We start from the raw sequence: 57671 nt of genomic DNA on the forward strand, positions 1-57671 counted from the left end.
TACGGTATGGCTGAAAGCCTTATCTTAGAGCCCCGGCGGCAAAGAATATTTCCTCGATGTGTGAAGAAACGACCCGCTCGGTACCCTATAAAAAGAAATGCCGCTCACCTTAAGTGAACGGCATTACATCTTTCGATGGGCTTTTTATTTTTCTTTCGCCGCTTTTAAATCAGCACGCCAAACTAAGCCCGTCAAAGCCTGCATGTACGAACGTCAATATCTGCTTACACTTTAAGCACATACTTGTAGAATATTTTTAACCGATTTTTTAAAAGACAAAAAGCAATGAAAACAACTCCTATGATTAAGTCGCTGGTTTTACACTTTGGTGAAATGGGCTCAAAGTGGGGACTCAACCGCACTTTAGGTCAAATGTATGCGCTTATCGTGTTAACCGAGCAGCCGTTAAATGCCGATCAAATCAGTGAAACCTTACAAATTTCTCGCTCTAATGTATCGATGGGGCTAAAAGAGCTCAAGTCGTGGAATTTGATTAAATTGCATCATATTCCTGGCGATCGAAAAGAATATTTTTCTGCCCCCTCAGACGTTTGGGAAATTGCCCGTACCTTAGTGGTGGAGCGCCGTAAACGTGAACTTGACCCAACGTTATCTATGATGCGCGATGCCCTGCTGCAGTCACCTAGCAACAGCGATGATCAATATGCCCAGCAACGGGTGCAAGAAATGCACGACTTAATGGAAATGGTGACCTTATGGTCAAATGAACTGCAGACCATGTCATCAGAAAAACTATCCGCGTTACTCAAGCTTGGTGAAGGCATCAGTAAAATATTAGATGTTAAAGACAAGCTGCTAGCGAAATAACGCTTCGTTTCTACTCATGCGCTTAAGCATTCTCTAATTATTACTTGGTCTTACCTAGATAATACTTAGGCGCCGCTTAGACACAGACCACATTCTTTTATCCAGAGGTAGCCATGGTCGAATTAACTCAAGTCGCGCAAAGCGCAACCGATACCGGCTTTATGCTGTCACGCATACAATTTGCCGCCAATATCAGTTTCCATATTCTGTTTCCGGCCATCAATATTGCCATGTGTTGGATTTTAGTGTTTTTCAAATGGCGCTATAACCAAACACAAGATCATGCTTGGCTTAGGGTGTATCGATTTTGGGTAAGAATTTTTGCCCTAACCTTTGCCATTGGTGTTGTTAGCGGCATTACCATGTCATTCCAATTTGGCACCAACTGGCCAGGTTATATGGAAACCGTCGGCAATATCGCTGGCCCGTTACTGGGCTACGAAGTAATGACCGCGTTCTTTTTAGAAGCCTCGTTTTTATCCATTATGCTGTTTGGTATGGACAGAGTGTCTAACCGCACCCACACCATAGCAACAGTATTGGTAGCAATTGGCACTAGCTTATCAGCGTTTTGGATTCTGGCACTTGATTCATGGATGCAAACCCCCGCTGGCTTTGAAATGCGCGATGGCGTTGCTCATGTTACTAGCTGGTTTGAGGTGGTCTTTAACCCATCGATGCCATATCGATTTATGCACATGCTCTTAGCTTCAGGCTTGACCGCGGCGTTTTTAATTGCCGGTATTTCTGCTTATCGCTTACTTAAAGGTGACCAAAAATCTTCGGTTAAACATGCCCTCAATTTTTCAGTGGTACTGGCTGCGATATTAATGCCGATTCAAGCCTTTGTCGGCGATTTACATGGGATAAACACCTTTGAACATCAGCCGGCAAAAGTCGCGGCCATGGAAGGAGTCTGGCAAACTGAGTCGGGCGTGCCGTTATTATTATTATTTGCCATTCCCGATCAAGAAAACAAAACCAACCATTTTGAAATTAAACTACCAAATATGGCCAGCCTGATCCTGACACATCAACTTGATGGCGTTATTCGCGGCCTCAATGAGTTTCCTGATGCTCACCCACCAGTCGCGCCGGTTTTTTTCAGCTTCCGCATAATGATCGGCATTGGCTTGTTAATGCTAGCTATTGCTTGGCTGGCCAGTTATCAATTTGTTGTAAAAAAACGCTACCCTCAATGGTTACTTAAAACCACCGTTGCCATGACCTTTTCTGGTTGGTTAGCCACCTTGGCAGGTTGGTATGTGACGGAAATTGGCCGTCAGCCTTATTTAGTCACGGGCGTATTAAAAACCAAAGATGCGGTGACCAAAATTGCCCCCGATAATATTGCCTTGTCACTCACTATTTATTTAGCAATATACGCGTTTTTACTGTTTGCCTATATTCGCACATTATTTGTGATGGCGGACCGTGCCATCAAGCTAGAAGATCACAACCCAAGTCTGGCCGATATGCAACAAGATAAAGAGTCAAACACCAGCACTGTATCTACTGTAGGAGTAACAAAATAATGCAAGCGTCAATTGACTGGTTACCTATTGTTTTTATTGGACTAATGGGCTTATCGTTTCTGGTGTATGCGGTGTTAGACGGCTACGATTTGGGCGTGGGCGTATTACTGCCACAGGATAATCAACATCAGCGCGATGCGATGATTTACTCGATCGGGCCATTTTGGGACGCCAATGAAACTTGGCTGGTACTAGCCGTTGGCTTAATGTTAATTGCTTTTCCAAAAGCTCATTCTATTGTGCTTCAAGCTTTGTACCTGCCAACAGCACTGATGCTGGCAGGCCTAATTTTACGCGGTGTGTCCTTTGATTTTCGCACCAAAGCGCCCAGTAAAGATAAACAAAAGTGGGACAAAGCATTTAAAGCAGGCTCGCTGATCGCCACGTTATGCCAAGGCTATATGCTTGGTCGATACGTTACGGGTTTTGACAGCAGCGTCATCAGCTATGGTTTTTCTCTTCTTTCAGCAATTTGTGTAACCGCAGGTTATTGCTATGTTGGCGCAGCGTGGTTAGTGATGAAAACAGAAGGCGAACTACAAAAACGCGCAGCAAACTGGGCGAAAATTGCCAACCGCTTAATGGCGCTAGGCGTGGTTGCCGTGTGTATCGCCAACTTATCGATTGATCCAGCAATTGCCGATAAATGGCTAAGTTTCCCTCAGGTCTTTATGTTACTGCCATTAATCATGTTGTTTGGTTTTGTCTTTGTTACCGTTGATGTTTATTTGCGTAAAGTGCCGTTTGAAGACGATCTTGGCTGCTGGTACCCATTTGCCGCAGCAATTATTGTCTTTACCTTATGTTTTTGTGGGCTAGCCTACAGCTTTTACCCGTTTATTGTCCCTAATCAAATGACTATTTTTGAGGCTGCAAGCGCCAGAGAATCATTACTGGTGATATTTTGGGGCGCGGTAATAGTGCTACCGGTGATTATTGGCTACACCATTTTTGCCTATAAAGTCTTTTGGGGTAAAACCAGTAAACTTAACTACTAGCTTTGAAGTAATACCAATGGAATCAAATATTTGATCATTCAGCGAGAATTAAACGGCTTATAGGCAAGGCTTTGATTGCAGGTAATGGTTATTCCCTTATCAAAATCAGTAACGCAGGATATAAGCCGTTTAAACTCGCCTTTCGGAAGCTACATGGCGTAACTTATCCCTACGTAACCTGCTCGCTCTTGCACTTGATAGTTAAATGCCGTTTCATAGTCTTCATCAAACAAATTAGTCACTCTTGCTTCAACAGTCAGCGCTTTAGTTAACGGATAGCTTGCTGCAATATTCACTAACTGATAGCTCGCCAATGTAACGCGACCAAGGACAAAATCACTGTCAAACCGTTTGCCGTGATATTGATACTCAGCAAATAAAGTTAACGCGCCAATTTGAGTATCAAATTGATAACTAAATTGCTGTTTTGCCCGTCTAATCAATTGTTTGTCTGTCGCTTTATCTTTAGCGTCAATATAGCTAGCGTTAAGCTGATGCTGGCCGCCAAATCCTTGATAAGCAGCTGAAAACTCAATACCGTTAATATCAACCTTGTCGACATTTTGTGGTTGATAGAAATAGTTTTCATCCGCCTGCCAAACAATCAAGTTATCAATTTCAGTGCTATAGGCATTTAACGCAATATCAGCTGTGGCAATTTTGGATTCAAACACTAACTCAATTGAGTCAGATGTCTCAGAGACGAGTTCTGGGTTACCAGATGAATAAGCATCGGCAGGATAATATAAATCGTTAAAGGTTGGTGCTTTAAAGCCACTGCCAAGATTTAATGCGATACGTGAATCATTAGTTAACTGATAACCAACACCGGCGTTATAGCTGGTCTCTGAATCAATATTTTCAACATCGTCATAACGTACAGCAGCTTCTGCGGTAAAGCCATTACGGCTGTACAAACCATGAATATAGCCGCCAAACACATCTCGTGATGAAACATCATAAACGGTAGTTGCCGATAACTTTTCATGATAATAATCGGCGCCGATATTAAATTGCAGCCACGGAAATACTTGACTGTGATTTAGTAATGACACTTGATCGCGGCGAGTTTCAAAACGTGTGGTTGTGCTATCTGGCAAGTGGTTATCACTATTATCACGATAGTTTTCACTGTAATCACGATTTTGACCAACCAATAAACTGGTGTGGTTGTTAACATGACCAATATATTGTTGATAAGCGCCACGCACTAACCAGGCATGATTACGGGTTTTGGTTTCGTTTGCGCCGCCATAAGCGTTATCGTATTCGCTCTCACCATGGTCGGCTCTTGCCATCCAATCAAGATTGAACTGTGAATTAACTTGCTGTTGTCCTCTAATTGCTACCGCATTCGTTTCAAAACCATCATCGTCATCTTCTGCAGTTTTTAACACATCAAAACCATCACTGGCCTCATGATTAATACTGATACTGGTTTGACCGTCGCCATGGGCAACGCCTGCGCCCGCTTTAAGCTGTCGATAATTATCACTACCAATAGTTGCACCAGCAAAATATTCACTGCTGGCTAGCTGACGAGTAAAAATTTGAATCACACCACCAATGGCATCTGAGCCCCAAATCGCCGCGCGCGGCCCTTTAACAATTTCAATACGTTCAATCAGTTCTGGGGCAATCGCTTGAATATTGGTTGAACCTAAACTGGCCGAACTTACACGTACCCCATCAATTAACACTAAGGTTTGGTTGGCATTAGCACCACGTAAAAATAGCGATGAATTCTGACCGCGGCCGCCCTGACTAATCAGGTCAATACCGGCAACGCTAGCTAAAATATCGTTAATTGATTTAGCTTGCATACGAGCAATATCTGCTTGATTAATCACCACGACACTAGCCAGTGCGGTGTCAATATCAATTGGCGTGCGCGTTGCCGTTACTGTGATGATATCAGTGTCATTTGCTAACGGCTGAGCGTTAGATGTCACCGCCATCGCCAGCAATATCGCGCCAGTAAGCACGCTGATTTTATTTGGCGTCGCTGTATGAGCATGAGTATGAGTTTGTGCTTGAATTTGCGCTTGAAATAACCCGTTATTTTGTTGTGTATCTTTGTTCATTTTACCTCTGCTTATGATGCCCTCCGCATCACGCTGAATGCCTTTCGGCGGTTAAATTAACAAGCCACTCAGGTAATCGGGCTAACGCACTTGCGAACACCGTTGCGGGGGCAGCGTAGGACTAATATCAAAAGATAGGCACCTACTTCCCCTGAGTGGATTGCTTGAAGAAGCCAAAACTCTGTTAAATTTTTTATTAACTCAGTGTTTTGACTACGCTTTTAATCGCTTGAGCTAATGGCGGACACTATCTATCTGTCGGCACATATCGCTCAAGCCATCGAGCATATTGCTGCTAAAGCGATGCATAACATCGCCATTAACATGAATTATTTGTTGTTTGGCCACAGCTGGAATTTGTGACCACTGTTGCCAGATACCAATGTCCTGCGGATAAGGCGAGCCGGCATCGGGCACCACAATAATTTCCGGCTTAGCAAGCATCACGTTTTCGATACTCACTTGCGGCGTTTTTACCGAACTAGTGGCAAAAACATTTTGGGCATTACAGCTGGAGATTAACTGATTGATCCAGCTGTCTTGGTTAATGGTCATTAATGGCGATGACCACAATTGATAAAATACAGGAACGCTAGTTTTATCCTGATATTGCAGACGAATAGCCGAAAGCCGCTCAGTAAAATGCTTGGCTCGTTGTTGAGCCTTTGCTTGCTGACCGGTTAATGCCCCTAGTTTGATTAAATCACTGGCGACTTGTTCTATGGAGTTTGCCGTAGTTGTTACCACGTTAAGCCCCAATTGCTGAATTTTCTCTAAGTCTTGCGCTTTATTACCGCCCTGCCAAAACAGTACTAAATCAGGTTTTAACCCAACCAAAGCTTCAATATTCACCCCATAATGACCACCGATGCGAGGAATGCTTTTCGCCGCTTCAGGATGATCGGCATAATCAACGGTGGCGACAATACGATCGCCAGCGCCCACCTCAAATAGCATTTCAACTAAGTGCGGCGCCAAAGCAACAATGCGCTGAGCGGGTACTGCGGCATTTTCAGAATTTTCATCTTGTATAGATATGAGTTCCAACGACTCATTAGCTATTGTGTAAAAACTAAATACACAAAAAGTTAACGCACTTATCCGAGCACGGGTGACAACAGCTAAAAGCGCCTTTGATAATTGAGCAAGGTAGGCCATTAGTAATCAAATCCCGCTTGTGCTTTGATGCCAGCATCAAACGCATGTTTGATATTTTTAACCTCACTTACGGTATCGGCAAGTTCAGTTAATTTACGGTGCGCGGCGCGGCCAGTGACCACAACAAATTGATGTGAAGGTCGGTTCGCCAGTGTTGTGATAACTTCGTCTACATCAAGGTAGTCATAACTGAGCATATAAGTGAGTTCATCAAGCAAGACAATATCTATGCTGTCGTCAGTTAAAAAAGCTTTAGCGCCTTGCCAAGCAATTTCCGCCGCTTCAATATCCGCTTCACGATTCTGAGTTTCCCAAGTAAAACCTGTCGCCATTACCACAAATGGCACGGAAAATTGCTCCAATAAATTACGTTCGCCGCTGTCCCAATTCCCTTTAATAAACTGCACCACCGCTGCTTTTTTACCATGACCTACAGCGCGTAGCACAGTACCAAAGCCGGCAGTAGTTTTGCCCTTACCATTACCAGTGATCACTTGCAGTACACCACGTTCAATTTGCGCTGCGGCAATACGCTCGTCGACTTTTTCTTTTAAGCGTTGCTGCCGGGCTTTGTGGTTAGCTTCTTTATCTATAGTCATTAAAAATTCTCAATTTAAACATCGCCTTATTTTTATTGCGTCAATCTAATTCTAATAAGGTTAAAATATCGTCAATAGCTAAGTGTTGCTGACAAACAGCAGCTAAACGCTCTAGCTGATGCTCACGATGCTGGGCTAAATCAAGCTTGGCAACATTAACCTGTGGTTTGACCCAAGCCATTAACGCGGCAGTAGTTTCAACGCTATCAAACAAGCCATGAACATAACTGCCGATTATTTGGTTGTCAGCTGAGACAAAGCCATCAGCGATAGGCTGTTCATTTTCCTCACTGGTGATATAAGCAAACGGTCGGTCAAAAGCGGTGCCAGTACTTATGCCACAATGGATTTCATAACCGGTAATCGCAACTTCTGATCTGCTTTTATCTAATAAGTTAGAGCCACAAGCAGCCAAGCTAGAAGCTGATAATTTACCAGTAACTTGTTTAAGCTGTTTCTGCGGTTTAAGTTCGGTGACAAAGTCAGCCAGTGCCAAACCTTGAATTGATTGTACGCTAGACTCAATCGCATCGTGGTCGACAATTTCTTGCCCTAACATTTGCAAGCCGCCGCATATCCCCAGTACTTTTCCACCATAACGCAGGTGTTGATTGATTTGTTGCTGCCAGCCTTGCTCGCGCAAAAACGCTAAATCGCCGATCACGTTTTTCGAACCTGGAATAATAATTAAATCAACCGAGGGGATGGCTTGAGTATATTTGACATAGCTTAAGTTAATAGCCGGATTAAGCCTAAGCACATCAAAGTCAGTATGATTAGAAATATGTGGTAGCAATAACACCGCAATATTGATCACATTAGTGTACGCAGCTTGGTCAATAACATTAGTTAGCGCTAAGGCATCTTCAGCATCGAGTGACAAATCATGTAAATAAGGTAAAACCCCTAACACTGGTTTGCCGGTTTCCTGTTCAAGCCAATCAAGACCAGATTGCAATAAGGCGATATCCCCCCGAAACCGATTAATCACAAACCCTTTAATTCGCGCCTGCTCGGAAGCTGACAGCAGTGCTAGCGTGCCGACAATATGGGCAAACACCCCGCCTTTATCAATGTCGGCAATTAAAATAACTGGGCAATCTACGGCCTCGGCAAACCCCATATTGGCAATATCGTTTTCCCGTAAATTAATTTCTGCGGGACTGCCTGCCCCTTCAACACATAACAAGTCAAATTGGTTTGATAAACGCAGGTAGGAATCTAACACCGCTTGCATCGCAACCTTTTTATAATCGTGATAGCCTTGCGCTTCCATGTTTGAAATTGCCCGCCCATGCAGAATAACTTGTGCGCCAGTATCGGAATTAGGCTTAAGTAACACAGGGTTAAAATCAATTTGGCTCAGTACTTTTGCAGCAATGGCTTGCAGTGCTTGTGCGCGGCCAATCTCTCCACCATCGTCAGTTACCGCACTGTTTAGCGCCATATTTTGTGGTTTAAATGGCGCCACTTTGATCCCTAAATTGGCAAATACCCGACATAAACCTGCCACTAATGTGCTTTTACCAGCGTCAGAAGTGGTGCCTTGCACCATCAAGGTTTTCATCTAAGACTCCTGATATTTGCGCTGACGAACTAACATCAAGCTTAAAAAGAACACACTGCCTATTAGACCAGTGATCACACCTACCGGTAATTCTTGGTTGTGAAGTAAGCTGCGGGCAATAATATCAACCCACACCATAAAGCTGCCGCCAAGCACAGCGACTAATGGCGTATGTAGGCCATGTGCTTGGGAAACAAATAACCGAACTAGGTGCGGGATCATCAAGCCAACAAAGCCAATACCGCCACACACTGCCACTAAACTGGCAGTCAGCACTGAACTTAGCAATAACATTAACCAGCGAAAACGACGAACATTAAGCCCTAAGGTTATGGCACTTTCATCCCCCAACAACAGCGCGGTTAAGTGACGTTTTAATCCAATCATTAACATAAGTGCCAACAGCAATAATAAAGCTGGCAACCACAGCTGCGTCCACTGGGCACGGGCAAAGCTGCCCATGGTCCAAAACAACACTGCGCTTATGGCTTGCGGATCGCTCCAGTACAATAAGACACTGGTTAAGGCACTAAACAGAAATGACAGCGCCACCCCAGCAAGCAACATAGATTCAACCTGCCGACCAAGTGACGAGCCAGAGACCATCAACAACAAAGCCATAGCAACTAAACCACCTAACAAAGCAGCAACTGATAGTGACAGCTCAGCTAATGGCAAAGCGCTTAGCTCGGTACTAATACCTGCACTACTGCCTACACTAATGCCAGCGCCCGATAAGGTAATAAACACCACCACACCCACTGCCGCGCCCGAAGAAATACCAAATAAATAGGGATCGGCCAGTGGGTTACGAGTAACGGTTTGTAGAATAAGGCCTGCCACCGCTAAACCACCGCCAGCGATAAAGGCTAATAGGGTTCGGGGCATCCGTAATTGCCAAATAATTTGTTCAATTAGCGGATCTTGGCCGCTGCCCAGTAATGCCGAAACTAATTGTGGAGCGTCAATGGTTATCGAACCAATAGCCAATGCCGTAAATAACGAGATTAAGGCAAAAAACATTAGGCCAGCAAAGGCAATAATAGGCGAAATTCGATGCATATTAGCGTCCTTGATAGCCATAAAAATAGGTTATATGAGGAGCCTGATGCTGTGGATGCGGTTTCACTTGAGCACAAACACCAAACACCGTTGACAGTAAATCATCATTAAGCACCTGCTTCGGCGCACCGTCTGCCACTAATCGCCCATGGTCAAGCACCAATAAACGGTCAGATAAAGCACTCGCTAAATTTAAATCGTGGAACGAGGCAAGCACGGTAATACCCAGTGACTTGGCAAGTTCAATAATGTGAATTTGATGTTTTACATCTAAATGGCTGGTCGGTTCATCCATTACCAATAACTGGGGTTGTTGAACAATAGCGCGAGCAATTAAGGCGCGCTGTTTCTCGCCACCGGACAAGCGATCAAACGCTTGATTTTGCTTATCTAAAAGCTCAACACTTGCAAGTGCCTGATTTATTCTTTCTTGGTCATCTAACGAGCTACGTTGAAAAAAGCCTTGGTGCGGTAACAAACCCAGCGCCACCACATCAAACACTGATAAGTTAAATTGCGCGGGTGATTCTTGTAAAACGACTGCAAGTGACTTTGCATAGTCATTGGCCGATAACTGCCAAATATCGTTACCATTAAATCGCACTTGGCCTTTTGCTGGCGTTAAATAGCGGTAAATACAACGCAATAAGCTCGACTTGCCCGCTCCGTTTGGCCCAAGCAAACCAACAAATTCACCTGGCTTAACCGAGAAGTTAATATTTTCTAATATCGCGCGCTGGCCAACTAACCACCACAGGTTATTAACCGACAAAATATCGCCAGCCAATGCTTGTGGTGGTGATTGGCTTATCGGTGTTTGATTTACGTTGGCATTGGTTTTTGTCTTAGCTTTTGTTTTAGCTTTAGCCTCTGCAAACGCTTGCTCGGCGCCGCTGTTTTCGTTCAAGTTAACAACCTAAAATTAAGCGTTTTTTATTGCTGTCTTTACATGCAACACACATACGCGAAGACACTTATATGCAGACAATTACATGCAGAAACTTACATGCAGACAATCGCACAGACAATCAATAAAAATTAGGCAGATACCGACACAGCAAAACTGGTTAATGCAGACAACAGTAATACTATTGAATCGATGCAATTAACCGAAATGACAATGCCCGAGTAACCCGCTCGACTTGTTAAAAATAAACGATCAATACTTGGTATCCTGACTAACAGCTTCTCGACGTAATCCTTCCCAGATAACTTATCCAGTGGACTTCTTTAACGAAATTACGTTGCTCTGCTTACAGTTGCGGGTACAGTTGAGGATTTTCACCCCATTCCCGAGCACTGATCTTATTCGGCAATTATCAAGGCTGTAGCAAAAAATGCAAGCACAACTGGCTATAAGTTATGTCTAACTATCAATACGCTCTAGTCAACCTGATAGTTTTAACTGGCTTTGGCCAAACTTGGCTGAACCAGCAGCGTTAAAAGTGGCTTAGGATCTTCAACCGCAAGTTGCAGCGAGCTAACCTCTTCTGCCATCTGCCCAATTAAGCCAAAATAAGTTTGCGGCTGATTAAACACCAACTCAACATTAGCCAAGGTTTTATCGCCTAACACTAAACAATTATCATCCTTGCTCCTGTCCTCCTTGCTCAACAAAGCATTATCGGTATTAATTGCGCTAATCGCCGCGAGATCAATAACCATCATTTGTAAAAATCCGGGATTGATAATGAGTTTATCTTGATAAACATAGACCGAATAATAGCGGGCAACACGATAATTTGCCGTGACCATGATCACTGAATAGAAGCAGAAACTGGCAACAATTACCGCGGCTAGCTCACTCCATGGTGCTATCAGCCAATAACTGCCAATTCCGGCAATGGCACAAGCGCTAAGTAAGGTCAGCCACCACCAAGCTTTAGCCGATCTAAGCTGAAGTGTGGCGATAGCCTTGACATGATCACGACTAAAATACGGAATCGCGTAGTACCAACTGGCTGGCTCAGACGCCATCATTAACGCCAACGCTTGTTTGTTATCTTGCCCACTAAAGTTGGCTGCTGCATGAATACGCGGATCGCCACTTAACTTTCTTGCTTGCCATAAACCTTTGATAACAATGGCGAACAAGTAACATTGAATCGCAAGCAATACCCCAATAATTGGATAGCGAATATAGCTAATAAAGGCAAAGTACTCGGAAACTTGACTCGGAAAACTATAGCGAGCACAGACTAGACTTAACGAAAATACTAAAATAATTTTCCACGACTTTTGCTGACCAGCTTTAATTACCCACTGCCAATAAAGCATCGGTAACACAACAAAATAACCGATAACTGCTAGTAGCAAAGGTAGCTGCGCCAGCCAATAGTGAGCAGTTAGCTCGGCGGGGAATAACGGTAAAGCTAAATCTTGCGGCAACCAGTGAAAACCTAGACTGTAAATAACAATGGCAGTCGCTAGAAAATAAAGTCGTTTTTTAACCGCTGTGCGCATAACACCGTCCCTGAAATCATAAATTATTTTTTAATGCTTTCAGTAGTCTATGCAAATGGTGTTTTATTACAGCCTAGGGAAAATTTATTTACCATGGGTTGTGAAATATTGATTAGCGGTAAGCAACTACTTGTTAATCTAATGTGGTGCGGTAGCGAGAGATCGCAATCATGCCAACCACTAAAGTAAACCCGAGCAAGGCATAAAACTCTTGCTGCAAATGCATTAATTCTGACGCTTTTAACATTACCCCACGCACAATCCGCAGAAAATGCGTCAAAGGCAGAATTTCACCCAATACCTGCGCCCAGTGCGGCATGCCACGAAACGGGAACATAAAACCCGACAATAAAATCGATGGTAAAAAGAAGAAAAAAGTCATTTGCATCGCTTGCATTTGGGTTTTTGCAATCGTTGAGAAAGTAAAACCCAAAAATAAGTTAGCAAAGATAAACAGTAAAATGGCGGCTAACAGCAGCGAAAAACCGCCTAAAAATGGCACATCGAATAAATATTTGGCCGCCAGTAATATAATCACCGTTTGGACAAATCCCACCAGCACATAAGGCAGTATTTTACCCAACATCACTTCCAACGGCTTAGCGGGCATGGCTAAGATATTTTCTAAATTGCCACGTTCGCGCTCTCGGGTCATCGCCATTGACGTGATCATTACCGAGGTCATAGTTAAAATCACCCCAAGTAATCCCGGGACAATATTATATTGGGTAATGGCCTCAGGGTTATATTTGGCATGAACAATCACGTCGACCGCTGGCGCTTGTTTATTGAGATATTGCAACGCCCCCTTAAAGTCGTGACGCAACGCTCTTTCAACAATTTGATTGACCCTTGCCATCGCATTTGACGAGGCAGCAGGATCTGAAGCATCAACCGAGACCAGCAGTTGCGGCCGCTGTTCTCGAATTAGTCGTTTACTAAAATCAGCCGGAATATGAATAACGAAAGTAACATCACCTTGTAAGAATAAATCTTGCGCCTGTTGCTCAGTGTTTACTTGCGCAACCACTTCAAAATATTGTGATAATTCAAATCCTTTGAGTAACGCCCTTGTGGTGCTGGTGTGCTCTTCCAAATATATTGCCGTCGGCAGTGCTTTGGGATCATTATTGATAGCAAAACCGAATAACACTAATTGCATAATCGGCACAGCTATCATCATGGCAAAAGTCATGCGATCGCGGCGCATTTGAATCAACTCTTTGACTAATATGGCTAAAATGCGGGTTAAGCGGTTCATTGATAAGCTCGCTTATCACTACCAGCACGCTGCATTAATGAGATAAAGACATCTTCTAAATTTGGTGGAATTTGCTGCCAATGTAATTGGCTAAACGCCGGATCGCTCACCACCTTTTGCAAAATATTTACATCCATGCCGCTGATATGCAGCGCCGCGCCAAAAAACGCGACATTATCAACGCCGTCAATTTGTTCTAACTTTGTTGCGTACTGGCGAATATTGTCGCCTTTAGCAACAAACGTCGCCAAACCTGAATCAGCAATCACTTGATTAACTGAACCTTGAGTTATCAAGTTGCCATTGGCTAAATAAGCAATTTGGTCACAGCGCTCCGCTTCATCCATGTAATGGGTGGAAACAAGTATAGTAATGCCTTGATTGGCCAGATGATGAATTTCATCCCAAAATACCCGACGTGCTTGTGGGTCAACCCCAGCTGTTGGTTCATCTAGCAGTAATAATTTCGGGTTATGCATAGTAACAGCGGCTAAGGCCATACGTTGTTTCCAACCACCAGATAAGTCGCCAGCCATTTGCTTTTGACGCTGATGCAAACCAAGTTTATCTATGGCTTTATCCACTTGATATGAAGCCTTCGGCAAATTATACATGCGCGCAACAAACGCTAAATTTTCCCGAATGGTTAAATCTTCCCAAAATGAGAACTTTTGGGTCATGTAGCCCGTTTGTAGCTTTATTTGCGCAGCTTGTTTGATGATGTCAAAACCTAAACAAGTGCCTGAGCCCGCCGTTGGCGTTAGCAAACCGCATAACATGCGAATGGTTGTGGTTTTGCCTGAGCCATTAGGACCAAGAAAGCCCCAAACTTGCCCTTTGGGAATTTGTAATGCGACATCGTTCACCACACGATGTTTACCAAATTCTTTCACCAAATGACGAACATCAATCGCATAATCAAAGCAATCACCAAAGCCATTATCTAAGGTATTATCAGAGACGTTAGTTAGGGTCACATCAATCATTTAGCTGAATATCCACCGGCACACCAACCGCCAATAACGCATCGTCTTTAAGCTGTGCTTCCACCATAAATACTAAGGAGTCTCGGGCTGATTTACCGTAAAGTACTGGCGGAGTAAATTCGGGATCTTTGGCAATAAAACTAATGGTGGCATTCAATGGCTTCTCTAAGCCGTCAGCCTGCACACTAATATCTTGACCAAGCTTGACCGCGGAAAGCTTATCTTGACCGAGATAAAATCGTACTTTTTTACTATCAGGGATCATCACAGAAATCAGCGGTTGCCCTTGCTTAATATATTCCCCTTCGCGGTAAAATATCTGCTCTACACTGCCTTGATGCTTCGCCAAAATAATACGTTGTTGCAATTGCCACGCGGCTTGCTCAATTTCAATATCAGCAGCCTGCAATTTCTGCTGTTTTGCGCTAATAATATCGGGGCGTGCCGATAGTTGAATAACATTGAGCTGATGCTTAAGTGCCGAAACACTGGCCGCGAGTTCTTCGACCTTGGTTGACGCTTTATCAAGTTCAGCTTGCGAGACAAGTTGCTGCTGACGCAATTGTTCAAGCCGCGCTAGTTCAATATCCGCTAATCGTTTACTTTGCTGTTGCTGGTTCAGCTGTTCAGTTAATACTAAAACCTCTTCTTGCCGCGCACCTTTAGTTAGATCGGTTAATTGCGCTTGCACTGCTGCTTGATGGGCCTTGGCTTTCGTTAATGCCAAATGTTGATAGTCACTATCGAGCTTGGCAACTAACTCATCAACCGCTAATGCTTGCCCTTCGGTTAATCCTTGCTCTACTATCCAGCCAGCTTCTGGACTGGCAATATAAAAATAATTCGCTTCAATATAGCCAGTATAATCAGAGGCTTGTGGTTGTTTATCCTGACAACCACTCAGTCCTAATAGGGTAATAACTGTTAAAACCACGGTTAAATAAAAGCGGTGCATATCAGCCCTCATGTAAGCTTGTGTCGCTTGTTTTCGCTTGCGCCACTTGTATTCGACTCGAATAGTTAAGATGTAAGTAGCATTTATTGCGCATATCTTGGTTAGTTTTCTCTAAATAACTTATCTAGCAAATCTAAGTTAAATGCTGGCTAAAAAAGCTTAATGTACGTTGCCACGCGAGCTCAGCATTTTCCTTATCATAACGACCTGTTGAGTCATTATGAAAACCATGATTGGCATTTTTATACATATACATTTGATATGGCACTTTATTGCGCATTAAATCTGCTTCATATTTAGGCCACGATTTATTGACTCGCTCATCAAGCTCGGCCAATTGAATCAACAATGGCGCTTTAATATTGGCTCTGAGCTCGGCTTTCGCCGGTGTGCCATAAAACGGTACGCCTGCGGCAATTAAGTCAGATTCCACTGCCGCCAAATAATTTACAATGTAGCCACCAAAGCAAAAACCGACAGCGCCAAGTTTGCCGTTGCTGTTTGGCTGTGCTTTTAAAAACTTGGCGGCAGCAATAAAGTCTTGCTGGATTTTTTCACGATCAAGGCTGCGTTGCATCGCTCGGCCTTCATCATCATTGCCAGGATAGCCGCCGAGTGGGAACAAGGCATCGGGGGCAAATGCGATAAATCCAGCTTTCGCTAAACGCCGCGCGACATCTTTGATGTAAGGATTAAGACCGCGATTTTCATGTACAACTAACACAACTGGCAATAACCCTTCGAGTTTGGTTGGGGTAACCATATAGCCGCGGCCAGTGCCATGCCCTAGTTGCGAATCAAAACTTTGGTATGTCGCTTTAATTTCAGGATCATTAAATGAGACCTGCTCCGCTAAAGCATAATTAGGCAGCAATGCCGAAGTTAGCATCGTCATTGAATAACCAAGCGCCACTAAACCGCCCAGTTTTTGCATAAACATTCGTCGGTCCATACCGCCATGAGCATAGGCGTCGTACCAGTCAAATGCTTCTTGTGGAATATCATTAGTCGTTTTTTCTTGAATTACTGGCACAACATTTCTCCCTAAATTGAGGCTAACACTGACAACACATTAACAAGCGTAAGCTATTATTTTTAATCATATAAAATTATATATAGCCCAAACTTTCAACTATTTCTTCGATATAGTTCGACCCTCAACTCACAACTGGATATTTAACCAGTATTGATTTACACTAATCCCATTGATGATTTTTCCAGTTAACTAATGAATAACTGATGAAGCTTTATATCGCTGAAAAACCCAGTTTAGGGCGCGCCATTGCCGATGCCTTGCCTAAACCACATAAAAAGCAACAAGGCTATATTGAAGTTGGCAATGGCGATATTGTTACTTGGTGTATCGGCCATATTTTAGAACAAGCTGAACCCGAAGCTTATGACGAGCGCTATAAAAAGTGGCAACTCGAGCACCTGCCTATCATTCCAGAACACTGGCAATTAAAAGCTAAATATAAAACCAAAAGTCAGCTTAGCGTCATTCGTCAGCTGTGCAAACAAGCCAGTGAAATTATTCATGCTGGCGATCCTGACCGAGAAGGCCAATTGCTGGTTGATGAAGTCATTGATTTTTTAAAGATCAGCGAGGCTAAACGTAAATCCGTTAAACGCATACTGGTCAGCGATTTAAATATCGCAGCGGTGAAAAAGTCGTTAGCAAATTTGCGCAGTAACCTTGAATTTATGCCGCTATCAGTGTCGGCACTGGCCCGTAGCCGCGCAGACTGGCTTTATGGCATTAATCTAACCCGCGCCTACACCATTCAAGGCGGGAAAGTCGGCTATCAAGGTGTACTGTCGGTTGGTCGCGTACAAACTCCTGTGCTAGGTTTAGTGGTCAATCGCGAACGTGAAATTAGCAATTTTGTCAGCAAGCCGTTTTATCAAGTGGAAGCGGAAGTTGTGACCGCAGACAACCAGTCATTTCGCGCTAAATGGCAACCAAGTAAGGCCTGTCAGCCTTATATGGATGATGAAGGCCGAATTGTGGTAAAAGCATTGGCTGAAAATGTCATTTCGCGAATTAATGATCAACCTGCACAGGTTACCGATGTTAGAACCGACCCTAAATCACAAAGTGCGCCTTTGCCTTATAATTTATCTTCACTGCAAATAGACGCCGCCAAACGCTACGCCATGAACGCGAAACTGGTACTGGATGTTTGTCAGTCACTTTATGAAAAACATAAACTGATCACCTACCCTCGCTCTGATTGCCGCTATTTACCCAAAGGACATTTTGATGAAGCCCCTGCAATTATCGAGATGTTAGCGCAAAGCCAATTACCAGTGGCAGGCGCGGCGAAAAATGCCAATAGCCGTTTAAAAAGTAAAGCATGGAACGATGCAAAAGTTGGCGCTCACCATGCGATTATTCCAACCTTAAAGTCGCCAGCGAATATAAAGCTCAATAACTTTGAAGCGAATATTTACCAATTAATCGCTCGTCAATATTTAGCTCAGTTTTATTCGGCTTATCGATTTGAGCAAACCAAAATCACACTGAATATAGCTAATGGCGTTTTTACCGCTAATGCCAATATCACTATCGACCTTGGCTGGAAAGCGTTATTTTCCAAGGCAAAAAACGATAAAACAGCAACGCAAGACTCAAAAGCAAGCGATGAAAGCCCGCAGCAAGTGCTCCCCAAAGTCAGTGTTGGTGAGCAACTCCATTGCCGACAAGGTCATTTACTGGAAAAACAAACGGAACCACCCAAACATTTTACCGATGCCAGCTTGCTTGCAGCCATGACAGGAATTGCCCGCTTTGTCGAAGATAAAGCGCTTAAAGCCGTGCTTAAAGAAACTGATGGTTTAGGTACAGAAGCAACTCGCGCGGGCATTATCGACTTATTATTTAAACGCGGCTTTTTAGCACGCCAAGGTAAACAAATTCATGCCACCGAAGTGGGCATTGGTTTAATTGACGCGCTACCGCGCCAGTGCACCTTGCCAGATATGACCGCCCACTGGGAAGCAACCCTTAATAATATTGCTGACAAACAAGCCAGCTATCAGCAATTTATGCAGCCGCTTAATCAAACCTTACAACAATTAATTCAACAAGCAGGTAATCGGCTTCCTGAGTCACTGCGCGGCATCAAAGCCGCAATCAAGCCACCTTATAAACGCAAGTTTAAACGTAAAACAACGAAATCAGCGAAAACCACCAAAGCCGCTTAATTACGCTAATCACTGAATTAAATTTCGCATGCAAAAAAGCACCGATAGTTCGGTGCTTTTACATAATCTAGATAATGAAAATCACGCTGTTAGTTTTGTTTGTGGCTAGCAGAAAGCGCGCAGCATATAAATATATGTGAGCACTTTCGACAACGCCAAAGGCAAAACTAACCAGTGATTAAACGCGTTCGATGATGGTCGCGATACCTTGGCCTAAACCAATACACATGGTCGCTAAACCAATTGTCGCGTTTTCATTTTCCATGACGTTTAATAACGTACCAGTAATACGTGTACCTGAACAACCTAGTGGGTGACCTAATGCAATAGCGCCACCGTTTAAGTTGATCATATCGTCCATCTTATCTTCTAAGCCTAATGCGCGAACACAAGATAATGCTTGTGCTGCGAATGCTTCGTTAAACTCAGCAATTTCGATATCGTCTAGTGATAAGCCAGCACGCTTAAGTGCTTTCTTAGTAGCCGGTACAGGACCGTAACCCATAGTTGATGGATCGCAACCTGCAACACCAATACCACGGATTTTAGCACGAGGTGTTAAGCCTAACTCTTTTGCACGATCTGCTGACATGACTAACATACCAGAAGCACCGTCAGATAACGCAGATGAAGTACCTGCAGTTACTGTACCGTTTACAGGATCAAATACCGGACGTAAGCCAGCTAATGATTCAACGGTAGTTTCTGGGCGGATAACTTCATCAACATCAATCATAGTTAAGGCGCCAGTAGCGTCATGACCTGCGGTTGCTACGATTTCGTTTTTCCAGCGACCTTCTAATGTTGCTTTATGCGCACGTTGATGTGAACGCGCACCAAATGCGTCTTGCTGTTCACGCGTCACGCCATGTTGCATACCAAGTAACTCAGCGGTTAAGCCCATGTTACCTGCTGCACGCGAGATGTACTTGCTTAATGCTGGGTCAAAATCGACATCATACATCATAGGTACGTGACCCATATGCTCAACACCACCTACTAAGAATATATCGCCTTGGCCGGCCATAATGTTAGTAGTAGCGTCATGTAATGCTTGCATTGATGAACCACATAAACGGTTAACCGTTACTGCACCAACGTGCTTTGGAATATCCGTTAATAACTGAGCGTTACGGGCAATGTTGAAGCCCTGCTCTTTAGTTTGTTTAACGTTACCCCAGATAATATCTTCAATTAACGCAGGATCTAAATTCGGGTTACGAGCTAATAACTGCTGCATTAAGTGCGCTGATAAACCTTCAGCACGCACATTACGGAAAATACCAGCCTTAGAACGACCCATTGGAGTACGAATAGCATCGACAATTACGACTTCTTTCATTTTTCTTTCCTCGGCTTAAGCTGTTTTAACGTCAGTAGTAAAGTAAGATTTGCCAGATTTAGCCATCTCACGCATACCGTCTGTTACTTGGTAAATTTCACCCAAGTGCGCGTATTTATCGGCAAGAGCAATGAAGTTCTCAATGCCAACTGTTTCTAAGTAGCGAATTGGACCGCCACGGAATGGAGGGAAACCTAAACCGTAAATTAAGCCCATATCTGCTTCAGCAGCCGTATCAACTACGCCTTCTTCTAAACAGCGAACTACTTCGTTAACCATAGGGATCATCACGCGTGCGATAATTTCATCAGCGTCGAAGTCGCGTTTGTCTGCGCAAGTTGCAGCAAATAAATCATAAGCCGCTTGTGCAGGAAGTTTCGTTGGCTTGCCACGCTTATCAGTACCGTAATCGTAGAAGCCTTTACCGTTTTTCTGACCGTAACGCTCATTTGAATAAAGCGCGTTTACTGGGTCATTTTCAATTTTCTGCATACGCGTTGGGAAGCCAGCAGACATAACACCAGTACAGTGATCAGCCGTATCAATACCTACTACGTCAAGTAAGTAAGCAGGACCCATTGGCCAACCAAATTGTTTTTCCATGACTTTATCAACAGCGGTAAAGTCAGCACCTTCAAGGATTAACTGGCTGAAACCTGCAAAGTAAGGGAATAATACGCGGTTTACGTAGAAACCTGGGCAGTCATTAACAACGATAGGTGATTTACCCATTTTCGCCGCGTAAGCAACAACAGCGGCTACCGTTTCATCAGACGTTTCTTTACCACGGATAACTTCAACTAATGGCATTTTGTGCACAGGGTTAAAGAAGTGCATACCACAGAACTTGTCTTTGCGTTTTACGCTCTCGGCAAGTAAGTCAATTGAAATAGTTGAGGTGTTTGAAGTAACAATCGCATCTTCAGCAACAATGCCTTCAACTTCAGCAAGCACAATGCCTTTAACTTTTGGATTTTCAACAACCGCTTCAACAACGATATCAACATCTTTTACATTGTCGTAGCTTAATGTTGGTGTGATGTTGTTTAATACAGCCGCCATTTTCTTCGGCGCTAAACGACCACGTTCAACTTGCTTAGTTAAAAGACCTGCAGCAGTCGTTAAACCTAAATCTAACGCGCTATCAGCAATGTCTTTCATTACAATTGGCGTGCCTTTATATGCTGATTGGTAAGCAATACCACCGCCCATAATACCAGCGCCAAGTACCGCCGCTTTGTTTACTGCTTTAGTCGCTTGCTTACCCGCTTTTTTCGCTTTGCCTTTGATCACTTGATCAGCCATAAATAGGCCGATTTGAGCAGTAGCAGCGTCAGTTTTAGCAAGTTTAGCAAAACCAACGTTTTCTAAATGCATCGCACCAGCACGATCTAAACCGGCTGCCGCTTCAATAGTTTGTACCATGACCATAGGTGCTGGGTAATGTTTACCCGCTTGTGCGGCAATCATGCCTTTACAGGTATTGAATGTCATGATGGTTTCGGTAGGGCTAAGCTTTAACGCTTCAAGTTTTGGCTGGCGCTTGGCTTTCCAATCTAATTTGCCTTCAATCGCTTGTTTAAGCATTGAGATAGCGGCATCTTTTAAATGCTCTGGCTCAACAACAGCGTCTACAGCACCTACAGCTAATGCTTTTTCAGCTTTATGTGGCTTGCCTGTAGACATCCACTCAACAGCATTATCGGCACCGATAATTCGTGGTAAACGCACTGTACCACCAAAACCAGGCATTAAGCCTAATTTCACTTCTGGCAAACCAATTGTTGCCGTGGTATCAGCAACACGGTAGTCACAAGCTAGTGTCATTTCACAGCCGCCACCTAATGCAAAACCATTAATAGCTGCAATAGTTGGAATGTTTAAATCTTCAAAGGCATCAAAAACATCAGATGCTGCTTTTACCCAAGGAACCAATGCTTCTTCTGGTTGCTTGAATGTTTCTAAAAATTCAGTAATGTCAGCGCCAACAATAAACGCTGGCTTGCCAGACGTTACCATGACACCTTTAGCGTCGCTGCAAGCATTAATTGCTGCAATCGCCGCACGATATTCTTCAAATGTAGCCTGATCGAACTTGTTCACTGAACCTTCAGCGTCGAATTTAAATTCAACAATGCCGTCGGCCAGTAACTCGGCAGAAAGGCTTTTGCCTTGAAATAACATGCCTAATCTCCTTCCCCGATTTTGGGTGCTTGTTGTGATTTGGTATTAATAATAGCTGACTGAGTGTGCACGGAAAGTCAGTGAAAATCAAATTTTTTAAACAGGTGTTTAAATTGAGTGTTTGTTTTTAATTCTGCTTAACGATGCATTATTTGTCAGCTATGCCAATAGCACTTTAAATTGCGCTGTAATTTACGCTAGCTTGCACATCGTTTACTGGCACCAGCTAATAAGCGCTCGGTGCTAATAATACCTCTGGAATGGCTGCCACTTCCAGCAACACCACCGGCGTCGTGAAGCTCAACTTTAAACTGAAAAAGTGAGTTTTCCATGCCAGTAAATTCAGCAATGGCAGTTACCTTAGCGCCCACCAGCGTTGCAGCCAAATGATTAACATTAACGTTAACGCCAACCGAAAGCTCATCATCTTTGAGTAAAGCTTTCATTAACCTTGCCGCAGCTAATTCCATTAATGCGATCATTCTTGAGGTGGCAAATACTTCTGGAAAATCATCATCACCGGTTAATGACAGTGATTTTGCTGAATCCGATGCTAACACCGTGTAGTCTATTTCTACTTTATCGCCAATATTCATGATATTTCCCTAACTAATTATCGAAGTAAACACTGATAATACGCCAGCTTTATTCATATCTCACATAATGCCAATGAATGGCGAGAATTTAACGCTAGCATACTAAAGTGATTAATGTGCTGTTACTTTGCTATTAAATAGCTTTTACATATCCTTTACATAGCAGCGTTAAATTTTGTTATTTCAATTCCACTAAAACAATTGCTATATTTAACAAATAATTAATCTTTTAGTTAATCTGCTGCAACTTATGACGTTCAGATTTGTATTATCACTGATATTCATTGCTTTTATCTCTCCACTTGCAGCGAAACAACAACCTATTAGCATAGCCTTTGGCTTAGAGAACTATAACTTTCAATTTTTACTCGATGAATTTACTCAGCAAACAGGCATTACTGTTCAACTTAAACAATTTAAAAACAATGACTTAAAAGCTGAATTGATCCAGCGAGCAAATGTCGACTCGTTGCCTGATGCGGTAATTGTTCCGTCTGATTTTATCGGTTTAACCGAAATTAAATTCAGTGAAGTTGACCCTGAAATTATTTCCCCCAAGATTAGTGCGCGCTCATTGTCGACAGCAAAAATTGGTGAGCACTATTTTGCCATTCCAATAGTCAGCGGCAACCATTTAGTGATGTATTACAATAAAGCCCTAATTGGCGAAGCGGCAACAGATTGGCAACGTTTAATTACGCAAAAAGATGCATTACCAGACGACAGCCATTTAATTGCTTGGAGCTATTATGAAATGTACTGGTTCATACCTTTTGTCGGTGCATTTGGTGAGTTTCCTTATAAAGACAGCCATTTAAACTTTACAACCAAAGGCATGGAAAAGGCGCTGGCATGGTATCACTCGCTAGCAACACAAGGTGTCGTGGATAAGAATTGCGACTACAACTGTAGTGTTGACTTATTTAATCAAGGAAAGCTTGCTTACACCATCAATGGCACCTGGGTGCTTAATCAATTCAACCAAAGCCTAGGCGAAAATTTAGGTGTTGCACTTTTACCTAGCTACCAGCAAAAGCCTATGCGCCCTTATTTTTCATCCCATGTTCTTGCCTTTCCTAACAATAGTTTAACGGGTGCTAAATCAAAGCAATTAATCGCCTTAGCAAAATTTTTCCAACAAAAGTCCACTCAGCAACAGCTATGGCAACATTTGAAATCGTTACCTACTCACAAAGACGTTATGAGTAATATTGCTAACACCGAAGATAGCAATATTAAGGTCATACTTGCCCAGCTCAATCAAGCAGAACCACTGCCTAATGATCGAAATATGGCGATAGTCTGGGAAGCGTTATTAAAAGGGGTAAATCGGTATCATGCAGGGGTATTCGATGAGCAAACTGCCACCGAATATATGAATTACATAGCCGAGAAGTCAATCATTCATGCCCAGTGATAACAACGTAAAGCCAAGCTTTATTAAAGAGCTCCGTGTAAAAATTACCTTATTTGTATTGATACCGGTTTTATTGAGCGCCATTTACTTTTCTTATAACGCTTATCAACAAGCGATTGAATTGGCTTATGAAGATGTAGAGCGTCACGCCAGTTCGTTGGCACTTGATATTAAAACCGAAATTGCCGCCCAAACTTATAAGTATTCCGATCTCACCAATAATCGCGTATTAGGTGAAGTACCAATCAATATTTTGTTTTCTCAATATGCCTTTAACCGCCTAAAAACCCTAGTACTCGAATCACCAGCCATAGAAGCAGCATTTATTTCTGATGGCTCTGAATTTATTATTGAAGGTTTTCCACTAGCTACACTCAAAATAAACAACATTGAAATTAGCCAGCTAGCGTCAACTATTATCAATTCTGATCCCAATCAGCTGAATCCGACCTTGTTTTATTTACCGCAAACATACGCGCAAGTCAGTAATAAAGCGCAAGGACATTTATTTATTGTCCTACCACTTAAAAAGCAGCAATCCTCACTAGTTACCCCATACACAAAAACTGCAGCACTTTTTTTAATGTTAGATCCGAGTTACCTATTGGGACTGAACCGACAACAGCAGCACTCTGATGCCACATTAAACATTAATAATCAGGTGTATTTTAAAGACATAAATATTATGCCGCAGGCCAATGTGAGTGTAACCGAACCAATATATTTGCCAGACAATAACAATGTTGATATCAACGTCAGTGTTACTCACCTAAAACAGCAATATACCCAAAAAATCGCGAGCTCTTTTGGCTTAACCCTGATTTTTATCTTAATACTGCTAGGTATAGTGGTGCTGTTTACCCAGCGATTTACTCAACGAATTCTGACACCAATGCAAAAGCTTGTTACGCAAAGTAGCCAGCTTGCTAAAGGAAACTATAAAACCTCAGAGCAAGCATTGGACTTTACCGAGTTTGAAACACTAAGACGCACCTTAAACAAAATGGCGACAACTATTACTAACCAGTTGTCGTCACTTGAGCATGCATTAGCTAAAGCTGAAGAGTCAGAACGATTAAAAGCGCGATTTTTAGCTAATATGAGCCATGAAATACGCACCCCGCTTAATGGTGTAACCGGTTTATTGAAGATGATTGAGTCTGAGCCGTTATCGGCCAATCAGCAAGCTTGGCTTAAAAGCGCGAATCAATCATCTAAATTATTATTGACTGTAGTAAACGATGTGTTGGATTTTTCAAAAATAGAAGAAGGTAAAATGACCATTGAGCATATCGTGGTTGATTTTAACGAGCTGCTTAATACTATGCGCGCAACAGCCAATGTACTAATAACCGATAAACCCATCACCTTTAATTCATCTATTAATTTGTCACACTATTATTGGTATTGCGATCCAACCCGACTATCGCAAATCCTAGTAAATCTCCTTAGTAATGCGGTTAAATTTACTGAAAAAGGTGAAGTTAGGCTATCGATAACAAACTATCTTCAAGGCGATAAAGATTGGCTGCGTTTCGAGGTTACCGACTCAGGCATTGGCATTAAGCCCGAAAAATTGGCAAAGCTATTTCGCTCTTTTGAACAAGCCGATGTTTCTACTACTCGTAACTTTGGTGGCACCGGTCTAGGGCTTGCCATTTCCAAACAATTAGCGTTATTAATGGGCGGTGATATTCGTGTCACCAGTGAAGTGAATGTTGGCAGTCATTTTGTCGTAGATATTCCGCTAGAAAAAGCCAAATCAAGCACTGAAAATGCAAACCAAGACGTAAGTGCACCTGATTTGTCTGATAAAGTCATTGTCGTTGCCGAAGATAATAAAATTAACCAAACAATTTTAACCCATATTCTTCAACACACAGGCGCGACAATTTATTTAGCAGAAGACGGAGAGCAGGCAATTGAAGCAGTAAGACAGTATCAGCCAGATGTTATTTTAATGGACGTGCAAATGCCAAACATGGATGGTGTTGAAGCAACCAAACAACTCCGTGAAATAGGGTTTATGATGCCGATCATTATGCAAACGGCAAATGTAATGGATGAAGAAGTTAGTGGCTACATAGCTATAGGCGCAAATGATCATATTGCTAAACCTATTGATGCCAATCAACTGTTTGCAGCACTAAACAACATTTTTCATTAACCAGGAACTCGCTTGTGAAAACTTGCTTTAAAAAGTTGGCAATAAAAAACGCCAATTAAAAGGCGTTTTTTAAGTGAAACTAATCTAACTGAAAACTTACGCTAAACCAGCGTTACTTTTGCTTTAAAAACGTGAGGAACTCTTCTGCCGGCATTGGCTTAGCATAATAAAAGCCTTGCACTTCATCACAGCCCTGAGCCAATAAATGAGCTTCTTGCTCAGCGTTTTCGATACCTTCAGCAATTACTTTAAGGTTTAATTGTTTACCTAGGTTAATGATCATATCTGCCAATAACGACTGACCTTCTTCAGTGACATCATTGATAAATGAGCGATCTACTTTTAGGCGATCAATCGGTAATTTCTGTAAATAACTTAACGATGAATACCCTGTACCAAAGTCGTCTAAGGCAATACTGATACCTTTAGCCTTTAGTTTGCCAAGTGCATCAATCACTAACTGTGGATCATCCATTAAGATATTTTCAGTAATTTCCAGCTCAAGTTTCGAGGTTTTCACTTGATGCTGCTCTGTGGCACTAATCACAGTATCAACAAAGTTATCTTGTCTAAATTGTGGAATAGAGACATTGATAGAAATACCCACATCATCAAAGCCTTCGGCTTCTAAGTACTTGATATGCTTACATGCCTGATGCACTACCCAGTAACCAATATCAATAATTAATCCTGAGTATTCAGCTAAAGGAATAAATACTGCCGGTGACACAAACTTACCATCACTGGTACGCCAGCGCAGCAATGCTTCAGCACCAATAACTTTGCCTGAGGTTAACTCAAGCTGAGGCTGATACCATAGTTCAAGACGGTGCTCCGCGAAGTCAGTTCGTAACTGGCGGATCATGCCCAAACGCCACAGCGTTTGATCTTCCATTTCTTGTTTATAATACTGCACATGCTTATCACGATTCTTTTTCGCTAAGTTCAAGGCAATATTAATTTGATTTAATACTTTAACCCCACCCTTTCCAGCATCTTGTTTACTACAAAAGCCAGTACAGACATTTATTGGTAAGGTTTGCTCACCTGCTACAAACGGCTCGTGAAACAGCTCGGTCAGTTTTTGTGGACATAGCACATCTTCAGGGCCAATTAAGCCAAAGACATCGGCACCAACTCGGGCAACAATTACCGAAGGGTCAATGGCAGTTAAGCGCTTAGTTACCGCCACTAATAGTTGGTTACCAACTTCCTGCCCTAAACCATCATTAATATCGCTAAAGTGATTAATATCAACTAACGCCGCCACTTGATTTGCATCTTCGCTAGTAGAGAAAGTATCAAGTAAGTTTAAAAATTGTAGACGGTTAGGTAATTCGGTAAGCCAATCTTTGTAGGCGGCATTACGTAATTTTTGAAATAAATGAACATTCTCATAGCCTATTGACACATTAGATAAAAACACTTCAACAAGCTGTTTATCTAAGTCAGACATTGGCACGTTAAGTTCAATAAATATCACCGCGCGGTAACCACCACGGGTTAAATATAAAGTCAGATACTCATGAGTAATAATGTGAGATTTTTGTTGAAAACAACTGTTAACGTTTTCAACTAAAATTGGTGAGTTTGCATGTTCAAGTTTTAAATCAACGAATTGACTTTCCCAGCCATCTTGCGCCAAGACATACAAGCCTAAATCGTCAGCGCCATCAATTATACCGTGACCTCTGGCACAAAATACCGATCTCGAATATCCGTGTAATAATGCCTTAACTTGATCTAATACCCCTTGACCAAAGCGCTGTACCGAATGTAATTCAAGTAAATTGGCCGAGCCATCAATAATTTTTTCTAGACCTTGTCGGCTTTGGGTAACAGTTGTGATTTGCTGATATGAGCGAATAGCGGCGTAAACAGTAGTCACTAATTTTCGGCGAGTAAGTTCTGTTTTCGTTTTATAGTCGTTAATGTCGTAATCTTTAATTACGCTTTCTTCTGGTGCATAACCGGGCTGACCAGTACGAAGTACAATGCGAATATCGTCTTTATTCAGGTTTTCACGAATATATTTAACAACTTTTAGACCGGCGTCGTCGGTTTCCATAACCACGTCAAGCAACACAAGTACAATTTCATCATCTTGCTCGATAATGGTATTTGCTTCTTCGCCAGAATAAGCATGAAGATATTCTAATCGTCGACCCAAAACCACCAAATCAGATAACGCTAACTGTGTTACAGAATGGATTTCAGGGTCGTCATCAACAATCAAGACTTTCCAAGTGTCACCACTGGATTCGTCTAAAATTTCATCTTCATCACTGTCATCAATAAACAAGAAGTCGTCATTGGTATTTTCTGAAGCCTGCATACTGCCCTCATCTAACCACTTTATTTTCAAGTAGTTAGGTCGTTGTCCATTCAATTATTGCCGACAATAACTTGAAACATTTTTATTACACTCATGTACATAATAAAAGTCAGTTTCAGATTATTCAACAAAACAATTAATAAACTTCTATCTATCAACAAATTAGTTGCTTATTTGCTGATAAGAATTGAAGTATTCATATAAAAACCATCAAAATAACCAGTTGAATTATAATTAAAACTTGCTAAAAATAATAAATATATTTAACTGTTTTGACTGCGCTGTCACGTCTGCTGATGAAAATAACTAAAACTACCACTACGCCACCGATAGTCGTTGATGATAAAGCGCCCGTTACGGTTGACTCTCCAACTGAATCACAACAGTCATCGAATCAAAATAGTAAGCATGCCTCATCACAGAGCCAGTTACTTAACCTTGCCAAACACTTTGGATTAGATGGCGGATTGCGTCCAGCCGATAAACAAGCACCTATTGATGAACGCAGTGAACGTCGTGATCGCTTTAACCATATTCGTCGCCAACAAAATATAGAAAAGATTATTGAAAAGTCACTGCATTATTGTGCCAGTGATCAAGTAGCCGATAGAGCCGACCCGGATTGGTTTGATAGTTTTATTGACTTAGCTGAACGCATTAGCAACAGCACAATGCAAGAGCTATGGGCGAAAATACTAGCTGGCGAAGTCAGCCAACCAGGTTCTTTTTCATTAAAAGCATTACAAGCATTTAAAAACTTGAGCCTGCATGATGCTAAATTATTTGGCAAAGCCTGTGCGTTGGCAGTAAAAGATAACGGCAAAAAGAATATTCGTATTCTGTCTGGCTGCTATCAAAAACCTGGTTTATTCAATATGTTAAATAAACACAGGGAAGCGCACATTGGCTTAAGTCATTTTGGATTTAGCTATGGTGAAGTGTTAACGCTGGCTGATCACCATTTATTATTTAGCCAAGAAACTGAACTTTACCCAATGGCACAAGGTGACGAAATTGCCTTAAAGTATAATGGTACGCCATTAGTGCTGACCGCGAAAAAGCACCAATCTATTCTAAAGTTTTATAAATTTACTCCAGTAGGCGCTGAGTTGGCGCAACTTATTGCTGATAAGCCAGATGAAAAGTTTCTCAATCATATGAAGGCACAACTGTCCCATCATTTTTCCTGCTAACGTTCAGTTACGTTCATTAAGTTGTGCTTATTAAGTTATGCACAGTCACTTACTTTTCTTAAGTGATGGTTAGATACCATCACCATCGGTATGTAAACCACATTCACGTTGCTGACCATTAAAGCGAGTATCTTGTTCAGACATCCCTAAGGTTAATGGTTGAGTGCTATGTGTATCGCCTACTGACACATAACCTTGGTCCCACAATGGGTGATACGGCAAATTATGCTCGGTTAAATATTGATGCACATCGCGATTGCTCCAATCAATAATCGGATGCACTTTAAAGCGACCACGTAAAATACTTACCACCGATAAACCCGCGCGATGATCAGATTGCTGACGACGAATGCCCGAAAACCAAGTACCAGCATTAAGCTCAGTTAAGCCACGCTCTAGCGGCTCAACTTTATTCATTTGGTTATAACGTTTTAGCGCCGCTTCATCTTGCGCCCATTGCTCACCATATTTTGCCAACTGCCACGCCGCACTTTGCTTAGCGCTATAGACTTTTAAATTCAGCTTTAACCTGTCAGTTAATTGGTCAATAAACTGATAAGTTTCTGGAAATAAATAGCCGGTATCGGTAAGCAGCACCGGAATATTCGGGTTGATTTGCGTCATCATATGCAGCATCACGGCTGACTGAATACCAAAGCTCGATGATAAAACAAATTGTCTCGGTAAATTTTCCATTGCCCATTCAACCCGCGCAATCGCGGATTGCTGTTCAAGGGCTTCATTCCATTGTTTTAACCAAGGCTCAGGCAACGATGCCGGAAACTTATTAACAATCGATGAGGTAAGGTCTGCAGGTTGTGAATTAGTCATGGAAGTCTCTCACGCTGATAATCACTTCTTCGACAATGCCTTGGCGAATAACAAAATCACCAAAAGCTTCTGGTTTGCCGTTTTCATCGGTTAAACGCTCGGTTGCCCAACGCGCCACTAAGCTGTCTAATTCCGCTAAAATGGTTTGTTCATCAATGTTGTCTTTGTATAGCTTAGGAATTCGAGTACCACCAATATTGCCACCTAAGTACATATTGTATTTACCTGGTCCTTTACCTACTAAGCCTACTTCCGCCAGCATTGCACGACCACAACCGTTCGGGCAGCCGGTTACCCGTAAAATAATATGGTCATTGCCAACATAGTGCTTCGCTAAAATTTGCTCAACATCATCAACTAAACTAGGTAAGTATCGTTCCGCTTCTGCCATTGCCAGTGGGCAAGTTGGAAACGCCACACAGGCCATCGAGTTTTGGCGCTGTGCACTGGTTTCATCTTTTAACAAACCGTGGTCACGCGCTAATTGTTCAATTTGCGCTTTATTAGCGGCATCAACACCGGCAATAATTAAATTTTGATTCGCGGTCATGCGAAAATCACCGGTATGGACTTTAGCAATTTCGCGAACGCCAGTTTTAAGCGGTTTATTTGGGTAATCTAACAAGCGACCATTTTCAATAAACAGGGTTAAATGATGTTTACCATCAATACCTTCAACCCAGCCAAAACGATCGCCACGTTCAGTAAATTCATATGGGCGACTTGCTTCAAACGCGATGCCAGCACGTTTTTCTACTTCGGCTTTAAATACATCAACACCCACGCGATCAAGTGTGTATTTGGTTTTAGCGTTTTTACGGTTAACACGGTTACCCCAATCGCGTTGAGTAGTCACGACCGCAGCTGCAACATCTAAAACTTTATCAAGCGCGACAAAGCCAAAATCGTCAGCACGACGCGGATAAGTTGAAGTGTCGCCATGGGTCATGGCTAAGCCACCACCTACTAACACGTTAAAGCCCACTAACTTACCGTTATCAGCAATGGCAACGAAGTTTAAATCGTTGGCATGAACATCAACATCATTTTGCGGCGGAATAACCACGGTTGTTTTGAACTTACGTGGTAAGTAATTACTTCCTAAAATAGGTTCTTCTTGGCTTGTATCAGTACTTTCTACTTTTTCACCATCTAACCAAATTTCGGCATAAGCCTTGGTTTTCGGTAATAAATGTTCACTGATTTTTTTCGCCCACTCATACGCTTCCTGATGAAGCTCTGACTCCACAGGGTTAGAGGTACATAGCACGTTACGGTTAACATCACCGGCAGTGGCAATTGAATCAATGCCAATGCTGTTCAGTGTTTGATGCATTAATTTAATGTGTGGCTTAAGCACGCCGTGAAATTGAAAGGTTTGACGAGTGGTTAAGCGAATACTGCCGTATTCGGTATGTTCCGTAGCAAACTTATCAATCGCCAACCATTGCTCAGGCTTAATAATACCGCCCGGCATCCGCGCTCTCAGCATAACATTGTGCATTGGCTCAAGTTTTTGCTTTTGACGCTCTGCACGAATATCGCGGTCATCTTGCTGATACATGCCATGAAAGCGAATTAACTGGAAATTATCAGCACTAAAGCCGCCGGTAATTCGGTCATCTAAATCTTGAGTAATGGTGCCACGTAAAAAGTTACTTTCGCGTTTTAAACGTTCGTTATCAGCCAAGTTACCTTCAACCACAATTGGTCCTTCGCCTTTAAGCGGTCCTTGTGCGGGTAATGGTTCAAATATTTTAACGTCAGTCATTAATAAACATCCTTCTGATAACGCTTAGCGCTACGTAACGATTTCAAATAGTCTTCTGCTTGTTCAATGGTTTTGCCGCCTTGCGCGCTGATAATTTCAACCAACGCTTGATGAACATCTTTAGCCATGCGATTAGCGTCACCACAAACATATAAATGGGCACCACGCTCTAACCAAGCATAGACCTCGGCGGCGTTTTCTTTTAACCGATCTTGCACATAAATTTTCTCAGGTTGATCACGCGAGAACGCCACATCCATCTTAGTTAATAAGCCAGACTTTAAATAATTCTGCCATTCCACCTGATACAAGAAGTCTTGGGTAAAGGTTTGATCGCCAAAGAACATCCAGTTATCACCGCCAGCATCAATCGCTTCACGCTGTTGCATAAAGGCGCGGAACGGCGCAACGCCGGTACCTGGGCCTATCATGATCACAGGCGTTTCAGGGTTTTCCGGTAAACGGAAGTTATCGTTGTGCTCAATAAACACTTTAACCGTGCCACCTTCTGCTAAGCGTTGACCCAAAAAGCCAGACGCACCGCCAACACGGGTTTTACCGTCATACTGATAATTGACAATGCCGACGGTTAAATGCACTTCTTCTTCTACTTCCGCCTGACTTGACGCGATAGAATATAAACGCGGGGTGATTTTACGTAAGTTATCGCTAAGTAATTGCGCGTCAATCGCTTTTGGTGCGGCGCTAATTACATCAACCACTTGGTGATTGGCGGCAAATTCACGCAAAGCGTTTTTATCTTCAATTAATGCTAATAGCGTTTTGTCTTCAGTGTGCGCAGCCCAAAACTCGATAAAACTCGGTGGTGTTTGAGTAATTTCAAGCTGCTCAACCAGTGCCTGCTTAATGGTAAGGTCGAAAGTTTCACTGGCTTTTTTCAGCGTCACTACTTCTTCACCAGTTAACGACAACGCGGCTAATAACTCGTCTACTAATGCTTGGTCATTATCAAAATACACACCTAATGCATCACCTGGCAGATAAGTAAGTCCTGACTCACCGAGATCAATTTCAATATGACGCACGTCTTTTGCTGAGTCGCGACCAGTAATTTTCTGGCTTACTAACAACTCAGCAGCATATGGATTTTGTTTATTAAATGCAGACTCTGCCGCCGCTGTGCCGGGCATTTGCACAACTGCGGCTAGGTTCGCCGCTTTCGCGGTTAACTCGTCTTTTAATGTTTCAACAATTGACGTTTTCCAGCTTGCCGCTTCATCATCATAGTCAACATCACAATCAACACGATCAGCGACGCGCGTTGCACCCAATTCAGCAAGGCGTAAATCAAAGTCTTTTCCGGTTTGGCAGAAAAATTCATAACTGCTATCACCTAACGCCAACACGCTATATTTTAAGCCATCAAGCTTAGGTGCTTTTTTACCGGTTAAAAATTCATGGAATTCAATGGCATCATCTGGCGGCTCGCCTTCACCATTAGTGCTGGCAACAATCAATAAATGGCTTTCTGACTTCAACGCTTTGGGCTTGTAATCAGCCACGTTTTTCAAGTTAACGCTAATACCAGCTGCCTTAGCAGATTCAGCTACTTGCTTAGCAACGCCTTTAGCATTACCCGTTTGCGAGGCAAATAAAATGGTTAATACTGGGCTAGCACCTGCTTGGGTAGCCGCAGCAACCGCTCCCGCTACTGGAGAAATTTCACTTTTTGCCGCTAAATAGCCGCTGGCCCACGCCAATTGCAACGGCGAATAGCCTTGCGTTACTTGCTGCAACTGTGCAAGTTGCGTGGCATCGAGTGCGCTAGCGCCTTGCCCTTGATTAATAGTTTGCTGATTGATAAGCATGAGATACCTTGCCCATTTCAAATAATGGTCAAAGGATAAACAAGCTTAAGTAAATTGAAAAAGAATATAAAACGCTTTTTTATTCCAAAAATGCATAGTTGATGATTTTTAACAGAAAATTAGCGCCGTGGTGAATCTAATCGGGAATGAGAATATTCTCTGATATTCTCATCTCTCGCGAAAATTCTCATGTCTTTAACTAGATTTCCACATGTTCGTTTGGCTTCATTAAGAAGGTGGAAAAGTGAATTCAGATACTTAAATTTGATAACGCCCTTAAGCCTTGTATTAATAATTAAGGACTATTCCGCTATAACTACTTTAGCCCCCCTATAGTCTGACTATCACCAATAACTTGCATTAAAAGAAGGAATAACTATGGCTAACCAATGGAAATGCCCCAAATGTGATTGCCGCGATTATGATACCGACACCATTGCCACCACTGGCAGCGGTTGGTCAAAAATATTTGATATGCAAAATCGTAAATTTACCGCTGTTACTTGCACCAAATGCACCTACACCGAGTTTTACCGAGGAAAAACCAGCACTTTAGGCAATATTTTCGACTTATTCACTCATTAGCAAATTGCAATACGCTTTCGTTAACATGGTCCATAACTTTCGAGCAGCCCATAAAAAAGCCGTGCTATCATCAGCACGGCTTCGACCATTATTTATCTTAGCTTGAAGTTATTTGTAGCAATGCTAGCAGCAAGTAAGGTTATTCCGGCATTAATACGCCGTCAATCACATGAATAATGCCGTTTGATGCTTCAATATCCGTAACTATAATGGGCGACATATTGCCGGCATTGTCAGTTAACATGCCGCCTTCTTGCATGACAAAGCCAGTTTTACCGCGGATCAGCGTATTCAATTTATCAGACGCCAGCACATCTTCAGCGTACAGGCGGCCGTGAACTACGTGATAAATTAAGATGGTGGTTAAGGTGTCAGTATCTAGATCGCCAATATTGTTTTCGTCCAACCCCAAACGGCCAAAGGCATCGTCAGTTGGCGCAAATACTGTGTGTTGACCTTTACTTGCCAAGACTTCGATTACCGCAGGGTCAGCAGCAAGTACGCCTGCAATCAGGGTATCGAAGTAACCCGCGTAAATGCCTTCGGCGTTGGCATTAAGCGTTACCTGTAATAACGAATTATTCGCAGTTTGTTTAGCCAATGCTTGAGATGACGCAGCAAAGGTTACGCCCAGTGCAATAATTACCGTAGAAAGTAGTTTTGGTAAATTCATAGTTAGCCTCGTTAAATTTTATCGTTAAAATTAAAACAAGCTAAACGTCAAACGTCCCTGTTTTTAGCCATAGCTATTCTTACGAATACGGCAAAATTTAGATCACTTTTCGCATGGTTCTCGCTTAGTCAGTGAACTTGCTTAGGTTCATCGCCGTAATAGCAAAATAGCTTTATTAACCGCGTTAAAAATTGCCATTTAATGAATAAGATAAACCCTCCGAAATTAGCCAATAGCAAATGGACGGCGGTGACGCCGCAGAACAAAGAAAAACACTTTTTAGTGTCAAAAGTCGAATTTGACGAAGATGGTGTGGTTATTTCGTGCGTTATCGAAGCGATAATGTCGAAAAATACCTACGCCATTAACTGGCGTGAACTAAAAAACAGCGAGCAATGGCGCCAAGGGTGGCGATGAATATTAAATATCGGCTAAAGGTTATTTAATTGCTTTTAACAACAATTTCTCGGGAGCATTTGCCACTACCTAGCTATCGCTTATAAGTGTGCTATTAATAAAAGAATAATAGTTCTAAATTATTAGGTACTGCTCGGATAATCACTGGAGAACACTATGAATAAACTTGTGCACATTATTTTAGCGATATTAATACCACCGCTAGCGGTATTTCTAAAAAGTGGCGTAGGTAAAGATTTATTGATCAATATCGTTTTATGCTTGTTCTTTTATGTGCCGGGGATTCTGCACGCTATTTGGTTAATTACAAAAGACTAAGCTGTTATTCAATACGATTTTTAGCAACCTGTAGCCAGAACTTATCAATAATTGATTTGTGCTGCTGATAATACTGTTTATTAAACGGCACAAACCAGTCTTGTTTGATCACTGCTTGATTAGATGTTTTCAATTTTGATTTAAGCGCCAACAATTCTGCGCGAGCAAGGCCGATATTACGCTCAACTATGTAGCCATCTAAACGACCAAGCGCCGCCATTTTTAAGCCTTCATCAACCGTATAGTCAACCGATGAATTTAAGCCATGGCGCGTTATATACTCTTGAGCAACATAGCCCAAGGGTGCCTGCAAACCATAGTTTTTAATTGCTAAGAAAGCGGTTGGGCTAAACTTTCCCGAGCTAAACAATCTATCAAGATGCTGGTGAATAACGCTGTTTTCCGTATAAAAAATGGGATATTCAGCGACGGCGATATAATGCTTACTATCCGCTGGAAATTGAAAGGTTTGCGCCCTTTGTGATGTTTTGATCATGGCAAACAGTGCTTGCGCTTTATTTTCCGTAACCAGCTTTTGACAACGTAACCATGCATCAGTAATAAAATTTGCGGTTAAGCCAACTTCCTTTGCACTTTTTTTAACGATATCAACTAATAGCCCAGAAGGATTACCATATTGGTCTACAGAAATGTATGGCGGATACTGCTTGGCTTCACTGCAAAAGGTTACCGTTTGATTGGCGGCCGAATAAAAGCTAACTAAAGCCAGCACTAGCAAATAACTAGTGAACTTTAGTCGTTTCAATATCGAGCACAAACAAACACACTGCATAAATTTACCACGAATAGATTTAGCACGAATAGAGAGTTATTTAGTGTTATCTCAAAGTATAGATTGATTTGAGCTAATTAGTTTTAAGGTCAAATGTAACATGTAAATTTAATAACATCGTCTTAAACCTGATAATAAAAATAGTTGTTAGATATTATTTTTATTATCATCAGCTTCCAGCATTTGTTCTTCCGCCGTACCTTCTTCAATACGTGGATCCATAGTTGCCGCCAGTGGTGAAGTCGTTATATCTGACGGGCTAACCACATAATCGCTCTGCTCTGGTTTCTCACGCTTTTGTTTAGCATTAATCGCCGTAAGCAGTGAAAACATCACTACTGTTAACACTGAAATTGAGGCATATAACGCTTGGAAATTAGTTTTTGCCATGATCTGGGCAATCACAGTTGAGCCAATACCTGCGCCTGCACCAAAAGCGACTAATAACGCCGATGACACGCCAACTCGGTCTTCATCACTGACCCGAGAATTAGCCAAGGCTGATGACAGCGGATACAGGGTAAAAGCAAACATACCAAAGGCGAATGTTAACCCTAAGGTAAGTTGCTGCATTCCAGAGCTAAAGCATAAGGCTAACGCTATAAGACCAATCGCAACTGCATTACTACGCAATAAAATACTGCGCCTAACTTTATCTGACAGTATGCCCATTGGATATTGAGCAAGTAAGCCGGCGAAAACGGTAATCGACATAAACATTGCTATGCCATGACTATCAAAACCCGCTAATTTGGCATAAACCGGCGCTAAACCATAAAAGCTACCATTTATAACGCCAGCAAACATTACCGCTGTTAGTGATTGCGGTACTTGCTTAAAATAATGAATAACACTGACCGTTATCGGCTTTAGTGGTTTAGGGTGAATTCTACGGGTGATTGAAATAGGAATAATGCCAATTGATAGCGCAATACAAACAAATAGCAGCGGCGCCAAGCCAAGCTCTGGAAATTGCGACAAAGCAAACTGCCCAACCACCATACCTAAATAGGATGTGATCATATAAAACGAAAACACGCGGCCACGGCTTTCAGGCGCGGTTTGCTCATTCAGCCAACTTTCCAGCACCATGTAATTACACATCATGCCAATACCCACTAACAAGCGCAGCACCAGCCATAAATAGATATTGTCACTTACGCCATGAGTCGCAACACAAGCAAGCACGGTTGCGGTACTCGCGGCAAAGGTACGAATATGACCAACGCTTTTAATAAAGTAATAACCAATTTTGGCACCAGATAATAAGCCAAAATAATAGGTAGAAGTGATTAAACCAATCCAAAAAGTTGAAACTTCATGCTGAGTTAAATACAGGGCTAAATAGGTGGTCAGTAAACCAGTACCGCCAACCAAAAATAAGTTTGTTAGATAAAGGGAGAAAAATGGTCGCATGAGATTTGGTGATTCATATTAAACAGGCTACTAGCATAGCTTAGTTTAAATAGCGGCACTAAGTGAAATTAACCCATTCAATACATTGAATTCGCTAATAAAAGCGATGAATTCGACCAGTTAAAACTAAGATCCAGTTTTTAGGTTTAGCCAACAACTATTTTTACCGCAAAGATTAAAATAATTAGTTAGATAAAAATAACGAACTACTCTATAAAGGCGGCTTTATTTTCCAACTTTTAATTGTTAGTTTCCCTTTACTTTGGCTCGGTTTATCTCATGCTACAGTTAATAGAATCAAGCAATTAAGTACACGCTATTACGTAAATTTATGATGGAACTTTTAGTAAAAACATTAGATGTTGCGCCCTTTAGTTGGCCTGCGATTATTACCGCTATTTTGTGTGGTTCATTAATCGGGGTTGAACGTCAAATTCGTGGAAAACCTGTCGGTATTCGTACCTCGTCACTGATTACCTTAGGCACCTATGTGGTACTCGCTGTGGCCACAACCCTTGCCGATAACAATGATCAGTTGGTGCGATTAATTGGACAAGTGATCACTGGCATTGGCTTTTTAGGGGCGGGGGTAATGCTTGCTAAAGATGGCGCAGTGGTAGGCGTTACTTCAGCCGCAACCATATGGGTATTAGCGGCAATCGGCATTTTAATAGGCTTTGGTTTTTTATCTCAAGCAATAATACTAGCGAGCTTAGTGGTAGTGATTCTATATGGCGTTGATCTTATTGAAGACCGCGTAGTCAGCTTAACTAAAGGGGTACACCGCAGAGTGAAAAGCCGATTTAATGGCAGAAAATTACCTTAGCTCTGCTTATATAAGTTAGTTAATTTACCGGCGTATAAAACAAAAAAGAAGGGAATTCCCTTCTTTTTACTGAGCATAACTGTGTTACTTCTGTTTTATAATCCCTTTAATTTCTTTAAGCGATTTAAATTTTTTAAAACCAGCCGCAGCTAATTCATCATTCACACACATTAAAATAACTTTGTCATTGTGTTCATCACCTTCGGCGTACTCTACACAATAATTGTAAGAGTCTCTGACAAAGTCTGCGTTTGCTTTTTCTAGTTCAACCATAACCTTAGTACTCATAAACACTAACACGAATAGATGTATTCGTTTGCTTGTAAAGCAAGCGCAAAATAATCGCGTTAAGTTAAAGAGTAAAACTAAAAATTATTGTCGATAAGGTAAAAATTACAACCATTGCCGTAAAGCACTGATCACCGTTTCAAAGCGAGCGGGTAATTCTCTATTTCTTTTCTTAACCAAGTATAACGACTCAAAAACAGGTTTATGTGGCTGATAAATAGTTAATTGTTCTGACGCATAAAAGCTATCTACCGCACTTTTTGGCAACACAGTAAAACCTAAGCCTAAGGCTACTGGTTGTAAAATTTGGCTAATTTGATTCACAAAACCTGACACAGGAAAATCACTTGGCTGCATTCCGTCAAAGTTTTCATCCTGACTTAACGAAAAATACAACGATAAATAATGCTGGGCATCAGGATGGTCAATCAGGCCTAGTTGCTGCATACATGCACGGCAATCACGCTCAGCATCGATACCCTTTGGCAACACTAAACACAATTGTTCCTGAGTTAATACCTGAACATCAAATATTTTAGGGTTAGGAACGTGAGTAACAATGCCTATATCAACCAACCCTGACTGGATTTCAGTTAATATTTGCTGGTTTGGTGCTGCTTTTAACTTTGGTACTAGCTGTGGATGCTGTAATTGTAAATCAAGCAATTTCGGATACAAAATCAGGGCTAATGACCCAGAGCAAGCAATTTGATAGTGGCCCTGGTAAGGGTTATCAAAGGTCATATTTTCCAATAGCTGCTGCTCATTTTTCGCCAACTGCTGAGCATATTGATAAACCATACGCCCCTGTTCGGTCAGTTCAAAGCGTTTATTTTCTCGATGAATTAATAAATGCCCGCAGGCTTGCTCCAGCTTGTTAATGTGCTGACTCACTCCCGGCTGCGTCATAAATAACTTTTCCGCGGCTTTGGTAAAATGTTCCATATCAATCAAAGTAACAAATGTCTTAAGCCATACCGGATTTAACATCAAAGACCTCGCTTAGCACTTATTCATCAAGCCGAACTCAACCAGACTCAAACAGACCATAACATAAAATTATCATTTTAATGATAAATGATAATTTTAACTAATAGTTTCGATTTTCTAAACTGACGCCATCAATATGAATGAGTAATAAAGCTTCTTGAGGTATCAACAATGAAAATGAATCACGTCGGCATAATGGTAGGCAATATGGAGCAAGCGGTGGAGTTTTATACGCAAGTGCTTGGTCTGCGCATTGTCATGAACAACACTAAAGTGATTGAAGAGCGTGAAAGCGCAATTGGGCGCATGTGTATCGCGGTATTTGGTGAAGGTTTTGAAGGGTTTAATATCGCCCATTTAGTGACAACCGATGGTATTGGCGTCGAATTGTTCGAAATGAAAAGCCGTGACCAACGTCATATCATCGACTTTGGCCGTTTAGGTATTTTCCACTTCTGCTTACAAACGGATGATTTTGAAACAGTAATGGGTAAAACCGAAGAGTTTGGCGGAAAAGTAAGAATGGATGTTATGCGCTATCATCCTGAAGATGATACGAAACCAGCAAAAATGGTGTATTTAGAAGACCCGTTTGGCAACCTATTTGAGCTGTATTCACATAGTTATGAAGAAACCTACGGCAGTGATTATGAATAACTAAAGTTTAAGCGAGGCTAGTCAGATATTAATTGCATGCATTCATCTTGTTTTGAAATGCATGCAATAACACTCAAGAAAATGCTATGTTGATATTAGCGCTAACGCTGATTTGGTTTTTAAAAAGACACAGGTTTGCATTGTATGAGTGATATTTTATCTGTCGAAGATTCTGAGCATAAACTTAATTTACGTAACCTTGAGCTAAGTGATTATCCGCAACTTAAAGAAGTAATGGATTTGGTTTATCCTGACTGGGATGACACTTGGCCGATAAAACAATTTAAAGCACAGTTAGCTACCTTCCCAGAGGGGCAAATGTGTATTGAAGATCACGGCAAAATTATTGCCGCAGCATTTTCACTCATTGTTGATTATGACAAATTTGGTGATCACCACACTTATGAAGAAATCACCGGTGACGCATACCTGACCACCCACGATCCTAAAGGTAATGTGCTTTACGGTGCTGAGGTATTTGTTCACCCAGATTATCAGGGCATGCGTCTTGGCCGACGACTTTACGAAGCACGTAAAGAGCTTTGCCAAAGCCTAAACCTTAAGTCAATTGTAGCGGGCGGCCGCATTCCTAATTATAAAAATCACGCCAAAGACCTATCTCCACAAAAATATATTGAGTTAGTGAAAAAGAAAGAGCTTTACGACCCAATATTAAGTTTTCAGCTGTCGAATGACTTTGAAGTTAAGCGCCTGTTAACCGGCTATTTGCCTGAAGATAAAGAGTCGAAAGGTTATGCCACCCTGCTCGAATGGACCAATTTATATTATGAGAAAGAGCAATCACCGCTTTTTGGCGCGGTAAAAACCTCTGCCAGAATTGGCTGCGTGCAATGGCAAATGCGGCCAGTAAAATCGGTGGATGAATTAATTCAGCATGTTGAGTTTTTTATTGACGCCCTCTCTGATTATCAGTGCGATGTTGCTTTACTGCCGGAACTGTTTAACGCGCCGTTAATGGGTATTGATGTTCATAATACCTCGCTAGATTCCATCAAAGCATTAGCGACATATTCTGAGCAAACTATTGAAGCTATCTCGAAGTTAGCGGTGAGTTACAACATCAATATTATTGCAGGCTCGCTGCCAGTAATGGAAGAAGGGCAACTTTATAATGTCTCTTATTTTTGTCGCCGTGATGGCACGCTTGAGTCGCAATATAAGTTACACCCTACGCCCCATGAAAAGCGCGCTTGGATCATGAAAGGTGGTGATGACTTAAGGGTGTTTGATACCGACTTTGGTAAAATTGGTATTTTGATTTGTTACGACGTTGAATTTCCAGAACTTGCGCGTATTCAGTCTGAGCAAGGCATGAAAATATTGTTTGTGCCATTTTGGACAGATACTAAAAACGCCTACCTGCGCATACGTTGTTGCGCCCAAGCTCGGGCAATTGAAAATGAATGTTATGTTGCCATTGCCGGCAGTGTCGGTAACTTGCCGAAAGTGGACGGTGCTGATATTCAATATGCACAATCAGCAGTATTTTCACCGTCGGACTTTTCATTTCCTCACGATGCAATAATGGCGGAAACCACGCCTAATACCGAAATGACCTTAATTGTTGATCTTGATTTAGAAAAACTCAGCACACTGCGCAATGAAGGCTCGGTAAGAAATTATTTAGATAGACGCCGCGATTTATATCAAACTAAATGGATCGGTAATAACGACGATTCTTAATAATGTGTTGAGGTTACCACTTAAAGCACAAGCCTTATGCAGCTTACATATTAACTCGTTTATTCTAACTTAATGGCAAGCTGCGATGTTTGTGCTAACGCTTGGCAAGATAAAATTAAGCCACGCGCTTGCTCTTCTTCTGTCAAAAATAGGTTATCAAGCATGTTAACCTTTCCAGATAGCAACTGACACTGACAGCTGCCACAAACACCTTCCAGACAGCTATAGGCTACATCGATATTGTTACGTTGCATGGCCGCTAATAGCGTTTCGTTACTATTAACTTGTATTGTATTTTTACCCGCTTCACTATCAACAATTAACGTAGCTGCCCTACTGGTGACATTAGCTGGCTTTGTGTTAGTTGACGTAGCATTGTTATTACCAAAACTTTCCTGATAAATTGCTTCGCTGTTGACCTTATTAGCCACTAATACACTGTTAACCGTCTGCATAAAGCCGCTAGGACCACATAAATAATAACTGGTTTCATCAGCAGCGTTATTTGCTTGTGCCTTTACAGTATTAACTAATCGATATTCCCGCAGAAACCGTTCAATGATCGCAGAATTAATGCGACCCGTTTGCCATGCCTTATCGCCAGAGAACCAACCGGGTTTAGTTAATACATGGGCAATGCGAAATTTAGTAGAATATCGTTGCTGTAAGTGGTTAAGCGCCTGATCAAAAATAATCGATTTTTTATTGCGCGAACTATAAAGCAAGGCAATCTGGCTATTTGGCTCTTGTTGTAAAATTGTCGTTATCATTGAATAGATTGGTGTAATGCCCGAGCCCGCCGCGAAAAAATAATAGCATTTGTTATCAGCTGAATTGGGTTTAACACTAAAGCGGCCACAGGGCCTGCTTACCTCAATACTTTGTCCTGCTTTAATTGTCGATAACAGATAATTCGACACTAAGCCCTGATCAACACTTTTGATGGTGAGTCGTATGCCTTGAGTTTGCGCATCGTTACTAATTGAATAACTACGAATATAAGCCTTATTGTTAATCTGAACTCTAACATTCACGTATTGGCCAGCTTGCCATTCAAAAGTCTTAGCTAACGCTAACGGCAAGTTAAGTAGCAAGGACTTTGTCGACTTAGCTTCTTTCACAACATTCGTTACTGATAGCCTAAAAAACTCCATGACTTACTCACCTTTCTTTTTATGTTTATTTAATCTTCATGCGTTCAAAGTTCAGAACTCACATTGTTAAATAATCTTGGGTTAAAACCAATAGCTATTAAATCAAACTCTGGTTAACCAGTTGATAATAATTAAGTTTTTATCTGCTTTTAGAGTGATTATCACTGTCAATATTATTTACATTCTGCATTTTACAAGTTAACACCTTTCACTTAACTAACTAATAATTATCGTTTTTATTACTTTGGTACATATCTAGCTTGACCTCACCCCGATACCAGTATGTGCGTTGTTATTCGGTAATCACCTTCTAATGGAAATAAAATAATATGCACTTGGAGCTAAAAATGACTATCAAGTTTTATATAAAACAACTATTTGCTATAGCGTTGCTAGGGCTAACCTTGAATACCAACGCTAATATTATCGACTTTGAAACCTTTAACATTCGTAATCATGATGGTAGTACTAATGCACCATGGGACGGAACTATGTCGATTACTGAAAATGTCAGTGGAACTGGCTTTTCGGCAATTACTCCAGAAAGTGGCCAAAAAGTCGGCTATGGTACAAATGCCTTTGATGGCATGCAAATCAATCTTTTTAATACAGTAAATTGGGATAAAGTGAGTGGCAGCAGTGCTTTACCTTATTTAAATATGTGGGTAACAGACGGCACGAACTATGCCGTAATTTCGTCGGAAAATGACTACCGTGGGCAAGATTTTCAAGCTCGTCAAGAATGGAAGATCTTTGAATATACGCCAGGCGACTTTGATTGGCTATTTAGCGCCGGCGACGGCACTCGTAACAATCAATACCTTCTGCTCGACGGCGTCAATGTTACTCTTGCAGATTTTGCCGATAATATTATGTTATATAGCGGCCCTGTTGGTGCAACACCCGGCGTAGGCACAGGAGCACCGCGCGGAGGTTATGGTTTCAATGTTATTTTTGGCGATACCCAAGCTAATTTCATTGGAGATTATGCCATCGAAAATTTAGTGGTTACCTATAATGACCAACGTTACATTGCTGGCAATATCACTGACGTACCTGAGCCTTCAATGCTTGCCATATTTGCTGTAGCTATTTTCGGGCTCGGCCTTCGCTTCAAAAAGCAAATATAAGCTTGGGCTAAACAAATGCATTGAATAAAATCAGATAAATAAAATTTTATAAAAGCACCTTCACTGGTGCTTTTTTATTGCCATAACTTAATTGCACTTTAATTGCTTTGCAGCTTTTTCTATTTATTTGTTTTTTACCCCCCTGCTCTACTCTCTCTTTTTTCCTCCTGACACATTAAATGCAAATAAAAACAATTATCATTTGATATATTTTATTGACTATTTATAATTCCCCCTAAAAATAATTAACCTTTGCTAAGAGATATAACAATGAACATTAAACTTTTTGCGCTTTCACCTCTGGTATTAGCGCTAGGTCTTCATGCACAAACGACCGAAACTGCCTCAAATGACACAGCTAACGATAACCTTAAAGATATTGAAACCATTCGCATTGTCGGAAGCAGAACACAACGTATCAGCTCTGGTGCCACTGGCCTAGGGTTAGATAGTTTCGATACCCCGCAATCTCTTTCAATCGTTGAACAAGAAACGATTTCTAATTATCAGCTTAATGATATTAATTCGTTGTTTAAGCAAGTTACCGGCATAAACGTTGATCAGTCAGAAACCGATCGCACTTATTTTAATGCTCGCGGGTTTGATATCACCAGTATGCACGTTGATGGCGCTGGCATTCCGTTTGGTGATATTTTTGTTGGTGATCTCGATACGGCAATTTATCAAAAAGTTGAGTTTATTCGCGGTTCAAATGGCTTAATCACTGGTTTAGGTAACCCTTCAGGAACGGTGAATTACGTGAGAAAGCGCCCAGGAAATGATCCACAGGCTAGCGTTGATTTAACGTTAGGAAGATGGTCTTCAATGCGTGCCGTTGCCGATGTTTCAACACCACTAACTGAGTCTGGAAGTTGGGCTGCCCGCACTGTGGTGGTTCATCAAGATAAAGAAAGCTGGCTCGACTTATATCAAAACAACAGAACCGTATTTTATGGTGTGATCGATGGCCAAATTGGTGATGCAGTTGAGCTAACTGTTGGTTACAGTCACCAAGAAAATAATAGTGATGGCGTTACTTGGGGTGCGGTACCATTAATTTATGCTAATGGTACGCAAGTTAATTATCCTAGAAGCTCAACGACAGCAATGGATTGGACGTATTGGAATACCTTAAATAAAACCGCATTTGCTGAGTTAACTTGGTATATCAACGAAGATTTAAATTTCACTAGTAAAGTTAATCATATCGACTACCAAGATAAGTCTGAACTATTTTACACCTACTCCAACACTGGATTAGATCCTGACACAGGCTTAGGCATGTTGGGCTATCCGGGTAAGTTTAAAGCGGATGATAAAACGCTGATATGGGACAACTCTCTTCAAGGAACGTTTGATGCTTGGGGCTTAGCCCATACGTTTAATTTAGGAATAAGTATCGCTGATGCCGATACTAATGATTTAGATTACGGTGCGTTATCTGGCTTTGATCCTATGCCAGCCTTGCCTGGCTGGACAGGAAAAGAGGTGACAAGACCAACATGGGCTCAACCCTACAAAGCTGGCTTTACTGACGTCACCTTAAATCGTTTCTATGGTGCATTACAGTTAGCAGTTACTGAACAGCTCGACTTAGTATTGGGCGCTAGTTTTATTGATTATGAAAATAAAGGTGAGTCTTGGGGCGCATCTACCTCAACTTCAGAAGATGGCAGTAGCCCTTATCTAGGCTTTACTTGGGAGCCAATTAAAGATCTTAATTTTTACGGCAGTTATAGCGACATTTATCAACCACAGTACTATTTAAATGAAGATCTCGAACCGCTTGGCTCTGCCGAAGGTCGTAGTTATGAGATTGGTGTAAAAAAACGCTTTGAAAATAACTTGTTACTAAGTTTAGCCTTGTTTAGAACCGAACAAGAAAACCTGTATGAATTTATCGAATACGGTGATGGTGACGGTATCGATGATGATGATTATTCGGATGACTTTAACTACGCGCTTTACCGTGGTGTATCAGTAGAATCTAATGGTATTGAGCTGGAAGTATCGGGACAAGTTAATGAAGAATTATCACTGCAAGGTGGTTTTACTGCATTAACCATGGATGACGAGCACGGTGACGATGCCCGCACATTTATCCCGCGCAGAACATTTAAGCTGTTAGCTGACTACGCGCCGAGCTGGCAAGAAAATTTACATGCTGGCTTGTCGTTACGTTGGCAAAGCAAAACATATTTTGACTCAGGTTATGGTCGAATTTCCCAAGAAAGCTACGCGCTAATTGGTGGCTATATTCAATACGATATTAATCAACAGATTAGCCTTAGCGTAAACTTAGACAATATTACTGATGAAAAATACCTAAGTTCTGTTCGAACTGAACAAGCGTTTTACGGCGCGCCAACCAACTATAGTATCAGCATGCGTTGGAACTATTAGTAGTCTGCTTACTGTAGTTCAGGCTAGTAGCTTTCGTGTTAGCAGCTAATATAAAAAACCCGAGCTTAGCTCGGGTTTTTCGTTTAATGATCAATCAATTAATGTCGATTACTTCTTTACATTTCAAAATAAAATGGCTGACGTTTTTTATCGTAATTACCAATTTCATTCATGGTATCAGCATCATATAAACGACCATTCACCATCACGTGTGACACTTTATCGCTAATACGAATATCTTGGGTGATATCGCCATCAACAATCATGATATCAGCCAACTTGCCCGCTTTTAATGATCCGAGTTGACTATCAAGCCCTAAAGTTTTCGCGGGTGAAATTGTCGCGGTACGCAACGCTTGCAGTGGCGACATGCCACCTTGTGCCATCATCCACATTTCCCAATGCATGGCTAAACCTTCACGTTGACCGTGACCACCAGCATTCACTTCCACACCTAAATCCTGCATTTCTTTGGCTACGCGGGCAACATTTAAGTGGTTGTAATGATGATGTGGCGCTTTGGTTCGGCGCATTGAAACTGGATCAAGAAACTCGGCCGGTACATATTTACTTAAACGAGGGTGCTTCCACACTTCCGTTGTATCGTACCAGAAGTTTTCGCCTTGAATACCGCCATAAGCAACGCCCATCGTTGGGGTATAAGCCATGCTTGATGCCGACCAAAGCTGCTTAATATCAGCATAAATATTTTCAGTCGGAATTGAGTGCTCTAAGGTAGTGTGACCATCAACTAACATGGTTAAGTTATGTTGAAGCAATGAGCCACCTTCAGGTACCACCATCATTTCCAATTCACGCGCTGCCTGAATAAACTGCTGACGTTGGTTACGACGCGGCTGGTTATAGCTTTTGACACTAAAAGCGCCGGCTTTTTTCAGACGTTCTACATGGAATTTGGCGTCATCTAAACTGTCAACATGCGAGGTATAACCTGCAACAGTTGCACCATATAAAATGGTACCCGTTGAGAATAAGCGTGCGGCGACGATATCACCGGCCTTTTGCATCTCACTGGCGGCAAAAAACTCTGTGGTATCATTTGATGGATCATGAATGGTGGTTACCCCTAGCGCTAAACCAGCATAGTTTTTCCAGTTTTGCTGAGGGATAATTTCTTCAACACCTTGCGGGCCATGGGCGTGCGCATCAATTAGACCTGGCATAATAGATTTACCAGCAATATCAATTACTTTAGCGCCACTTGGAATAGTAACTTCCGCCTTAGTGCCAACCGCTTTAATGACATTACCTTCAACAATAACTACGCCATTATCAATAACTTGCTCACCTTCCATGGTCACGACTTTACCACCAACAAAAGCGATAACACCTGATGGCTTATCAACATCATGTTTAAAGCCTAAGTAGGTTTGTTTCGGCTCTGCTGCTTTATCATCTGCTGCCGATTTTTCGTCATCCGACTTGGCTGTCGCTAGCTCAAATAAACCGTCAATGGGTGCCTGATATAAATCAGCACCTAAGCTCCAATAAATTTCATCAGAGTCAGCATTCCAGCTAATGCCTTCACCGGCGCGAACAGACAATTGTTTAACCGGTAAATTATGGGCTTTTGGCCCAGTATCAATAACATCACCACGTTCAATATATGGCGTTACAAAAACTTTAAAGCGTTCTGCAAAGGCTACGTGCGAGCCATCTGGCGATACTTTATATTCTGTAGCAAATTTACCTTGGTAAATGGTTTTGTCGTGCTGACCATCTAAATCAATGCGTGCTAACTGAGTTTGCTCACCATGTCGCACGACGTAAATGCGATTATTATCGGCGCCAAAGTGTGGCTGCAAGCCATTTTCCGTGACTAACTTGGAATCACCACCTTTGCTTGATACCGCATAAATTCCGGGATTTAAACCCCAAATAGGGTTAGTGATATAGCCGCCAGAAATTTTACGATACACCACGGTTTTACCATCAGGTGAAAAACTTGGTTCAACATATTTACCCGGCTCATTGGTGATCACTTTGCCTTTACCACCGCGGCTAGAAGCAACGCGCACTTGGCCTAGCTCTTTATCATCCCAACTGACATAAACAATTTTTTTACCGTCGCGCGAGAAGCTTGGGTTAAATTCAAAATGATCCGACTGTTTTGTTAAACGTTGTGGCTTACCGTTTGGTAAATTACGGGTATAAATATGCCCCATCGCTTCAAAAACTACGCGCTTGCCATCAGGTGAAACTTCAACATCACGCAACATTTTTACGTCAAACTGATCTTGATCTAAATGTTGTTGGAAGCGTACTGCGGTTTGCAGCTTTTTCTCAGTTTCTACACTAAACGGAATAATGCTCGCTTTTTTAGTTTTTATATCTAATTGATTAATTTTACCGTTTGCCCAGAACACTATGCTGCTGTTATCCGGCGTCCAGGCCATAGTTGGGTAAACCCCGTGAATGGCCCATGTTTCTTGCATATCACGTTCAAGGTCATCATAAATCAGTGTTTCTTGACCATTTTTTAAGTCATATAAATACAGCTTAGATTGGAAATCATCGCGGCTGATGTATGCCAAAAAGCGACCGTCAGGCGATGGGGTTGGGCGAATTGCGCCACCTTTACCTGAAATCAATACTTCAATTTCACCAGTTTCTAACTCTAAGCGCTTAATCTTATAAATGCCTTTTTCAGAGTCTTTACTGTAATGGAAAGTTTTACCTGGAGTGGCATCTTGCGAGAAGTAAACATATTTGCCATCAGTTGAAAATGCTGGTTCGCCTAAATCTTTTTGTTGATTTGGACGTTTAGTTAACATTACGCCATCACCACCTGTTTTATGGTAAAGCCATACTTCACCTGCACCTAATGATCGTGAACCTGTGTAGTGTTTACGGCCTACTAAGTAATTACCGTCGGGTGACCATGCAGGGCTATTAAGCAAACGGAAGGTTTCATTAGTTACCGCTTGGTTATTGGTGCCATCAGTATTCATAATCCATAAATTATCACCGCCGGCTTGATCAGAAGTGTAGGCAATGTGTTTGCCGTCTGGGCTAAATGTTGGCTGCATTTGCCACGCAATATCCGTCATTAATGGGGTTGCTTTACCACCAGTAATTGGCATGGTGTAAATATCACCCAATAAATCAAAGGCGATGGTTTTACCATCAGGGCTAACCGAAATATTCATCCAAGTGCCTTCGTCGACACTGATTTTAATTGAAGTAAACTGTCCTTGCGGATCATTAACTGACCATTCTGATTTTTTGTCATCGCTGGCAACAACCGATGTTGAAAATGCCAAGCCCAGCGCAACCGCTATTGCAGATAATTGTGAAAGTCGTTTAGACGTATGTTTAAACATAGTTGAAACCTATTTTAGTGTAGCCTGCTGGCTTTATAATTTTGTTCACTAAAATAAAACATATCGACAAGAAAAAGGTAAGCACTTTACGTTAAGTCGCCGGATTTTTTCGATATTTCCAATATTAAGCAATAATCATTTAGATAAGGCAGCCCGACAAAGTGTCGACATTTCATACAACCTGAAGACAATACCATTTCATTCAATTGACAAGCCCATGAAATATCTGACAATTAACATGAAGGTGTGATAATTGCTTAACGCTTAGTGGCTAAATTATTAGGAACATTCCGGCATTCTTTGGACTATTGCCAGCCAATGCGATCTGTTCACCAATGGAGGACAGATATGTCTGCACATCACAAAAAGTATACTAAACGATCATACGTAAAATTTTCATTACTAGCCTCAGCAGTCATTTTTTCAACGCACAGCCTTGCCCGCACCATTACCGTCAATACTACTAATGGCACCATTAATGGTATTGGCTCTGGCGGTACCTTTAACGGCACCAAGTTTACGGTTCAAACGGCGCAAGGAGGCAATGTTACCCAATTTGTGTTTCATGGCGATCTAAATATCAATGCTGGTGATAGAGTAGTAGGCACAGGTAATAAAGGCGCATCATTTTTAGTCGGGAATAATGCCAATATCGGCAGTAGTGTGTTGTTTGATTTTGATGGTAATGGCCAAAATGGGGCTGCAGGAGGTGGCTCTGGTGGTAATGGCGGCTCTGGTGGAAGCGGAGGTTCTGGTGGCTCTGGTGGTAACGCGCAAGAAGGAGATACTCTTACTATTGACTTACCCCCTCCACTTCCCGATATCACATTGAATTCTCCAGGTGGCTTCGGGGGAGCCGGTGGTGATGCGGTTTGTACAACTGTTGTAGGCATATGTGTAGCTGTTACTAATGACAATGGCTCTAATGGTGGTACTGGACAAGGAACAGCAGGCCAGTCTGGCAGCACAGGAGGTTCTGGGTTAGCAGGTAGTAAAGGACAAAATGGCACCAACGGTATTGGTTCAACAGGCGCAGGGACTGGTGGTACATCTTCGGGAAACAGTAACGGTGGTACTGGAGGAAAAGGTGGTGCAGAAGGTAGTGGTGGTTACGGTGGTGCTCATGCAGGTGCAATTGAAATCCCATTAGCTGGTATAAGAATTGGTGACGGCGATGGCCAAAATGGAGGTAACGGTTATAGTGGTTCAGCTGGCACTTCGGGCTCTAACGGCGCAACTGGTGCAAATGGCGGGTATGGCCAAGGCGGTACTAACACCGGCGCTGGCATGCTTATTTCTGGGGGTAGTGGCGGTGGCGGCGGTGCAGGAGGCTCCGGTGGTGGCGGCGGCGGCGGCGGTGGCGGTGGCGGCGTTGGTGGCGGTGGTGGCGGTGGTGGCTCCGCTACCGGCTTTTCAAGTGCTGTCGACGGGGGTGCTGGTGGCAATGGCGGTGCAGCAGGTAATGGTGGTCGCGGTGGTGATGGCACTGATGGAGGAAATGGACACTTGGGTGGCGGAGGCGGTGGCGCATTAGAAATTATCGCCAACGGTCGTGTTTCATTAGTAGGTAACTCCTATTTTGATGCAAGTGGTGACCATGCAACTTCCGTGTACAGCAATATTAACACCGGATTAAATTCAGGACGAAACAACGATAGAACATACGGCGATTCAGGTTCTAATGGAAGTTCAGGTGAAAGCGATGAATTTGTCGGTGGTGGAGGAACTGCCGGTGATGGCGGCAGAGGTGGCAATGGTGGCAGTGGTGGCAATGGTGGATTGGGTAGCTATGGCGGATATGGTGGCGGCGCTGGTGGCGGTGCAGGTGGTACTATAAAAGTAGTCGGCACAGCTATTACAGGAGTTTTTAGGGCAGGAGTCAGCGGAGGAAGCGGTACTAATGGCGGAGAATCTGGTGGTGGTGGTCGAGTTATCGTTGCGACGAATGCCGATGACAACCTATTAATACAACATGGTGGTGCCAATAGCTTTACCAAAACTAGCGGCACTCAATATGATAACCCTTTTTCGTTAGGTCTTGATAGCACAGCATTGATTGCTGATTTATTAGGTGGTGCCGATACGTTTGGTTTCTTGGATGGCATTGGTGCCAACCATTCTTTTTTCGATCCCTTATTTGCTGGAATGCCAAGTAATGCGTTAGCTTCTGTTTTTCGTATGGATTTAGGGCCAGCAAAATATAGTGACAACTATGAAGGATTCGATATGCTATTTTTTGTCAATTTGCTCGGCGATGACTTGCTAGATGCACAGCTTGGCTACGATCCTGCAGCTAATGATCCCAATTTTATGCAATCATTAATGATGGGCGGCTTTTCAACAACGGCCGCTTTTGGTGGTACAGGACCCGTTATGCAAACAACATTAGGTGGTTTTAGTGTTTTTGGGACGCTGATCAGTGGAAATGGTTTTATTAATGCCAGTGTCGCTGGTGCAAATGATGTCTCAGGCGCAAGGCTAAATAATGGTGAATTTGCATTTTTAACCGCGATTGAACAACCAAAACCCAATGACATTCCTGAGCCAAGCACTTGGCTGTTATTGATGGTAAGCATTTTAATACTCAAAAGGAAGCATTTCGCGAGATAACTAAAAACAAAAGGTAAGTAGCATAATTAGTCACCAATGCTACTTACTTTTTATATCCCCAGCGCGGCATAATTGACTGATCAATATTTAAATGGTCCAGTATCCGTCCCACCATAAAATCAACCAAATCGTTAATTGACTCAGGGTTATGATAAAAGCCCGGTGCCGCCGGCATAATGGTGGCCCCAAGCTCAGATAAACTCAGCATATTACGCAAATGAATGGTTGAAAATGGTGTTTCTCTTGGCACTAAAATTAACTGGCCACGCTCTTTAATCACCACATCGGCAGCACGTTCAATTAAGTTATCACTCATACCTTGGCTAATAGCTGCTAATGTTCCAGCTGAGCAAGGACATACCACCATTTGTTTAGGTGCCGCCGAACCGGAAGCGACCGGAGAAAACCATTGCTCTTTGCCAAACGCAATAATTTGCTGCGATTTAGCCGAAAAATAGTCCACCAAGAACTGGCTAGCTGCATCCGGCGAAGCGGGTATTTTTACGCCAGTTTCAGTATCAAAAACCACACGTGCCGCACTCGACATCAACACATAAACTTGCTTATTCGCTGCCACCAAACAATCAATTAAACGCAAGGCGTAACAGGCGCCCGACGCACCGGTTATAGCAACGGTAATTGCACCGTCAAAACCTTGCTGCTGAGCAGAATTAATTTCAGTATTCATGTTTTATTCTACTCCTAACAACTATTGGCCAGCTTTGACATGCGTTAACGCTTCAAGCAGTTTAGTATGAAAACCGCCAAAGCCGCCATTACTCATCACCACTATGCTATCACCTGCTTGGGCATGATTCACGACCGCATTAACAAGGGCGTCAATATCGGCTTCGGCAACGAACGGTTGTTGGCACTGCGCTTGTAGATCGGCCACCGACCATTTCACTTGCTCTCCTTGAAACAGATAAACCTGATCAGCTTTAGTCAGTGATGCCGCCAAAGTATTTTTATGAACTCCACTTTTCATGGTATTGGAACGTGGCTCTAACACCGCCAGCACTCTACCCGTTCCAACATGTTGGCGCATGGCATCTAAAGTTTTAGCTATTGCCGTTGGATGATGGGCAAAATCATCATAAACTTTGATGCCATTAATTTCACCGCGCAGTTCAAGGCGGCGTTTGGTATTGATATATTGGTCTAACGCTTCAATAGCTACCTTTGACGGCACGCCAGCATGACGTGCAGCACCAATGGCCATTAACGCATTGTCGATATTAAAATCACCAATTAATGACCAGTTCACCTGCCCTTGCAATGCGTCATTAAAATACACATCAAAACAGCTGCCATCTTCTTGATGTTTTTTCGCATGCCAACCCTGAATATTGTCACCAAATAACATCGAATGTTCGGTCGGCGTCCAACAGCCTTGCTCAAGTGTTTCATTAACATAGGTTTCATTCGCTGGCGATAAAATCAAACCATTGCTTGGTACCATACGGATCAAGTGATGAAACTGTTTTTGAATATCACTAATATCATTAAAAATATCGGCGTGATCAAATTCCATATTGTTGATCACTAAAGTTCTTGGTCTGTAGTGCACAAACTTAGAACGCTTATCGAAAAACGCCGTGTCGTATTCATCGGCCTCGATAACAAAAAATGGTGACTCACCAAGGCGTGCTGATACCTCAAAGTTTTGCGGGACACCACCAATCAAATAACCTGGCTTCATATGAGCATATTCTAAAATCCAGGTTAACATGCTGCTGGTAGTGGTTTTCCCATGGGTGCCCGAAACCGCTAGCACCCAGCGCTCTTTTAACACATGCTCTAGCAACCATTGTGGCCCGGAAGTATAAGCAATATTGCGATCAAGCACATATTCCACCATAGGATTACCGCGTGCCATAGCATTGCCGACAATCACCATATCGGGTTCATCAGCCAAGTGCTTAACATCATAACCTTGCATTAATTCAATACCGAGCGCTTCAAGCTGAGTACTCATTGGTGGATAAACATTAGCATCACAACCAGAAACCCGATAACCAAGCTGCTTGGCAATGGCGGCAATACCGCCCATAAAAGTGCCACAAATACCAAGAATATGTACGTGCATAACCATAGTTTTTAATCTAAACCTCAATGTGCGCCAATATACCTGACATCAGATAGAATGGATACCGAGCAGACGTGACTTTATGACAATCTCCGAACAAAATTCATTGATTTGTCATTGCATTATGCCGTGAGATTGCCGAATATTTACTGGATATCTTGTCCCGTAAATGTCCAGTAAAGCGTTAGCCAAATAACAAGGAGTTCATTTTGACCGCAGTTCAACTTCAGCAAATCAGCATTTATCCGATAAAATCGACCGCTGGCATTAATTTATCTAGTAGCTGGGTTGAACGTATTGGCCTGCCTTATGATCGCCGCTTTGTATTATCAGATGCTAACGGCCAATTTATCACTGCCAGAACCTTACCAAAACTCTGCTTGATTCAAGCCAATTTAACACCACATGGCTTAATGCTGACCGCACCTGATATGCCGTTATTGGAAATTCGCTATGATCAATGCACCAGTGATTACCAAGCGGTAACGGTCTGGCAAGATCAAATTTTAGCCCAACGCTGCCACGCAACGGTTGATTTATGGTTTAGCCAGTTTGTTGGTAAAACGTGTCAGTTACTGTTTTTTGGCGAACAATCTTCACGCCAAGTAAAAAATTCAACCGCACCACTGGCCTTTGCTGACGGTTATCCTTTGCTGTTAATTTCACAAAGCTCGCTGGATAATTTAAACAGCCGTTTAGCCAGCCCAGTTTCCATGCGCCAATTCCGCCCTAATTTAGTGGTGTCGGGCTGTGATGCTTTTGCTGAAGATAGTTGGCGACATATTCGCATTGGCGAAGTAGAGTTTGAATTAACCAAGCCTTGCTCGCGTTGTATTTTTACCACCGTTAATCCTGATACAGGAGATAAACATCATCAACAGCAGCCGCTCGCGACATTAAAAGAATACCGCCAAGTGGAAAAAGGTGATGTGATGTTTGGGCAGAACTTAGTGCCATTAAATAAAGGCCAAGTGCGTCTTGGCGACACGGTAACGATTATCGATACCCAATCACCGCCAAGTTTTATTGCTAGCAAAAAAACTGCAAAAAATGCGACTAATAAGTTAACCAAGAAAAAATCTTCGAACGCCACCACCCAAGATATTGAGCTAGTGTGCACCCATATTTATCAAGAAACTCACGACGTAAAAACCTTTGTTTTTACCAGTGAACAGGCTGAATTACCGCATTATATCGCCGGTCAACATTTACCGTTTAAACTGACGATTGGTGGCAAACAGGTGAATGCCATTTATACCTTAAGTTCTAGCCCAACGCGTCCTGAAACAATAAGCATCACCGTAAAGCGAGTTGAAAATGGCAAAGTCTCTAACTTTTTGCATGATCACTTTAAGGTCGGCGATAAAATTAGCGCAAAACCGCCTGCGGGCAAGTTTAATCTGGAAACTATCCAACAAAATAAGGTGCTGTTACTCAGTGCTGGCTCAGGCATTACCCCAATGTTATCAATGTTAAAAGCCTTTACGGATCAACATATTGATAAGAATATTGTCTTTTTTCATAGTGCCCGCTCAGAGCGCGATCTGATTGCCTTTGATGAAATAAATGCATTGGCACGCCAGCACGGCAACTGCACAGTAAGTTACACCTTAACCCAACGCGCTCTGCCACAATGGCAAGATTACCAAGGTCAGTTAACCAGTAAAATGCTCGGCAATATTCCCGACTTAATTAAGCGCGATGTCATGGTCTGTGGTCCAGAAGGTTTCAGAGAAAGTGCTAAGCAAAAATTACTGGCGTTAGGTTTGCCTGAGTCGCAATTTCATTTTGAAAGCTTTGGCAAAGCTAAAACGTCGACAAAACCACAACCACCAACAAAACAGCTGCCAGAAAACGTAAACATTCTGTTTGATTCATGGGATAAGTTTGTTGAAGGCAATACTAA

At 42.2% G+C, this 57671-nt stretch carries 44 protein-coding genes and 1 riboswitch (1 of these 45 running past the window's edge); of the genes, 17 read left to right on the forward strand and 27 right to left on the reverse strand.

Features of this window, described 5'->3' with window-relative positions; translation table 11 throughout:
- The first annotated feature begins 285 nt into the window (after window positions 1–285).
- The 3 genes from ACOB82_RS11675 to cydB all read left to right on the forward strand — a co-directional run bounded on the left by ACOB82_RS11675 (window position 286) and on the right by cydB (window position 3361).
- Window positions 286–828 carry a GbsR/MarR family transcriptional regulator gene (locus ACOB82_RS11675; protein WP_448213173.1) on the forward strand — a complete coding sequence of 181 codons (543 nt, stop codon included), beginning with the start codon at window positions 286–288 and terminating at the stop codon, window positions 826–828.
- Window positions 829–941: 113 nt separating this feature from the next.
- Window positions 942–2363: a cytochrome ubiquinol oxidase subunit I gene (locus ACOB82_RS11680; RefSeq protein ID WP_448213174.1), complete on the forward strand. Its 1422-nt coding sequence runs from the start codon at window positions 942–944 to the stop codon at window positions 2361–2363.
- Window positions 2363–3361: a cytochrome d ubiquinol oxidase subunit II gene (gene cydB / locus ACOB82_RS11685; RefSeq protein WP_448213175.1), complete on the forward strand. Its 999-nt coding sequence runs from the start codon at window positions 2363–2365 to the stop codon at window positions 3359–3361. Before ACOB82_RS11680 ends, cydB begins: the two co-directional genes overlap by 1 nt.
- 149 nt (window positions 3362–3510) lie before the next feature.
- Here the strand turns inward: cydB and ACOB82_RS11690 are convergent, their stop codons facing one another.
- From ACOB82_RS11690 to ACOB82_RS11740, 11 genes are all read right to left on the reverse strand, one after another.
- Complete coding sequence (locus tag ACOB82_RS11690) at window positions 3511–5445, reverse strand: TonB-dependent receptor domain-containing protein (protein ID WP_448213176.1); 1935 nt, start codon at window positions 5443–5445, stop codon at window positions 3511–3513.
- 234 nt (window positions 5446–5679) lie between these two features.
- Window positions 5680–6603 (reverse strand): cobalamin-binding protein, encoded by a 924-nt coding sequence (locus ACOB82_RS11695; RefSeq protein ID WP_448213177.1) that lies wholly within the window; start codon window positions 6601–6603, stop codon window positions 5680–5682.
- Entirely contained in the window at window positions 6603–7202 is a 600-nt protein-coding gene (cobO, locus tag ACOB82_RS11700) for a cob(I)yrinic acid a,c-diamide adenosyltransferase (protein ID WP_448213178.1), read from the reverse strand. The genes ACOB82_RS11695 and cobO overlap by 1 nt, the downstream gene beginning before the upstream one ends.
- A gap of 40 nt (window positions 7203–7242) precedes the next feature.
- Complete coding sequence (locus tag ACOB82_RS11705) at window positions 7243–8769, reverse strand: cobyric acid synthase (protein ID WP_448213179.1); 1527 nt, start codon at window positions 8767–8769, stop codon at window positions 7243–7245.
- Window positions 8770–9831 carry a FecCD family ABC transporter permease gene (locus tag ACOB82_RS11710; protein WP_448213180.1) on the reverse strand — a complete coding sequence of 354 codons (1062 nt, stop codon included), beginning with the start codon at window positions 9829–9831 and terminating at the stop codon, window positions 8770–8772.
- 1 nt (window position 9832) lies between these two features.
- Complete coding sequence (locus tag ACOB82_RS11715; RefSeq protein ID WP_448213272.1) at window positions 9833–10618, reverse strand: ABC transporter ATP-binding protein; 786 nt, start codon at window positions 10616–10618, stop codon at window positions 9833–9835.
- Between the two features lie 360 nt (window positions 10619–10978).
- Window positions 10979–11167: riboswitch (cobalamin riboswitch) on the reverse strand.
- Window positions 11168–11232: 65 nt separating this feature from the next.
- Complete coding sequence (locus ACOB82_RS11720; protein ID WP_448213181.1) at window positions 11233–12294, reverse strand: hypothetical protein; 1062 nt, start codon at window positions 12292–12294, stop codon at window positions 11233–11235.
- Window positions 12295–12427: 133 nt separating this feature from the next.
- The gene (locus tag ACOB82_RS11725) at window positions 12428–13555 is read right to left on the reverse strand and encodes an ABC transporter permease (protein WP_448213182.1); all 1128 of its coding nucleotides are present in this window, start codon (window positions 13553–13555) and stop codon (window positions 12428–12430) included.
- Window positions 13552–14541: an ABC transporter ATP-binding protein gene (locus tag ACOB82_RS11730; RefSeq protein WP_448213183.1), complete on the reverse strand. Its 990-nt coding sequence runs from the start codon at window positions 14539–14541 to the stop codon at window positions 13552–13554. The genes ACOB82_RS11725 and ACOB82_RS11730 overlap by 4 nt, the downstream gene beginning before the upstream one ends.
- Window positions 14534–15496: an HlyD family secretion protein gene (locus ACOB82_RS11735; RefSeq protein ID WP_448213184.1), complete on the reverse strand. Its 963-nt coding sequence runs from the start codon at window positions 15494–15496 to the stop codon at window positions 14534–14536. Before ACOB82_RS11735 ends, ACOB82_RS11730 begins: the two co-directional genes overlap by 8 nt.
- A gap of 133 nt (window positions 15497–15629) precedes the next feature.
- The gene (locus tag ACOB82_RS11740; RefSeq protein ID WP_448213273.1) at window positions 15630–16520 is read right to left on the reverse strand and encodes a dienelactone hydrolase family protein; all 891 of its coding nucleotides are present in this window, start codon (window positions 16518–16520) and stop codon (window positions 15630–15632) included.
- 215 nt (window positions 16521–16735) lie between these two features.
- On the opposite strand from ACOB82_RS11740, the gene ACOB82_RS11745 reads away from it, so the two are divergent.
- Complete coding sequence (locus ACOB82_RS11745; protein WP_448213185.1) at window positions 16736–18703, forward strand: DNA topoisomerase III; 1968 nt, start codon at window positions 16736–16738, stop codon at window positions 18701–18703.
- A gap of 178 nt (window positions 18704–18881) precedes the next feature.
- On the opposite strand, the gene fadA is transcribed toward ACOB82_RS11745, so the two are convergent.
- The 3 genes from fadA to ACOB82_RS11760 form a co-directional block, all read right to left on the reverse strand.
- On the reverse strand, window positions 18882–20045 hold the full coding sequence (gene fadA / locus ACOB82_RS11750; RefSeq protein ID WP_448213186.1) for an acetyl-CoA C-acyltransferase FadA: 1164 nt from the start codon (window positions 20043–20045) through the stop codon (window positions 18882–18884).
- A gap of 15 nt (window positions 20046–20060) precedes the next feature.
- A complete protein-coding gene (gene fadB, locus ACOB82_RS11755; RefSeq protein WP_448213187.1) occupies window positions 20061–22229 on the reverse strand; it encodes a fatty acid oxidation complex subunit alpha FadB in 2169 nt (722 codons plus the stop codon).
- Window positions 22230–22426: 197 nt separating this feature from the next.
- On the reverse strand, window positions 22427–22825 hold the full coding sequence (locus ACOB82_RS11760; protein ID WP_448213188.1) for a thioesterase family protein: 399 nt from the start codon (window positions 22823–22825) through the stop codon (window positions 22427–22429).
- 250 nt (window positions 22826–23075) lie between these two features.
- Here ACOB82_RS11760 and ACOB82_RS11765 point away from each other — a divergent pair, with 250 nt between their 5' ends.
- Together ACOB82_RS11765 and ACOB82_RS11770 are read left to right on the forward strand one after the other, a co-directional pair.
- Complete coding sequence (locus ACOB82_RS11765) at window positions 23076–24242, forward strand: sugar ABC transporter substrate-binding protein (protein WP_448213189.1); 1167 nt, start codon at window positions 23076–23078, stop codon at window positions 24240–24242.
- Window positions 24232–26409, forward strand: a complete 2178-nt coding sequence (locus ACOB82_RS11770; RefSeq protein ID WP_448213190.1) for an ATP-binding protein — start codon at window positions 24232–24234, stop codon at window positions 26407–26409. Before ACOB82_RS11765 ends, ACOB82_RS11770 begins: the two co-directional genes overlap by 11 nt.
- A 112-nt stretch (window positions 26410–26521) precedes the next feature.
- Here ACOB82_RS11770 and ACOB82_RS11775 read toward each other — a convergent pair whose 3' ends face one another.
- Window positions 26522–28774, reverse strand: coding sequence for a bifunctional diguanylate cyclase/phosphodiesterase (locus tag ACOB82_RS11775; RefSeq protein WP_448213191.1), 2253 nt, complete (start codon window positions 28772–28774; stop codon window positions 26522–26524).
- A 266-nt stretch (window positions 28775–29040) separates the two neighbouring features.
- Between ACOB82_RS11775 and ACOB82_RS11780 the strand changes: the two genes are divergently transcribed.
- Window positions 29041–29937, forward strand: coding sequence for a TIGR03899 family protein (locus ACOB82_RS11780; RefSeq protein ID WP_448213192.1), 897 nt, complete (start codon window positions 29041–29043; stop codon window positions 29935–29937).
- A gap of 69 nt (window positions 29938–30006) precedes the next feature.
- On the opposite strand, the gene ACOB82_RS11785 is transcribed toward ACOB82_RS11780, so the two are convergent.
- Genes ACOB82_RS11785 through ACOB82_RS11795 form a run of 3 tightly spaced genes read right to left on the reverse strand, consistent with a single transcriptional unit; the run spans window position 30007 to window position 34368 of the window.
- Complete coding sequence (locus ACOB82_RS11785; RefSeq protein ID WP_448213193.1) at window positions 30007–30768, reverse strand: phosphoadenylyl-sulfate reductase; 762 nt, start codon at window positions 30766–30768, stop codon at window positions 30007–30009.
- Window positions 30761–32539 carry an assimilatory sulfite reductase (NADPH) hemoprotein subunit gene (cysI, locus tag ACOB82_RS11790; RefSeq protein WP_448213194.1) on the reverse strand — a complete coding sequence of 593 codons (1779 nt, stop codon included), beginning with the start codon at window positions 32537–32539 and terminating at the stop codon, window positions 30761–30763. The genes ACOB82_RS11785 and cysI overlap by 8 nt, the downstream gene beginning before the upstream one ends.
- Window positions 32539–34368, reverse strand: coding sequence for an assimilatory sulfite reductase (NADPH) flavoprotein subunit (locus ACOB82_RS11795; protein WP_448213195.1), 1830 nt, complete (start codon window positions 34366–34368; stop codon window positions 32539–32541). Before ACOB82_RS11795 ends, cysI begins: the two co-directional genes overlap by 1 nt.
- 378 nt (window positions 34369–34746) lie before the next feature.
- Between ACOB82_RS11795 and ACOB82_RS11800 the strand changes: the two genes are divergently transcribed.
- Window positions 34747–34953, forward strand: coding sequence for a zinc ribbon domain-containing protein (locus ACOB82_RS11800; protein ID WP_448213196.1), 207 nt, complete (start codon window positions 34747–34749; stop codon window positions 34951–34953).
- Between the two features lie 139 nt (window positions 34954–35092).
- On the opposite strand, the gene ACOB82_RS11805 is transcribed toward ACOB82_RS11800, so the two are convergent.
- Window positions 35093–35626, reverse strand: coding sequence for a fasciclin domain-containing protein (locus ACOB82_RS11805; protein WP_448213197.1), 534 nt, complete (start codon window positions 35624–35626; stop codon window positions 35093–35095).
- A gap of 201 nt (window positions 35627–35827) precedes the next feature.
- On the opposite strand from ACOB82_RS11805, the gene ACOB82_RS11810 reads away from it, so the two are divergent.
- Window positions 35828–36043, forward strand: a complete 216-nt coding sequence (locus ACOB82_RS11810) for a TIGR02450 family Trp-rich protein (protein WP_448213198.1) — start codon at window positions 35828–35830, stop codon at window positions 36041–36043.
- A gap of 156 nt (window positions 36044–36199) precedes the next feature.
- Window positions 36200–36361, forward strand: coding sequence for a YqaE/Pmp3 family membrane protein (locus ACOB82_RS11815; RefSeq protein ID WP_448213199.1), 162 nt, complete (start codon window positions 36200–36202; stop codon window positions 36359–36361).
- Window positions 36362–36365: 4 nt separating this feature from the next.
- On the opposite strand, the gene ACOB82_RS11820 is transcribed toward ACOB82_RS11815, so the two are convergent.
- Together ACOB82_RS11820 and ACOB82_RS11825 are read right to left on the reverse strand one after the other, a co-directional pair.
- A complete protein-coding gene (locus ACOB82_RS11820) occupies window positions 36366–37154 on the reverse strand; it encodes a substrate-binding periplasmic protein (protein ID WP_448213200.1) in 789 nt (262 codons plus the stop codon).
- Between the two features lie 147 nt (window positions 37155–37301).
- Window positions 37302–38570, reverse strand: a complete 1269-nt coding sequence (locus ACOB82_RS11825; RefSeq protein WP_448213201.1) for an MFS transporter — start codon at window positions 38568–38570, stop codon at window positions 37302–37304.
- 331 nt (window positions 38571–38901) lie between these two features.
- Between ACOB82_RS11825 and ACOB82_RS11830 the strand changes: the two genes are divergently transcribed.
- Window positions 38902–39396, forward strand: a complete 495-nt coding sequence (locus ACOB82_RS11830; RefSeq protein ID WP_448213202.1) for an MgtC/SapB family protein — start codon at window positions 38902–38904, stop codon at window positions 39394–39396.
- Window positions 39397–39480: 84 nt separating this feature from the next.
- On the opposite strand, the gene ACOB82_RS11835 is transcribed toward ACOB82_RS11830, so the two are convergent.
- Together ACOB82_RS11835 and ACOB82_RS11840 are read right to left on the reverse strand one after the other, a co-directional pair.
- Window positions 39481–39669 carry a hypothetical protein gene (locus ACOB82_RS11835; protein WP_448213203.1) on the reverse strand — a complete coding sequence of 63 codons (189 nt, stop codon included), beginning with the start codon at window positions 39667–39669 and terminating at the stop codon, window positions 39481–39483.
- A 120-nt stretch (window positions 39670–39789) separates the two neighbouring features.
- A complete protein-coding gene (locus tag ACOB82_RS11840; RefSeq protein WP_448213204.1) occupies window positions 39790–40674 on the reverse strand; it encodes a LysR family transcriptional regulator in 885 nt (294 codons plus the stop codon).
- Window positions 40675–40845: 171 nt separating this feature from the next.
- Here ACOB82_RS11840 and ACOB82_RS11845 point away from each other — a divergent pair, with 171 nt between their 5' ends.
- Together ACOB82_RS11845 and ACOB82_RS11850 are read left to right on the forward strand one after the other, a co-directional pair.
- On the forward strand, window positions 40846–41331 hold the full coding sequence (locus tag ACOB82_RS11845; RefSeq protein ID WP_448213205.1) for a VOC family protein: 486 nt from the start codon (window positions 40846–40848) through the stop codon (window positions 41329–41331).
- Window positions 41332–41475: 144 nt separating this feature from the next.
- Window positions 41476–43035, forward strand: a complete 1560-nt coding sequence (locus ACOB82_RS11850) for a GNAT family N-acetyltransferase (protein ID WP_448213206.1) — start codon at window positions 41476–41478, stop codon at window positions 43033–43035.
- A gap of 59 nt (window positions 43036–43094) precedes the next feature.
- On the opposite strand, the gene ACOB82_RS11855 is transcribed toward ACOB82_RS11850, so the two are convergent.
- The gene (locus tag ACOB82_RS11855) at window positions 43095–44189 is read right to left on the reverse strand and encodes an FAD-binding oxidoreductase (protein WP_448213207.1); all 1095 of its coding nucleotides are present in this window, start codon (window positions 44187–44189) and stop codon (window positions 43095–43097) included.
- Between the two features lie 347 nt (window positions 44190–44536).
- Between ACOB82_RS11855 and ACOB82_RS11860 the strand changes: the two genes are divergently transcribed.
- Window positions 44537–45319 (forward strand): PEP-CTERM sorting domain-containing protein, encoded by a 783-nt coding sequence (locus ACOB82_RS11860; RefSeq protein ID WP_448213208.1) that lies wholly within the window; start codon window positions 44537–44539, stop codon window positions 45317–45319.
- Between the two features lie 270 nt (window positions 45320–45589).
- Window positions 45590–47722: a TonB-dependent siderophore receptor gene (locus tag ACOB82_RS11865; protein WP_448213209.1), complete on the forward strand. Its 2133-nt coding sequence runs from the start codon at window positions 45590–45592 to the stop codon at window positions 47720–47722.
- Window positions 47723–47838: 116 nt separating this feature from the next.
- On the opposite strand, the gene ACOB82_RS11870 is transcribed toward ACOB82_RS11865, so the two are convergent.
- Window positions 47839–51066 carry an amidohydrolase family protein gene (locus ACOB82_RS11870; protein WP_448213210.1) on the reverse strand — a complete coding sequence of 1076 codons (3228 nt, stop codon included), beginning with the start codon at window positions 51064–51066 and terminating at the stop codon, window positions 47839–47841.
- A 348-nt stretch (window positions 51067–51414) separates the two neighbouring features.
- Here ACOB82_RS11870 and ACOB82_RS11875 point away from each other — a divergent pair, with 348 nt between their 5' ends.
- Window positions 51415–53676, forward strand: a complete 2262-nt coding sequence (locus tag ACOB82_RS11875; protein WP_448213211.1) for a hypothetical protein — start codon at window positions 51415–51417, stop codon at window positions 53674–53676.
- 43 nt (window positions 53677–53719) lie between these two features.
- Here ACOB82_RS11875 and ACOB82_RS11880 read toward each other — a convergent pair whose 3' ends face one another.
- Together ACOB82_RS11880 and mpl are read right to left on the reverse strand one after the other, a co-directional pair.
- Entirely contained in the window at window positions 53720–54364 is a 645-nt protein-coding gene (locus ACOB82_RS11880; protein ID WP_448213212.1) for a flavin prenyltransferase UbiX, read from the reverse strand.
- Between the two features lie 21 nt (window positions 54365–54385).
- A complete protein-coding gene (gene mpl / locus ACOB82_RS11885; RefSeq protein ID WP_448213213.1) occupies window positions 54386–55765 on the reverse strand; it encodes a UDP-N-acetylmuramate:L-alanyl-gamma-D-glutamyl-meso-diaminopimelate ligase in 1380 nt (459 codons plus the stop codon).
- A 209-nt stretch (window positions 55766–55974) separates the two neighbouring features.
- Between mpl and ACOB82_RS11890 the strand changes: the two genes are divergently transcribed.
- On the forward strand, window positions 55975–57671 hold the 5' portion of the coding sequence (locus ACOB82_RS11890) for an MOSC N-terminal beta barrel domain-containing protein (RefSeq protein WP_448213214.1). 211 nt of this gene lie beyond the right edge of the window; 1697 of the gene's 1908 nt are visible here — the first part of the coding sequence; it begins with the start codon at window positions 55975–55977; its stop codon lies beyond the right edge, outside the window.

Source organism: Colwellia sp. MEBiC06753 (assembly GCF_053470325.1).

What these genes read in the sequence shown, in the direction of transcription:
- ACOB82_RS11675 (WP_448213173.1), top strand. Translation starts at nt 286, where the DNA reads ATGAAAACAACTCCTATGATTAAGTCGCTGGTTTTACACTTTGGTGAA.
- ACOB82_RS11680 (WP_448213174.1), top strand. Translation starts at nt 942, where the DNA reads ATGGTCGAATTAACTCAAGTCGCGCAAAGCGCAACCGATACCGGCTTT.
- cydB (WP_448213175.1), top strand. Translation starts at nt 2,363, where the DNA reads ATGCAAGCGTCAATTGACTGGTTACCTATTGTTTTTATTGGACTAATG.
- ACOB82_RS11690 (WP_448213176.1), bottom strand. Translation starts at nt 5,445, where the DNA reads ATGAACAAAGATACACAACAAAATAACGGGTTATTTCAAGCGCAAATT.
- ACOB82_RS11695 (WP_448213177.1), bottom strand. Translation starts at nt 6,603, where the DNA reads ATGGCCTACCTTGCTCAATTATCAAAGGCGCTTTTAGCTGTTGTCACC.
- cobO (WP_448213178.1), bottom strand. Translation starts at nt 7,202, where the DNA reads ATGACTATAGATAAAGAAGCTAACCACAAAGCCCGGCAGCAACGCTTA.
- ACOB82_RS11705 (WP_448213179.1), bottom strand. Translation starts at nt 8,769, where the DNA reads ATGAAAACCTTGATGGTGCAAGGCACCACTTCTGACGCTGGTAAAAGC.
- ACOB82_RS11710 (WP_448213180.1), bottom strand. Translation starts at nt 9,831, where the DNA reads ATGCATCGAATTTCGCCTATTATTGCCTTTGCTGGCCTAATGTTTTTT.
- ACOB82_RS11720 (WP_448213181.1), bottom strand. Translation starts at nt 12,294, where the DNA reads ATGCGCACAGCGGTTAAAAAACGACTTTATTTTCTAGCGACTGCCATT.
- ACOB82_RS11725 (WP_448213182.1), bottom strand. Translation starts at nt 13,555, where the DNA reads ATGAACCGCTTAACCCGCATTTTAGCCATATTAGTCAAAGAGTTGATT.
- ACOB82_RS11730 (WP_448213183.1), bottom strand. Translation starts at nt 14,541, where the DNA reads ATGATTGATGTGACCCTAACTAACGTCTCTGATAATACCTTAGATAAT.
- ACOB82_RS11735 (WP_448213184.1), bottom strand. Translation starts at nt 15,496, where the DNA reads ATGCACCGCTTTTATTTAACCGTGGTTTTAACAGTTATTACCCTATTA.
- ACOB82_RS11745 (WP_448213185.1), top strand. Translation starts at nt 16,736, where the DNA reads ATGAAGCTTTATATCGCTGAAAAACCCAGTTTAGGGCGCGCCATTGCC.
- fadA (WP_448213186.1), bottom strand. Translation starts at nt 20,045, where the DNA reads ATGAAAGAAGTCGTAATTGTCGATGCTATTCGTACTCCAATGGGTCGT.
- fadB (WP_448213187.1), bottom strand. Translation starts at nt 22,229, where the DNA reads ATGTTATTTCAAGGCAAAAGCCTTTCTGCCGAGTTACTGGCCGACGGC.
- ACOB82_RS11760 (WP_448213188.1), bottom strand. Translation starts at nt 22,825, where the DNA reads ATGAATATTGGCGATAAAGTAGAAATAGACTACACGGTGTTAGCATCG.
- ACOB82_RS11765 (WP_448213189.1), top strand. Translation starts at nt 23,076, where the DNA reads ATGACGTTCAGATTTGTATTATCACTGATATTCATTGCTTTTATCTCT.
- ACOB82_RS11770 (WP_448213190.1), top strand. Translation starts at nt 24,232, where the DNA reads ATGCCCAGTGATAACAACGTAAAGCCAAGCTTTATTAAAGAGCTCCGT.
- ACOB82_RS11780 (WP_448213192.1), top strand. Translation starts at nt 29,041, where the DNA reads ATGAAAATAACTAAAACTACCACTACGCCACCGATAGTCGTTGATGAT.
- ACOB82_RS11785 (WP_448213193.1), bottom strand. Translation starts at nt 30,768, where the DNA reads ATGACTAATTCACAACCTGCAGACCTTACCTCATCGATTGTTAATAAG.
- cysI (WP_448213194.1), bottom strand. Translation starts at nt 32,539, where the DNA reads ATGACTGACGTTAAAATATTTGAACCATTACCCGCACAAGGACCGCTT.
- ACOB82_RS11795 (WP_448213195.1), bottom strand. Translation starts at nt 34,368, where the DNA reads ATGCTTATCAATCAGCAAACTATTAATCAAGGGCAAGGCGCTAGCGCA.
- ACOB82_RS11800 (WP_448213196.1), top strand. Translation starts at nt 34,747, where the DNA reads ATGGCTAACCAATGGAAATGCCCCAAATGTGATTGCCGCGATTATGAT.
- ACOB82_RS11805 (WP_448213197.1), bottom strand. Translation starts at nt 35,626, where the DNA reads ATGAATTTACCAAAACTACTTTCTACGGTAATTATTGCACTGGGCGTA.
- ACOB82_RS11810 (WP_448213198.1), top strand. Translation starts at nt 35,828, where the DNA reads ATGAATAAGATAAACCCTCCGAAATTAGCCAATAGCAAATGGACGGCG.
- ACOB82_RS11815 (WP_448213199.1), top strand. Translation starts at nt 36,200, where the DNA reads ATGAATAAACTTGTGCACATTATTTTAGCGATATTAATACCACCGCTA.
- ACOB82_RS11820 (WP_448213200.1), bottom strand. Translation starts at nt 37,154, where the DNA reads ATGCAGTGTGTTTGTTTGTGCTCGATATTGAAACGACTAAAGTTCACT.
- ACOB82_RS11825 (WP_448213201.1), bottom strand. Translation starts at nt 38,570, where the DNA reads ATGCGACCATTTTTCTCCCTTTATCTAACAAACTTATTTTTGGTTGGC.
- ACOB82_RS11830 (WP_448213202.1), top strand. Translation starts at nt 38,902, where the DNA reads ATGATGGAACTTTTAGTAAAAACATTAGATGTTGCGCCCTTTAGTTGG.
- ACOB82_RS11835 (WP_448213203.1), bottom strand. Translation starts at nt 39,669, where the DNA reads ATGGTTGAACTAGAAAAAGCAAACGCAGACTTTGTCAGAGACTCTTAC.
- ACOB82_RS11840 (WP_448213204.1), bottom strand. Translation starts at nt 40,674, where the DNA reads ATGTTAAATCCGGTATGGCTTAAGACATTTGTTACTTTGATTGATATG.
- ACOB82_RS11845 (WP_448213205.1), top strand. Translation starts at nt 40,846, where the DNA reads ATGAAAATGAATCACGTCGGCATAATGGTAGGCAATATGGAGCAAGCG.
- ACOB82_RS11850 (WP_448213206.1), top strand. Translation starts at nt 41,476, where the DNA reads ATGAGTGATATTTTATCTGTCGAAGATTCTGAGCATAAACTTAATTTA.
- ACOB82_RS11855 (WP_448213207.1), bottom strand. Translation starts at nt 44,189, where the DNA reads ATGGAGTTTTTTAGGCTATCAGTAACGAATGTTGTGAAAGAAGCTAAG.
- ACOB82_RS11860 (WP_448213208.1), top strand. Translation starts at nt 44,537, where the DNA reads ATGACTATCAAGTTTTATATAAAACAACTATTTGCTATAGCGTTGCTA.
- ACOB82_RS11865 (WP_448213209.1), top strand. Translation starts at nt 45,590, where the DNA reads ATGAACATTAAACTTTTTGCGCTTTCACCTCTGGTATTAGCGCTAGGT.
- ACOB82_RS11870 (WP_448213210.1), bottom strand. Translation starts at nt 51,066, where the DNA reads ATGTTTAAACATACGTCTAAACGACTTTCACAATTATCTGCAATAGCG.
- ACOB82_RS11875 (WP_448213211.1), top strand. Translation starts at nt 51,415, where the DNA reads ATGTCTGCACATCACAAAAAGTATACTAAACGATCATACGTAAAATTT.
- ACOB82_RS11880 (WP_448213212.1), bottom strand. Translation starts at nt 54,364, where the DNA reads ATGAATACTGAAATTAATTCTGCTCAGCAGCAAGGTTTTGACGGTGCA.
- mpl (WP_448213213.1), bottom strand. Translation starts at nt 55,765, where the DNA reads ATGCACGTACATATTCTTGGTATTTGTGGCACTTTTATGGGCGGTATT.